Here is a 57,671-nt window from a genome sequence, read left to right as displayed (position 1 = left end):
CAACAAAAAACCGTTGGGAAGAAATTGTCCTCCCGATAGGAAAAGGAGCCCTTAACGGCTTACTATACAAACGTTGGGTAAAACAACGTGCTGCCGACGTGGATCGTCTTTCCGGTGGTCGGTTGGGATACGTGCATATTTCCAGCATGGATGACCCGAGTTTCCGTTCCGTGTATTCAGATATTCTTGGTAAATACAATGACCGGGAGGGAATAGTTATTGACACGCGTTTCAACGGGGGCGGACGTTTACACGAGGATATAGAGATATTATTCAGCGGCAAAAAATATTTCACGCAGGTAGTTCGCGGTCGGGAGGCTTGCGATATGCCTAGCCGCCGTTGGAACAAACCGTCCATCATGTTAACCTGCGAGGCGAATTACTCGAACGCGCACGGTACGCCTTGGGTGTACAAGCACCAGGGACTGGGACGTATCGTCGGGATGCCTGTGCCGGGCACGATGACCAGCGTGTCTTGGGAATTTCTGCAAGACCCGTCGCTTTTCTTCGGGATCCCTATCGTGGGGTATCGTTTAGATGACGGGAGTTACCTGGAAAACCAGCAACTGGAACCGGACGTGAAGATTGCCAATTCGCCTGAAAAGATCATCCAAGGTGAAGACGAGCAGCTAAAGAAAGCGGTAGATGAATTGTTAAAAGACATCGATAGCAAAAAATAAAAACAGAGCGGCAGACCAAAGGGATAAAAGGTCTGCCGCTTCTTTTTACCGGAGAGCTTTGAGTTTCCGGTCTTGCATGATGAATAATGTTTTATTGTCGTTTAGTCCAGAATATAAAAGGTTTGTGTGCCTGTTTTCTTTTAAGTATTTTGCGGTCTGTGGGGTAAATTGTATACGTGTGCCTTCGGGCAAATAAACAAGAATTTCCACTCTCTGCGCCCTCCATTTATCATTCAGTTGAGCGTAATTATCGAATCGTAGGGTATCGTTTCCGTACGTGTAGTCAAAAGTTACACTTTTCCAGTTTGGCTTGTTCTCGTGGGTACAATACCGCACGACGATTGCACCTTTGTTATTGTGAGAAGGGTAGACTGTAAAATGAGGTTTAAATACTCGGTTTTCATCGAGTTGAACTACTTCTTTTCCTGTATAGTATATTTCCACGGGAACGGTGTAGCGATCATTCACTTGAACCGTGAGCGTTTGGGACTTATCTAGTTGTAAACTTTCTTCATAGTCTTTTGTCTGTGGAGTCCAAGTCGATCCTTCGCTAATTCCCACGGAGATAACCATAACTAGACCGATGAGCCATCCGACGAGGGCAAAAAGGGCGATCGCCTTGTTGTTGCTCTTGAAGGAGAACAACAATTTGATCGCCATGAAAATGACCATGATAATAGGAATTCCCAATAGGAACAGTATTCCGATTTTGCAAAAGACTAGGTTTGTTGTCGAGAGGGCATAACTTATTCCCATGTAGCTGTCGCCCCACGGATACCAGTGAGGTAAAAATAGGGCGGAAAGCAGCGAGAACAAGGAAAATATACCACCGGCAAAGAGTATCATTCCCAAGAAAATGACAACAATTCTAGCCACGATTCGTAATGCTTTCGTGATGCCTCTCCCGACATAATTGACGTATTTAGTTCCTTTGCTGTTTTTGACCTCTTGGTATTCTTCTTTGAACGAACGTTCTATATTAGAGACGTTTATGTCTTGTCCTTTCATCTCCAGTTTCTGCATTGCCGTTTTTGCCTTGGGCACGGCAATCCATAAGATAATATACACGATAAAGAATATCCCGTAATAGAACGTCATAATGACAAAACATACCCGGAGCAACAAGGGTGAAATCCCCCAGTAGGCAGCCATTCCCCCGGCAACACCCCCGAGAACCCGGTTGTCCGGGGAGCGGTATAATTTTTTCCCTTGTTTGGGAGTCGTCTTTTGAGGCTGTTCATCCTCGTCGATAATATCGGAAGGGGAACCCATCGTGGCGATCACCTGTTCGACATCATTGATGGTGATTACTTCCCGGTATTGTCCTTTCAGGTATTCCGTGAATAATTCGCCGATGCGGTTTTCGATATCGTCCATGATTTCGTTTCCGTCTTCTTCCCGGGAGTAGTATGTATTGAGCGTGTTGATGTAAGTCTGCAACTTATCCAGAGCGTCATCATCAATATGGAAAATCTTTCCGCTAAGATTAATCGTGTATGTCTTCTTCATGATCGTGGAATTTAGCTATTATGGTTTTCTTTAATGTTGTTCACGGCAGCGGTCAGTTCATTCCAGGATGTTTCCAGTTCTTTGAGGAATTCCCGTCCCGTTTCCGTGATGCTGTAATACTTGCGTGGTGGACCTTGTAATGATTCCTCCCAGCGATATGAGAGCAGTCCCGTGTTTTTGAGGCGGGTCAGCAAAGGGTAGATCGTGCCCTCGACAACGATCATCCGGGAAGACTTCAGTCTGCTGATTATATCCGGCACGTAAGCGTCCTTCTGTGCGATAATCAGCAAGATACAGTATTCCAGAATCCCTTTTCTCATTTGAGCCTGTGTGTTCTCGATATTCATATCTTGATTTGTTTAGTTTTGCATGACAAAGATATGAATAAAAAATAGTATTATGCAATACATAGTACTATAAAAATAATAAGAATTATTCGTTTTTTATTTGTGATGCATTGATATTCATTTGATTAGTGTGTTTATATTTTTTGTCGCGAAAAAATAGACTGTATTGTGATGAATTTTGGAGGGCAAGTCGTTTCGAGGCAAACGTTTTCGTTGATTTTCCCTGAAAATAAGGCGTTAAAGTGAATATTATAATTTAACTTTGCTAATCGTTTAGAAGATAAGAATAAGAATAAATAAAGTAGATATGAAAAAAGTATTGTTGATGATATTGGATGGTTGGGGTATTGGTAAACACGACCATTCAGACGCGATCGGGAGTACGCCGACCCCGAATATCACGGGGTTGGCAAGTTGTAATCCTCGTTCATTACTTTACACGAGTGGTGAAAATGTAGGTTTGCCGGATGGACAAATGGGTAATTCCGAAGTCGGGCACTTGAATATCGGTGCGGGACGGGTTGTTTATCAAGACCTGGTAAAGATCAACCGGGCTTGCCGTGACCACTCGATCGCTCAAAATCCCGAGATCGTGAAAGCGTTCACTTACGCCCGCGAGAAGGGGAAACAGATACATTTCATGGGATTGGTTTCCAACGGGGGGGTGCACAGTTCTCTGGATCATCTTTTCGCCCTTTGCGATTTGGCGAAAGAGTTCGGCGTGGAGAAGGCTTTTGTTCATTGTTTTATGGACGGGCGTGACACCGATCCCAAGAGCGGGAAAGGTTTTATCGAAGAATTGGAAAATCACATGAAACAATCCGGAGGACGGATCGCTTCCATCATCGGGCGTTATTACGCCATGGACCGGGACAAACGCTGGGAACGCGTGAAAGAGGCTTACGATTTGATCGTGAAAGGCGTGGGAACTCCGGCAACCGACCCCGTGGCAGCCATGCAGGCTTCCTATGACGCGGGCGTGACCGACGAGTTCGTGAAGCCGATAGCGTGTGTCGACGAGGCGGGTAAACCGTTGAGCACGATACAGGAGGGCGATGCGGTGATCTTCTTTAACTTCCGTAACGACCGGGCAAAGGAATTGACGATCGTGTTGACCCAGGAAGACATGCCGGAGTTCGGTATGAAGACCCTGCCATTGCACTATTGCACGATGACTCCTTATGACGCTAAATTCAAGGGATTGCATATCCTTTTCGATAAAGACAACGTGGTGAATACCATCGGGGAATATATTTCCAGTCAGGGGTTGAAGCAATTGCGTATCGCCGAGACGGAGAAATACGCGCACGTGACTTTCTTCCTGAATGGCGGGCGGGAGGAACCTTTCGAGGGTGAATCCCGTATTCTGGTGCCTTCTCCTAAGGTGGCTACTTATGACTTGCAACCCGAGATGTCCGCTCCCGTCGTGACGGAAAAGATCGTGGAGGAGTTGAACAAGGGGGAGGTCGATTTTATTTGCTTGAATTACGCTAATGGCGATATGGTGGGACACACGGGCGTGTACGAGGCGATACAGAAAGCGGTTGCCACTGTAGACGAGTGCGTGGGGAAAACGGTCGCCGCTGCCCGCGCCAACGGCTATGACGTGCTTATCATTGCCGATCACGGGAATGCCGACAATGCCGTGAACGAGGATGGAACGCCCAATACGGCACACTCGCTGAACCCCGTGCCTTGTATCTGGGTGACCGATTCGAAATGCGATCATTTGCGTGACGGCGTGTTGGCGGATGTCGCTCCCACGGTGTTGGCTATCATGGGACTTCCACAGCCTAAAGAGATGACGGGTAAATCCTTGTTGGTTTAAACATATAGAATACCACAATTTGCAACTAGTGGAAGGGGAGGTAAGTTAATTCTCGAATTAACTGCCTCCCTTATTTGTTTTTACACGGGTAGCCTTTGAGTTGATATTTTTCCTCCCGTTTTCAAGGAGAGTTCCCAGAGTATTCAGTAATTTTAATTGTATAAATCATAGATATATAAAGTATTTTCTCTGTATTAACTTTTATTTAATTTCTATTAAAATACTATTAATTTCCTTTTATAATAGGTTTTGAATAGGAGATGAATAGGAGTTGAATGGGAGATGGTATAAAGTAAGTATAATAGATATAAAACAATAATATATGTTATTTAACTTATCTCTAGCTAAACACGAGAGAAATAGGGATAAGATTATTGTAACTTTGAAAAAACATTTTCAATTTTGTACTTTCAATTTTCAATTAAAATATGATACAGATAGGAGATACAATTATAAGCCTTGATATTTTCGAGAAGAAGTTTTGTTGTGATTTGGCGGCATGCAAGGGCGTGTGTTGTGTGGAAGGAGATTCCGGGGCTCCATTGGAGGAACAAGAGGCAGAGTTGATCCGGGAGAATTACGAGAAGATTAAGCCGTACATGAAGCCGGAGGGCAGGGCTGCTGTTGTGGAGCAGGGATTCTCTGTGGTCGACATGGAAGGCGATCTGGTGACCCCGTTGATCGGGGGACGGGAATGTGCCTACGCGATAGAAGAGGGGGGAAGTTGCTGGTGTGCTATCGAGAAATCGTGGAGCCGGGGCGAAAGTAGTTTCCGGAAACCTATCTCGTGTCATTTGTACCCGATCCGGGTGAAGCAGTACCAGAATTACGAGGCAATGAATTACGACCAATGGAAGATATGTGACTGTGCCAGGCTGAAGGGTGAGCAAGAGGGAGTTCCGGTGTACGTATTCCTGAAAGATGCCTTGATCGCGAAATACGGGGAGGAATGGTACGAGCAGTTGTGCTACGCAGCCCGGGAGATCGAAACGGGAAAAATTAAATTCCGACGATAAATTTTTTGTGGCTTTTCTTTGCGAGAAACGAAACTTGTTCTATCTTTGCAGCGCAAAAGCAAAATGGTGGATGTAGCTCAGTTGGTTAGAGCGTCGGATTGTGGTTCCGAAGGTCGCCGGTTCGAACCCGGTCTTCCACCCTCTCACGAGAAAGCGGAGAATGAAAATTCTCCGCTTTTTACATCTCTTCTAGTTTGAAGCCACCATTCTTCTTTAATGGATGTACGCCTGTTTTCTAGGTATATCGCCCGAGATCCGTGTTATAAACGGGACCTCGGTATCAAGGAGTGAATTTAACGAGTGGCAATTCCGATATTACCCATCTCGTCGAACATATCCCGGTGTTCGTTGCCCCACGTGTCCATCATGCGGTTAATGGGTACGAGCGATTCGCCGAGTTTCGTCAGAAAGTATTCTGTTTTCATTGGTACGGTGTCGTGGACCACGCGCTTCACGATACCCGTGGCTTCCAATTCGCCGAGTTGTTGCACTAGCACACGCCTTGTTGCACCTTTTATTGCACGTTGAAATTCCACGGGACGATGAATGCCTTTGGTCATACAGTTAATCAGGTAGGGTTTCCATTTCGCTCCCATGACATATTGCGTGATCGTCACGCCGCAATCCAAATCTATCGGGGGTATCTTGTATTCGTACATATTTGTTCGTTATATCCTTTATGTGTCGCGAAAATACGTAATTCCCCCGATATGAAAAAAGAATCATACTGTGATAAATTTATCACATATTGCAGGTAGATAGTCGTTTATCTAATTTTGTCGTCAATAAAAACAGTGAACGTATGAAAAGATTATTAACCGTGGGATTGTTTGCAATCCTCACAATAACATTCTGTATGGCTCAAGTTAATGAAAAGGAAATCCTGTCGGACGAATTGTGCGACAAACTGTGTGCTGCGGCACGTGAAAAGAGTAAAGAATTAGGTATCGACATTAGTTTTGCCATCGCGGATCGTCACGGGTTGCCTCGCGTGTATCGTCGGTACGGAAACGCACTGGTATTGAGTATAACTCTCGTGCCGGGCAAGGCATACACGGCTGCCGTGACGCGATGCAAAACAAAAGATGTGGCAGTCGTGGCAGCCGAAGGAGCTCCATTGATGGGGATTCAGTCCAATGATCCGCGTATAACTCTTGTGGCAGGCGGCTATCCGCTGTTTGTGAATGGGAAGATTGTCGGTGCAATCGGCGTGGGCGGCGGCACGGAGGCGCAGGACTGTGAGATTGCCGAATATGTTGTGGCGGTATTCGAAGAGTTGACGAAATAGAATCATAGTTGTGATGAAATGATTCGTCGCGCGCGTCTTAGTTACTAGGGTGCCGCGTCCTTGAAACTATGGAGGTGTTTTGACACGCCTCCTTTTTGTGTTTCTGCACGTTTTGCTGGAAATCAGTAAAAGTTATACTTCTATCCGTAATTTGGATAGTGTCGGCGTGATTATACATGGCTAATTTTGTATCAGTAAAATAATAGATACAAAAGCATTTTATCATGAAACGAATTCTTTTTTTCCTCTTGGCGCTATCGGCTATTATGTTGATAACTGCTTGCAGTAAAAACGATGATTTCGATCCGGACAATCAAAACTCGGATGAAATACAGTATGACGGCAACCGCAAAATTCTTGTATCTTATTTCTCGGCGACAGGCAACACGGGGCGATTGGCGGAACAAATCATTGCGGCAACAGGTGCAGATGCTTTCCGCATCGAGGCGGCGGAGCCGTACGCGGCAAATCCGTATGATGACAGTGACTGGATACAAAACGAATCGTATAATAACTTGCGTCCTGGCGTGGCAGCCCTTTTGGATAATATGGAAAAGTACGATGTGATTTTTATCGGCTCGCCAATCTGGTGGCACAATCCGGCAATGGTGGTCTGTACGTTCCTCGAGAGTTACAATCTCTCGGGAAAAATCATCGTTCCGTTTTTTACTTATGGAGCCACGACGTATTTGCAGCAATCTCTTGATAAGATTTACGAGGTCACCCCGGAATCCCTTCATTTGGACACTTATTCGGGCAGTGGCAGCGTGGAGGATTGGTTGCGGGGCATTCATATCATTGAATAAAGAGATCGGAATATGGATACAGGTAATAAAATGACAAGGCGGGATGCCTTGAAACGGATGGGGGCTGCAGTAGCAAGCGTGGCGATAGCTTCGTCTGGGATACTTTCACTGGTTTCCTGTGAAAAGAAAGGGAAGCGTGTTATCCTATATTTTACCGGCACGGGAAATTGCCTCTATGTTGCGCGGCAGTTGGCGGGAGATGGCGGTGAACTTCTGAGTATTCCGCAACTGGTGAAACAGAAGCGGTTCGATATCGAGGCAGATGAAATAGGTAGCGTTTATCCTATTTATGGGCATATGCCGCCAAATATGGTTCGCCAATTTATCAAGAAGGTGCGGTTGAAAGCGGATTACAAGTTTGCAATCTTGACATACGGCAATCGAAAGTGCAATGCGGTGGAAATATGGGATGAAATATCCAGACAGGCTGGGACGCGATTCGATTATATAAATACACTCATCATGGTGGATAACTGGCTACCCAATTTTGACATGAATGAGCAGATATTGATCGATAAGCATATTCCGGAGAATTTGTATAAGATAGCGACTGATCTCGCGGGGCAAAAACGATGGCACGAACCTGTTACTGGGGAGGAAAGACGACAGCATGAGGAGTTTCTGGAACGGACGGGTATAGATCCTTCGACGGGTTTTGTCTTGAAAAGCGAGAAATACTTCACGGTGATTGATGGCTGCATCGGTTGTGGTGCTTGTGTATCGGTTTGTCCACGTGGTAATTACGAGCTTACTTCTCAGGGTGTGAAGATGCAGGGAGAGTGCGAGTTCTGTTTCGCCTGCATACAGAACTGCCCACAGAAGGTAATCCGGTTTGCCAAAAACGAAAATGACCCGTTCCTGCGGAATGGGGAGAAAAATCAGAATGCACGATATCGCAATGAACATGTTTCGCTGATGGACATCAAGCGGGCGAACTGGGTTATACAGCGAAGCAATTATTTTACGGGGTGGCTTAAACCGGGGATGTTGTGATGGATAAATTGAAGATTTAAATGATTGAATAAATGAAAGATTTTAATTTCAGAAACGATACGAAGCTTTTCTTCCGCAATGATATACGGGAGGTTGTCGCTGAAGAGACCAAGGGGCACAAGGTGATGTTTGTTTATGGCGATGGGTCTGTAAAACGAAACGGTTGCCATGATGATGTTGTCCGAACTTTGAACGAAAATGGTGTTCCTTTCGTGGAATTTGGGAATTCTTCGAGAGAATTCCCGAAAATACAGGAAGGAATCCGATGGGCAAAAGCAAATGATGTAACCATGATTATCGGAGCGGGAGGAGCGAGTGTGATGGACAGTGCCAAACTGATGGCTTTCGGCTTCTTTCATGAATTTGATCTTTGGGACTACGTGAAAGGCAAACAGCCATACGGGCTGAAACGTCTTTCGCTTGCGTTGATTCCCACTTATCCTTCCAGCGGCTCCGAGAACGGCCTTGGGGCTGTGTCTGTTGACTCGAGAACTGGAGATTTCGGAACGGCATACGGTATTGCTGCCGACTACGCGATTCTTTGCCCTAAATATTCTCTGACTTTGGATAAGGAGATGACTGCCTACACGGGACTTGTGACGCTGGTTCAATTGTCGGCGTGTATCCTTGGGGACAGAAACAGGATGTCATACGACGCGGGGATTTCATACATCAAGAATGTGCTTGAAGCGACAAAGACCTTGCAGAAATACCCGGAAGATCTTGATGCAAGGGGTATCATTATGATGGGAGCCTCGCTATCCACTTCATCCAGAATGGGAATAGGGAAAGAGGATTCTTTCGCTTACGATATTTACGAATTGGAGTTTCTGCCGGAAAATTTATTTGGTAGCTCCTATCGCAGAAGTCTGACGTCTGTCTTCCCGAGATTCCTTAAGGCAATGGGAGTGTATCATGCAGAAGACATCGGGAAGTATTATTTCGACGCATTCGATTTTGATTCGTCTATCGAGGAATCCTCCCGTAAATTGATTGATTTGTTTTCCAGTCTTGGGGTGGATATGTATTGTGATGGTGAAATCACCCGCAAACAAGTCGATAATATCCCGTGTCATACAAAATTGAATGGGGATGAGGTGTTTGAATTAATGAATGCATTGATTAGGCAGAAATAACCATTACAGCTCACGATGACCATTATACTGCCTTTGCGACCGCGAGCCTGCTTGTCGGTAATTTTGTTGATTAAATTACTTCCGTGGCTGGGGTGAGGGAAAATACGATAACTTCTTCCCTGTTTTTTTGTATTGAGCGGAATTATGTCTATTTTTACACAATCGTTGACGAATCGATGATTGTGAGTATAAATTATTAATAATTAGGAATAAATAGATGGCAACAGACAAATTTTTGTGGAGACACATAGGACCGCGTCCGGAGGATATCGAGGATATGCTCAAGGTGGTGGGTGTCAGTTCTCTTGACGAGTTGATAGAGCAAACCGTACCCGAATCAATCCGTTTGAAGAAAACGTTGGATTTACCGGCTCCTCTTACCGAGTTCGAGTTTTTCTCTCGGATCAAGGCGGTAGCTTCAAAAAATAAATTGTACAGGACGTTTATCGGGCAGGGATATTATGACACGATTACTCCTGCCGTGATTCAACGGAATATTTTGGAAAATCCGGCGTGGTACACGTCGTACACTCCCTATCAGGCTGAGGTTTCCCAAGGTCGTTTGGAGGCTTTGTTGAATTTCCAGACGATGGTGGTCGAGTTGACCGGGATGGAGATTGCCAACTGTTCGTTGCTGGATGAGGCTACGGCTGCTGCTGAAGCTATGACCATGATGTATGGTTTGCGAGGCAAGGAGATGAAAAAAGCTGGAGCGAATAAATTGTTCGTGGATAACCAAGTGTTCCCGCAGACGAAGGACGTGTTGATTACCCGTTCAGCCCCGCAGGGAATAGAGTTGGTTTATGGTGATTACGATACATTTGAGTTTACCCCGGATGTGTTCGGTGCTATCGTGCAATACCCTGCCGCTAACGGTGAAGTGCGGGATTATAAAGCTTTTGCCGAGCGTGCGCACGCTAACGGTGCGCTGGTGACTGCTGTCGCTGACATGATGAGTCTTGTGTTGCTGACTGCCCCGGGAGAATGGGGTGCCGACGTGGCTGTGGGTACAACCCAGCGTTTCGGTATCCCGATGGCTTACGGTGGTCCTCATGCCGCTTACATGGCAACGAAAGAGGAGTACAAGCGTAATATCGTGGGACGTATTATCGGTGTAACGATTGATGCACAGGGAAATCATGCTTTGCGTCTGGCTTTGCAGACCCGCGAACAACATATCAAACGGGAGAAGGCTTCTTCCAATATTTGTACTGCCAAGGCGCTGAACGCCACGATGGCAGGTTTCTATGCCGCTTATCACGGGCGTGAGGGATTGGAGCGTATCGCTCGTCATATCCACTCGGCTGCCGTGACTCTGGCTGAAGAAATCCAGAAGTTGGGTTACAAGTTGAAGGTGGAGAAATTCTTCGACACGCTTCGTTTCGAGTTGCCGGAAGGTGTTACTCAAGAGGCTGTGCGTGATGCCGCTTTGGAACAGGAGATGAACTTGTTCTATTGTGATTGTGGGTGTGGAAAAGTAGTTGGTTTGTCTACTGACGAGAAAATCAACGAGGAGGAAATCAACACGTTGATTGGTATTTTTGCCAAGGCTGCCGGAAAGAGTGCCGAGCGTGTCGAGTTTATTGATGACCGCACGGTGTTGGAACCCGCGATGTTGCGTGAGGATGAGATTTTGACGCAATCCGTGTTTAATATATATCACTCGGAAACCGCTATGATGCGTTACATGAAGAATCTGGAGAGAAGAGATATCTCTTTGGCTACTTCCATGATCTCGTTGGGTTCTTGCACGATGAAGTTGAACGCCGCCGTGGAGATGTTGCCTATTACTTGGCCGGAGTTTGGCGGTTTGCATCCGTTTGTTCCGCTTTCTCAAGCAGAAGGCTACCAACAGATGATCCGGGAAACGGAGGAAATGTTGTGCAAGGTGACCGGTTTTGCCGGATGTAGTTTACAGCCTAATTCGGGTGCTGCCGGAGAGTACACCGGGTTGATGGTGATTCGCCAATATCATATCGCTAGAGGGGAAGGACACCGGAACGTGATTTTGATTCCCGCTTCCGCTCATGGAACGAATCCGGCTTCGAGCACGATGGCTGGTTTCAAGATTATCGTGACGGCTACCGACCCGGAAGGAAATATCGATGTGGAGGATTTCCGCAAGAAGGCTATCGAGCATCGTGATAATCTGGTGGGTGCTATGATCACTTACCCGTCGACTCACGGTATTTTCGAGGAGTCGATCAAGGAGTTGGCGGATATTATTCACGAGAATGGCGGTTTGTTCTACATGGACGGTGCTAACATGAATGGGCAATGCGGTTTGACAAACCCCGGTACAATTGGTGCTGACGTGTGTCATTTGAATTTGCACAAGACGTTTGCTATGCCTCACGGTGGTGGTGGTCCCGGTGTAGGTCCTATCTGTGTGGCTCCTCACCTGGTGAAATTCTTACCGTCGCACACGATGGTGAAGACCGGTGGTGACGAGGGTATTCATGCCGTTGCTGCCGCTCCTTACGGTTCTGTGGGTATGTTGCCCGTGACTTATGGTTACCTGCTGATGCTGGGTGGCGAAGGTCTGGAAATGGTGACTAAGATGGCTATTTTGAACGCTAACTATTTGGCTTCTTCATTCGAGAAGTTGGGCTTCAAGATTCTATATAAAGGTAAAAAAGGTCGCGTAGGTCACGAGATGATCTGGGATTGCAATATGTTCAACAAAGAGTACGGAATTTCCGAGTTGGATATTGCCAAGCGTTTGATGGACTTCGGTTTCCACGCTCCTACTTTGTCATTCCCTGTTCACGGGACGTTGATGGTTGAACCGACGGAGAGCGAGCCGAAAGAGGAATTGGATCGCTTTATTGCGGCATTGACCACGATTCGTGAGGAGATGATCGAAGTGGGCGAGGGTAAGGCTGACAAGACGGACAACGTTTTGAAGAATGCTCCCCACACGCACAAGGTGTTAACGGCAGACGAATGGTCTCACGCTTACCCGCGTAGCAAGGCGGCTTACCCGCTGGCTTGGGTAGCAGAAAACAAGTTCTGGCCGCAGGTAGGTCGTGTAGACGACGGTTACGGTGACCGTAATCTGATGTGTACTTGCGATCCGCTTGAATCTTACGCGGACGAGAATTAGTTTTATAATATAGGAGGGAAGCGTTCTATGAGGTGTTAGAACGCTTCCTCTTTTCTTTTTTTCAATGGAGGACGAGGTTTTGGATCAAGATGCTTTGCTCGATTTGTTAGCACGGCATGATAACCGGGCTTATCAATATTTGTATCAGTGTTACTACGTGGCGTTGAAATCTTTGGCAAATTATTACGTGAAAGATAATGACGTGGCGGAGGACTTGGTTCAGGATTCTTTTGTCTCGATGTTGGAGAGCGGATACACGTTCAAGACCGTGAATGAGGTGAAATATTTCTTGTATAGTTCACTGAAAAATAAGTGTATCAGCCATTTCAGAAAACAGAAGGTGCGGGATAAATACTATCAGGAGATTTTGTCCTCGCAGACGGAAGAAGAACACTTTTGGGATAAGGTGTTGGAGGAAGACGTGTATGCCCGGCTGATGGCTGCCATCGATACGTTGCCGCCTCAATGCAAAATGGTAATGATGTTGACCCTTGAAGGATTGACGGGGACGGAGATTGCCGGGAAACTGAATATTTCGTTGGATACCGTGAAGGAACACAAGAGTAGCGGTAAAAAGAAGTTAGCCGCCCAATTGAAGGACGGTGAACTGCTTTGTCTGATCGGGTTGCTATGGTTCTGATGTGATAAATTATTTTGTTCGGAATTCGTCTTTCTTGCCCGAGAGCAATTTGTTTTTATTTTTTCTTCTATTTTTGGGGGTTTCGTACCCCCCCTTAAATAAAACTTGTGCGTTTTATATATGTAATTGAGTTTAGAATGTGATTAAACGTTCCTTTATTACTCGTTGAGTATTACTTTTTACATTGGAATACGACTTTTTCTTAAGGCGTTTGTAATTAGTGTTTTCCAATATGATTGCATGTTTGGCATTAAGGCATTTTGAATGTCTTTTTATACTATTAATAAAGGAACGTTTAAAGATATAGGTAAAAATGTGATTTTATGGAACATAATAGAGAAATATTATTTGAGATTTCTGCATTGATTTATAAAAGTTTATCCGGAGATATAACACGTGAAGAACAGTTAATGTTGGATGCGTGGAAAAATGCTTCCGAACGGAATCTAGAGTTGTATGAAAAGATATGCTCTGATAAGGTAATGCAGGATAAGATAAAGCTATATAGCGGTAGTAATGTGCAGACCGCATTCGATTCTTTTATCCGGAGGAGAGAGAAAAAGAATACGCGTAGGCGTTTGGTCGTGAGAATCTCACGTTATGCGGCTATTATTGCCTTGCCTTTATTTGTTGTTTTGTTTTATTTTAATCGGGCAGAGATAGGCGACGGATTGTTGGAGTTGTCGGAGAACACGGTGCCGGTGAAAAGGAATGCTCCGGTGTTGACGCTTTCTAACGGGCAGGAAATGATCCTTTACAATCAGGATATAACGTTGAACGAGGAAAATGGCGTGCGGATCACGATGAAAACGACAGGAGGAATGCAATATAATACTTCGGATTCAACAAAATCGGAAATGGTGTACAACACGTTGACGACACCATCGCAATGTGATTTCACGTTTACGCTGGCGGATGGGACGAGAGTATGGTTGAATGCTAAATCGTCATTGCGTTATCCGGTTGCGTTTACCGGTAATGAGCGTGTCGTGTATGCCGAGGGAGAGATTTACCTGGAAGTGGCAAAAGACCGGAAGCATCCGTTTTTCGTGGTGTTGAATGGGATGAAGGTTGAGGTGTTGGGTACTTCATTCAATATTAATTCTTATGCCGATGAGAATTTTGCAGAGGTTACTTTGGTGGAAGGGCACGTTGCGGCGCACGTGGATGACGATAGCTATGATTTGTTGCCGAATCGCCAATTGCGTTGGGATAAGGAAAATCAAAGCGTGGATATAAAGATGGTAAACGTGAATGATTATATTGCGTGGAAGGAGGGACACTATATTTTCAAGGGAAGGATGTTGTCGGAAGTGGCGAAAGTGTTGCAACGTTGGTATGACGTGGAGGTCGTTTTCGAGGATGAAGAAAGTGCCAAGGTTATTTACACGGGAGTGGTTTACAAGGAAGAGAATTTTGATGTTTTTATTCAACGGCTTAGAGAGACGTCATCTTTGTCGTGTAGAATGGAAGGAGATAAATTATACGTGAAGTAATTTTATTAAATACTTAAATCAGTTTGTATGAGAAAATTTCTAGTATTGGGATGTTTTTTAATGTCCGCTGTCGGACTTTTGGGGCAAAATAAAATGCCGCAGGAGAGTGAAGGGTGCGTGGTGCGAGGGGTGTTGGATGGTGTTTACAAGGGAAAGAAAGTATATTTGGTAGAAGAGGAGGAAATTAACGGGGCGTCGAAGGTGATCGATAGTTGCGAGGTCGTGGATAATCGCTATACTTTTAATATTAAAGATGTGGCTGTGCCAAGAATGTATTTCATCAAGAGCGGTGATCCGGAATGCTTGAGTCCAATCTCTCCTTTCTGGGTGGAAAAAGGAATCGTGAATATCCGGGCAAATTCGCAATTTTTTATGAATTGTAATGTGGCAGGAACAGCTAATAATGAAATATTCTATGCTTATAATGCAGAGGTAAGGCACATTATGGACAGTGTGCGCCGGGTGGCTAACATCGATGTGTTACTGGATCGGAATCAGACTCCGGAAGCCCAGGACAGAGCTTTTAAGGCTCGTACCGATTTTCACAATCGTCGGTCGCTGGAATTGCAGGAGGAATTGGTAAGACGTTATTATGACCAAGCGATTGCGCCATTTATGATTTTTTGGGAGATGAAGGCGAATGTGTCGCTTGACAAGTTGAAGGAGTTGCGTGGAGTGGTTGCCCCGAGTTTGAACGGGCATCCTTATACAAAGCAGTTGGATGAGTATATCCGTTTGGCTGAGTTTAAGGTGGGAAGTGATATGCCGGATTTTAAATTGCCGGATAAGGATGGGAAAGATTTCACACTTAGCAGTTTGAGGGGGAAATACGTGCTAGTGGATTTCTGGGCATCTTGGTGTGGTCCGTGTATGCGGGAAATGCCTAACGTGGTGAAATTGTACAAGGAGTGCAAAGGGAAAAATTTTGAGGTCGTGGGAGTGTCCCTCGATAAGGAGAAAAACGCGTGGTTAAATGCCGTGAAAAGTAATAAGATGCAATGGATTCAAGTGAGTGACTTGAAAGGCTGGGCAACGCTTCCCGTGAAGTTATGTAACGTGTCGGCTGTGCCATACACGGTTCTAGTAGATCCGGAGGGAAAAGTGGTGGCTCTCGACCTTCGGGGTGAAGAGTTGATCAAGAAGGTAAAAGAGATCGTGGGTAAAAAATAATAATTTGTGATATGAAACATATATTTGTTTTAGTTGTAGCGTGTTTGTGGTCAGCCTGGGTAATCGGACAAGAGAAAGAGGTGGAGGGATACGAGATTCGTGGTATATTGGAGGGAAAGTACAAAGCGAATAAAGTGTATCTGGTGGAAGAAGACGAAATACAGGGTCCGTCGAGGGTGATTGATAGCAGCGAGGTAGTGAATAACCGTTATACATTCAAGGGACCGAAGGTTGATCGCGTGAAAATGTATTTTATTAAAAGCGGAGATCCGGATTGTTTGAGCCCGATTACTCCATTTTTCCTAGAGAATGGAGTGATAAATATCCGGTCGAATTCGGAGTTCTTTTTGAATGCAGAAGCTAAAGGAACGATCACGAATGATATTTTCGGTTTTTATAATGCTTTGATAAAGCATCTTGAGGATAGTTCGATGCGTGCATTTTTACTGGAGAAAAAACTGTATGGAGAACGGGATTACGAGTATGAAAATGCCGAATTCAAGCGCCGTACGGCTCATGGCAAACAAAGAAATCTGGATATACTGAAGGATATGGTGAAAATGTATCCGGATCAAGTGACGGCGCCGTTCTTTATTTACTGGGGAATGAGATACCAGTTGCCGTTGGAGGAATTGAAAGTTATGCGCACGGCGATTGATTCGAAATTGAACGAACACCCTTACACGAAACAATTGGATGAGTTTATTCGTTTAGCTGAATTCAACGTGGGAAGCACTATACCTGATTTTACTTTGCCCGATCAGAATGGCAAGATGGTAAGTGTAAAGGATTTCAGGGGAAAATATGTATTGATTGATTTCTGGGCTTCATGGTGCGGACCGTGCCTGAGGGAGATGCCTAACGTGGTGAAGCTGTACAAGGAATGTAAAGGGAAAAACTTCGAGATTTTGGGAATTTCCCTGGATAAAGATAAGAATGCTTGGACGGCAGCTGTGAAGAAAAATGGGATGAAGTGGGTACAAGTGTGTGATTTGAAGATGTGGGGAACGGAACCCGTGAAGTTGTGTAACGTGAGAGCCGTGCCTTATACGGTGTTGATCGATCCGGAGGGGAAAGTGGTAGCCTTGAATTTGCGGGGAGAGGAATTGATAGCGAAGGTAAAAGAGATTGTAGGAAAAAAATAAACGAAAGTTATGAGAAGGATAATATTAGCTTTACTCTTGGGATGTATTTTTATACTTCCCGCGGGTGCGAAGGGTAAAATGACTTATATCACTGCCGAGATTCAGGGATATAATGGGGATATGGTTTATTTTGATTTCATGGAGAAAGACGGGATAAATGCGGAACTCCCTTACCAAGAAAACCAGTTGATGGAAATAGCGGTGGAGCTGGATGATATTACGATGTTGAGGATCAATACATGGATTTATGTTTGCCTGCAACCGGGGGATAGTATTCATGCCAAGATCGTGTATGATGGGAAATATCATAAAACAGCCGAATACACGGGCACCCCGCAGGCTGTCGCTATCGCTACCGCATTGCAGGAAATAAGGGCTGCTCGACGAGCTGCCGGGTATAAGGCAAATATGCCTGCGGCACTCGTGACGTTAGTGGAAGCGAAAGATTATTACGCCCAGACGTTGTCTGAATGGAAAAAAGAGATCTGTATTCTGGATCAGGTGAGAGATCGGATTTCTCCTGGGGTATATAATAATGTATTGTCGGAATTGGATGGGGTTTTTCTGACGAATCTGATTAACTACCCGTATGCAAGTGCAGGTTTCCACAAGAAGAAAATTCAGGATTGTTTGGCTGACGGATACTGGGATGTGTTGAACGATTATAAACCGAGAGGGGATAAAGCTTCGCTAAGAAACCGGGGGTATATGTCGTTTCTCACGACTTATAAAGATTATATGAGGCGAAAGGAAGCCGGTAATAAGGCAGAAGGGTTTACCCCGAATAAATCGTTGGAAGACGAATATGCCGATCTTGCTGATTTTTATGATGGTTCTTTGAGAGATGCGGCGTTGTTTGTCTTTTTGTACAATGCGATAGCAAATAACGGTGATTTCGATAGACTCGATAAATTGAGAAAGGATTACTTGAAGAAGTATAATAAGGATAAGGAGTATAAAAAGATTCTTGCGCAAATCATGAAATAAAAGTACGGGGAGTACTAGCGATACTCCCCATTACTTGAATTTTTACTTAAAAGTTACTTTAAACTAAAAACTAAACAAAGTTATGCAAAAAAAAAGAGTGTGTCTACATTCATGTGGAATTAAATTTACCCTCTTTGCACTTGTTTTTTTCTTGTTCACCGGAAATCTACACGCCGGGAATGACGAGGATTACAAGGATACGAAGATTACGTTGAAGGTAAAGGAGATGGAACTGAACAGGGTACTGGATACTCTGGCGGAGATGGCGAAAGTGCGTTTTTTCTACAATCATGCACAAATTGACGTGAAGAAAAAGATTACGGCTGATTTTAAGGGCGAAACGTTGAATTACGTGTTGATGATCGTGTTGGGTGGACAAGACGTGGATGTCGAGTTTCAGATCAATCGGGTGATCATGTTGAAGCCCCGTCCGAAAACGGCTCCCGGGGCAACCGTGATTAAGGTGAGCGGTAAGGTGATCGATGCAAGTACGAAAGAAACTTTGCCTGGAGCCAGTATCGTGTTGAAAGAGAAACCGGGTATGGGTGTCGTTACGGATATGGACGGAAATTTCTTTATTGAAGTACCGGAAGGAATAAGGGCATTGATCGTTTCTTTTATCGGGTTCGAGAGTGAAACGGTGCCTTTGACCGGGAAGCTGACAGAGATAGAGATTAAGTTGACGCCCAAGACGGAGGAGATTGAAGATGTGGTGGTAACCGGTATGGCGCCCCGGAAGGTAGAGAGTTTCACAGGAGGGTACGTGACCGTGAAAGGAAGTGAATTGAAGAAATTGAACCCGAATAATTTGTTGAAGGCTTTGCAGATTTTTGACCCGAGTTTCCGTATATTGGAAAATAATTCAAGGGGGTCTGACCCGAACGCGATGCCGGAATTTCGTTTGAGGGGTGATGTGCAATTGGGTGGTGTTGATGCAAGCAGCATGGAGATGATGATGGGAGATTATTCCCAACGTCCGAATATGCCTCTTTTCGTGTTGGATGGTTTTGAAACCACATTGCAGCGGATTGTAGACCTCGATCCGGAACGGGTGGAGTCGATCACCATATTAAAAGATGCAGCCGCAACGGCTATTTATGGTTCCAGAGCATCGAATGGGGTTCTAGTTTTCGAGACGAAGAAACCGTTGCCAGGTGCGTTGAATGTGTCTTACAGTGCGAGTGTCGGTATTTCCGTACCCGATCTGACGGATTATAACTTGATGAACGCGAGGGAAAAGTTGGAATTCGAACAGCAGGCGGGGTTGTTTACTTCCGTGTCGCAGCTGAATTACTACAATCATTACCGGCAAGAGATATTGAGAGGGGTGGATACATATTGGTTATCCGAGCCTTTACGGACTGCCGTGACGCATCGGCACACGCTTAGCATGGATGGTGGTGACGAGGCTTTGCGTTATAGCTTGAGCGTGAACTACGGAAGTCAGCCGGGGGTAATGAAAGAATCAGACCGTAATAACATGGGGTTGAACCTGGGATTGCAATACCGGAGGAAGAAATGGAATATCTCGAATCAGTTGAGCTTGTCTAACACGAAAGGAAATAATACTCCTTACGGTTCTTTCAGCGAATATACGAGGATGAATCCTTATTACCGGAAAACAGACGAGAACGGACAGTACACGAAAATTATTGAATATAAAGGAATGGGCTCGGGTACACAACGAGTAACTATTCAGAATCCGCTTTATAACACGCAATTCCCGTTTAAGGATCTCACGGAGAATTTTAACGTGACGGATAATTTGAATATCGAATGGGCTATTTTGGAAAATTTGCGGGTATCGGCGGGAGCTTCTTTCACCAAGGGAACCTCCCGTATGGAGCAGTTCCGGTCGATGAATCACACGATGTTCGCAGAGGAAACCGATCAGACCAAGAAAGGATCGTACACGAAAAACACGGGAGAATCGTTTGCGTGGAGCTTGAATGCTTCCGTGAATTATAACTTCCAGAAAGATAAACATCTGGTGAGTATGTTTGCCCGTTGGAATGTGGACGAGTCGAAAAGTAACAGTGTGAATCTCTCTGCCAAGGGATTCCCGAATGATAATATGACCGATTTCCTTTTCGGTTTCGAGATGGATAACCGGGTGAGCGGTTCGGAATCGACTTCCCGCTCGATGGGTATTATCGGGCAGGTCAGCTATATGTACGATATGCGTTATGCTGCGGATTTCAGCGTGCGCGGGGATATATCTTCCCAATTCGGTTCGGATGCCGGGATGGCTCCTTTTTGGGCTTTCGGTGCCCGCTGGAATGTCCACCGGGAGAAATGGTTTGAAAATTCGATTATCTCCAATCTGGTGATTCGTGGTTCTTACGGTATCACCGGTTCGCAGAGTTATTCTCCCTATCAGGCAAAGGAAACTTACACATTTGCCAACCTGATGTTCCCTTATCCGGCTTCGGATGTTTTGGGTGCCGAATTGATGGGGATCGGCAATCCCGATTTAGGGTGGTCGACCACGGAGAACCGAAGTCTGGCTCTTGAGATCGGGTTGTGGAATAGCCGAATTAACGCTTCTTTCTCTTATTATAATAATTACACGGACGAGTTGTTATTAGAATATACTTTGCCTCCATCCGTGGGTTTCCGGTCTATGACGATGAATGCGGGAGCCTTGGAGAATAAGGGTATCGATATTCAGGCGAGCGTGATCGCTATTCAGGATTACGAGCGTCAGATCCAATGGTCGATTTCGGTTAATGGGGCTCATAACAAGAATAAAATCAAAAAAATATCGAACGTGTTGAAAGTGATGAACGAGGAAAACCTGAAGCGGAAAGATGCCCCTGTGCCTATTTACGAAGAAGGTAAATCGACCACACAATTGTTTACGGTTCGTTCGTTGGGTATTGACCCGGCAACCGGAAAGGAAATTTTCTTGAAACGGAATGGAGAGAAGACTTATATTTGGGATCCGATCGATAAGGTGTCCGTGGGTGATACAGAACCGAAGTTCAGGGGTGCGATTTCCTCTTCATTCACGTACAAGAATTTGAGTGTGGGATTAGGTTTCACCTATGAATGGGGTGGTTACCGTTATAATTCTACTTTGGTGGATAAGATCGAAAATTCAAGTGTGGCTTATAATCTGGACAAGAGAGCCTTGACGAAACGTTGGAGTCCGGAGAACCCGAACGCGAGGTATAAGTCTATTGAGATTGTGGGACAGACAACCGAGAGCAGCAGCCGTTTCGTACAAAAATTCAATGAACTAAAGTTTTCTTCAATCTCGATAGGGTACCGTTTAGACCCGAAGGAGTTCAAGTTTTTGCAGGCGTGCCGGATTGCAAGTGTTTCCTTGAATTTCTCGATGAATGACATCGCTCGGCTTTCCTCGGTGAAACAGGAGCGCGGTTTGGATTATCCTTTTGCTCGTGATTTTAATTTGTCCTTATCCGTATTGTTTAACTAAAAGGAGGAATACATGATGAAAAAGATATTAATAGTGTGGAGTTGGATGATGTTGATAGGTCTGGTAGCCTGTTCCGACTGGGTTGACGTGAACCCGAAAACAGAAGTGGAGGCGGATGATTTCTTCCGGACGGAAGACGGATTCAAGAGTGCCTTAATCGGGGTTTATGCCCGGATGACGAATACGGAAACTTACGGGGCGGATATGACGTTCGCTTATATCGAGCAACTGGCACAGCGGTACGATAATTATAGTGCTTCGAATGCCCCGACCGATGAGGAGAGAGCCAAGATATACGATTATTCGAATGATGCTTCTTCCAAAGGCAAGCTCGAATCTATTTGGGAAAATATGTACAAGAATATAGCTAATATCAATAATCTTCTGAAGAATCTGGGTACGAACGGGGACGTGATCGTGACGGAGGGATACCGGGATCTGATTGAAGGTGAGGCTTTGGCTTTGCGGGCATTCCATTATTTCGACTTGTTGCGTTTGTGGGGACCCGTGTACAGTCTGAATCCCACGGTGAAAAGTGTGCCGTGGAGAGATCAGTTTACCTCGGAAAAAGTGCCGTTGATGGCGGCGAATGAATTGGTGGAAAAGATTCTGGGGGATTTGACTACGGCAGAACGTTTACTAAAGAATGATCAGGCGGATTGGGGACGAAACGCGAATGAGCTTTTTATCGGGGATCGGAAGCACCGGATGAATAAATACGCCGTGAAGGCTTTGCTGGCAAGGGTGTACCTGTATATTGGGAATAAAGAGAAGGCTGCCGAGTATGCACGGGAGGTTATTGACGGGTGCGGGTTGAAATTGGCGAGGGATAACCGTTCGGATGTGTCTATGTTCGAAGAAACGTTGTTTGCCTTGGGAATGTATAATATGGAAGAGAAGTTGTCGAGTTATTGGAAAAATTCAACTACTTTGAACTCGGAACTTTGGATTTCTCCCGCGAATGCCCGTACTGTTTTCGAGATAAACGAGGGAATCGGTTTGAATGATATTCGTTACCGGAATAATTACGGCTTCCTGCATGGGTTGAATTCCGTGATTAGCCGGAAATATCTGGGAGAGGATACACAATACAAGGAGAAAGTGCCTTTGATTCGTTTGGTCGAGATGTATTATATCTTGGCGGAATCGGTTTCTTTGGAGGAAAGCGTGACTTATATCAATACTGTGCGTAATACCAGAGGAATTTCCCGTTCGCACGATATCCAGTTTACCTCGGACTACACGGATGCCTCACGGGTGGCTGCTTTGGAAAAAGAGTACCAGAAGGAATTTTTTGCCGAAGGACAATTCTTTTATTTCTTGAAAAGGCACAACCGGGCTACTTTTTATCGTTGTCCCGTGGATGTGATGCGCTACTATGTATTACCGATTCCGAACGACGAGGTGGAATACGGGAATGTTACCGAGTAATCATGTAATGTAAAAAAGATACCATGAGAAAATATATTGTTTATATCGCTCTTTTGCTTATCTCGTTAGCCGCTTGCCAGGAAGACACGATACAGGGATATGCGATAGACAGGGATGGGTTGCAGTTTAATTATGATACCAATGAAATGCAACTGGATTACAAGTTTATTGACCAGTACCGGGTGGATACGGTCTGGGAATGGGGATACCCGTACACTCGTAGGCATTATTTCGGGGATTCGCTGTTGCGGGATACGCTTTCCTTGTATGTCACACTGATGGGGCATAGCGGAGTGGAAGACCGGGAATTTAAATTGAAAACCGTACTGCTGGACGGACAGGATCCGGCAACAGCGGCTAAGGTTGAGTTTTTTCCTTCCTATCGTTTCCGGGCGGGACAATTGATTGATACCATTCAATTCGTCGTTCTGCTTCCCGAGACCCGGGGCAACTATACGGTGGGGCTGACCTTTGATCTCGATGAATCGGATCCTTACTTTGAATCGGGCGCCGCAGAAAAGAAGATTTACAGGTTAAGGGTATCCAATCGTTACCCGAAACCGGAATATTGGGATATGCAAAAAGATTACCTGGGTGAGTATTCCGAAGAAAAGTATGCCTTTATGGTTTCTATCCTGCATAACTTATTTAATATGTATGATGATTGGGCTGCGAACAACGTGACCTTGCGGGAGGAATTGCAGAAATATAATGATGAGCATCCCGGGAACCCGAAAGATTTCACGTTCCCCGTGTGGACGAAGCCCTCTTGGTGGGATTACCCGTATATCCAGCCTTACGTGGGAGAATATAGCGAGGCGAAGAAAGAGTTTATTGTTTCGATCGTGGGACAATATAATTTTGATAATGCCACGTGGGCGATAGATTGGGAGTCGACACATACCCAGTTGCGTAAGGAATATGATGCTTGGAATGAGGCTCATCCTGATGAACCGCTGGCATTCCCCCAGTTCCCGGAAAATCCTGTACTCCCGGATAATGATAAGTGACCCCCCGTTTAATCGTAAAAGTGAAAATGATGAAAAAGATAATTTATATATTGGGAATCGTTACTTTATTTCTAGCAGGGTGCTATGATGATAAAGGAAATTATGATTACAAGGAGGTGAACGATCTGACGATTGCATTCACCCCCGAAGCTACAAGCGAAGGCGAGGATTACTCGTATTCTTACCAGTATCGGCAACCACCTCTGGATTCTTTGAAAGTAACCTATATCCCTGTTATTAGCCAGACGACGAAGGATGGAGAGGATAATTTGGAGTTTTTATGGACCGTTTCTCGCACGGTGGATGGTAAAAAAGTTATCGATAGCGTGTACATGAAGGAATTGTTGTTGAAGTATCCTCCTAGAAAAGCATCGCTTTACGAGGTTGTTTTTAAGGTGAAGGATGTGTCTACACAAATTGAGTACTATCGCCAGTTAAACATGAAAACCGTAGTACCTTTCGTGAGGAGTTGGTTCGTGTTGAACGGTCCGCAGGGTGATCGCCGGTTGTCGGTAATCGAAGACCCGAATGAAGAGGAAACAGCACAGATCACGTTGGATGTTTATCAGGATTTGTGGGGGGCGAGACGCTTCCAGAAAGCCGAACGCATCATGTATGCCCCGGATCAAAGTTTGGATTATAGGCGGGGAGCAGCGTTAAGTGTGGTACAACCCGATTCGGTAAGTTGGTTGTATGCCTTTGAGATGTTGGATTACAAACCTTCAAGAATATTATTCCCGAGCGGTTTCTCGCAAAAATTTGCTTATGGGGTCGCAAATAATGTTTGGCGTAATAGTGTAGTTGTAGATCAAAACGGTAAATTCTATCATGCAGGTTCAACCGGATTTTACTATACGGTAAAAACTCAACCGGATGTTGAAAATTATACGGTCGATAAAATGTATATGTCTACCAATGGGTTTGTGACTGTATGGGATAAAAAGAACAAGAAATTCATGTATTATGAATTAAACCAGAACAGTTGTTACAGGGAGGACGGAACGATATATCCTTCGAATGATGACGGAAACACGGCATTGCTGACATTGGTGCCAAACGGTTCGCTAGATGAAAACGAGTGGGAGAAAAATGAAGTTCTTTGGGTCGGTCAGGGAATTTCTCCGGCTTCCGAGGAGAGTGGAGCTCTTGTGATTGGGAAGAATACGGCTACCTCTATTTATAATATGTATCATTTTGAGGCGGGAAAAGATAAAGATGGTGACGGGGGTGTTTCGATAAAAAAAGTGGAACTCGGTAGTTTGGACGTGGATGCAAACTCTTGTTTTGCAACCTCGGTAGCTTATGCTGATCAATTCTTCTACACGAAAGAGTCAAAAGTCTACCTGTACAATTCGGTAAGTAAGGAAGCTATTGAATTGTATGATGCGGGAGGTGTGATTCATCAAATGCAGTTCCGGGTATGCAGTTCTCATTATAACGTAACCAATGAAAACCGTAGTATCGGAATCGTGGTGAACAAGGCTGACGGGACGGGAGAGTTGCACGAGATATTTTTGGATGAAGCTGGCGATTTCGTGAAAGCTATTGTCCACACTGGTTTTGGCACGATTCAGGATATTGCTTATTCGTTCGTGACAGGAAATATTTAAATCATTATAAAATGAACAGGTTAATATTATTATTGAGTATATTCTTTCTTCTCCCCGGGTTTGTTGCCGGGGAGGGAAAGACATTCACGATTGACGGGTATGTAAAAGAATTGACAGAGGGGGAGATGCTGGTGATTTCGAATCGGATAGACCGGGTGGATACGTTAGGAAGGGGAAAGATCGAGAACGGGAAATTCCGGATTCAAGGAGAATTGTCAGAGCCTTGTGTCGCTTTGTTAAAAGTGGGAGGCTATGACGGTGGTTTTGTATTTTTGTTGGATACGGATGCTCCTTATGAAGTGGAATTATGGCAATCCGGTAAGAATTCTATTAAAGGAGGAAAGTTACAGAGTGAGTTGAATGCTTATCAGGAAATAGTAGGGAAAGCCAATGTCGAAATGGGCAAATTGCGGGAGGAGATGAATAAGGCTGAAGCCCAGAAGCATTTCAAAACGGTTGGTGAGTTGAAAAAGAAGATTGAAAAGGTGAAAGAAAAAGCCCAGAAAGATTTGGGTGTCATCGTGGAGAGAAATAAAGATAACCTCTTTGCCGCTTATATTCAGACGGCAGGTATGGGACGCATGGATTTGGCGGCGTTGAAGCGATGCTACGAGCAACTGTCGGAAAAAGCCCGTCAGACAGAACCCGCTAAAATTTTGGCAGCGCGGATTACTACCTTGGAAAACGTGAATGTGAACGCAGTGGCTCCCGATTTTACTTTGCAAACGCCGGGAGGAGAGTCTGTTGCTATGTATAGTGTGAAGGGAAAATTGAAAATTATTGATTTTTGGGCTTCTTGGTGTGGACCTTGTCGCCAAGAGAACCCGAATATGGTGAAGTTGTATAACGAGTATAAGGATAAGGGGTTGGCTGTAATTAGTGTTTCTTTGGATGAAAGGAAAAACAAGTGGGAGGAGGCGATAGAGAAAGACGGTCTGACCTGGTTGCATCTTTCCGATTTGAAAGGTTGGCAGAGTGATGTCGTGAAAAAATACAATATCGATGCAGTGCCGACCATATTCGTGCTGGACGAGAATAATCGGATTATAGCTAAGAACTTGAGAGGAGAAAAGTTGAAAGCATTTGTTTCGGAACGATTGAAATAGTATTTGTGTCCTTTTGAGATAAGGAAGTATTCCGGCTTTCCTCTGTTTGCAAGGGGAGAGTCGGAATATTTGTTATCTTTGCAATTGTTTGTGTAAAATATATGAATTGCTAAAAGAAAAACAATGCGGAAATTATTGTCATGTCTGGTACTTGTTTTGTGGGGTACCTTGTTGAAAGCCCAATACGAGGGGATGGATTATTACTGGGAGCAAGATCCGGCTGTGAAAGTAAAATTAGAACGCTGGCAGGATTTGAAGTTCGGTTTTTTCGTGCACTGGGGGCCATACAGCCAAAAAGGGTATTGCGAGTCGTGGACGATTTGTTCGGAAGATGCCGATTGGATACAGCGGGACACGACGATCTCTTATGACGAGTATTACCGGGATTACGTGGATTTGAAAAAGACGTTCAATCCGGTGAAGTTCGATCCAGACAAGTGGGCGGAGTTGGCTAAGGAGGCGGGGATGAGATATTTCGTGTTCACGACGAAGCATCACGACGGATTCTGTATGTGGGACACGAAGGAGACGGATTATAAGATCACTTCCGTGGAATGTCCTTATCACACGGCTCCGAACCCGGACGTGTTGAAAGAATTATACGGTGCTTTTCAGAAGCGGGATTTTATGATCGGGGCTTATTTCTCGAAGCCGGACTGGAATAGTCCTTACTATTGGTCGGATCGATGGCAACACGGTGATCGGAACGTGAATTACAAGATCAAGGAACACCCGTGGATGTGGGAGAAATTCTGTAATTTTACTTACAATCAGGTGAAGGAATTGATGACTGGATACGGACCCGTGGATATTCTTTGGCTGGATGGCGGTTGGGTAGCTCCTGAGAACCGGGGACAGGATATTAAATTGGATCGGATTATCCGTATGGCTCGGGAATATCAACCCGGATTAATTGCGGTAGACCGGTGGGTAGGGGGAAAATACGAGAATTATCGTACCCCAGAACAGAAGATTCCCGAGAAACCGTGGGGCTACCCGTGGGAAACTTGTATGACGATGGCGAATCAGTGGTCGTATCTGCCAGGGGACAAATACAAACCTACCCGTGAATTGGTGCATTACCTAGTGGATATTGTTAGCAAGGGAGGAAACTTCTTGTTGAACGTGGGAGTCGACGGTAACGGGGAGATTCCGCCGGAAGGCATAAAGATCATGAAAGAGATGGGGGCGTGGATGGAGATTAACGGTGAGGCAATCTATGAAACCCGACCGATAGCCCCGTATAAAGAAGCGAAAATTTGCTACACGAAGCACAAGAGTAACGGGAAGGTGTACGCTATCTACTTGAATGATGAGGACGAACCGAATCCGCCCGCACAGATCATGCTTTACAGTATGAAGCCGGGTAAAGGGACAAAAGTTACGTTATTGGGGTATAAGGGTAATTTGAGTTACAAGCGGGTAGGTAATGGAATGTTGGTTACATTGCCGGCTTCATTCGTGAAGAATCCCCCGTGCGGTTACGCATGGAGTCTTTGTATAGAATAGAGTGAGGGCGCATGATTTCCTTTAGAACCCGTTCAATTGCATGGTAGCGGTCGGGATTAATAGTATGAACCCGAAGATAATCAACAACAGGATAAATTTCCAAAAGAATTTAACCCACACGTCATAAGGTACACGGGCAATTCCCAAAGCGCCGATTAGTACTCCAGATGTAGGGGTAATCATATTCGTGAACCCGTCGCCGAACTGGAATGCCATAACGGTAGCCTGCCGGGATAAACCGATCACGTCGGAGAACGGAGCCATAATAGGCATGGTCAAGGCTGCCTTTGCCGAGCCGGACGGGATGATAATATTAATCATGGTTTGGATGAGGTACATGACCCCTAGGGAAAGTACTTTTCCTGTTTCGTTCATCAAGTTTGCTAACGAATGGAGGATGGGATCGATGATGTGTCCTTCTTGCAGGATGATGATGATACCACCCGCGAGTCCCACGACCAGAGCGGCAGAAAGAATATCTTTTACCCCGGCGATAAAAAGTTTGACGATACTGTCGGCATTTTCTTTTGCGGCAAAACCGGATAGGATACCCATAGCAAGGAATAATCCGGATATTTCGGGCAAGTACCACCCGTATCCCATAACGCCCACGATGAGGAAGAGAATCGTGAACCCGAGTATGGTCAATATAAAAAAGTGGTAGGACTTTCGTAAAGAAAAGAATCCGATCAAAGCAAACAACGCGGTTAAGACGGGAAGCACGAAAGTGGTCAGGCTGGAATGCTCACCGATAGATAGCGTGGTACGGGGAAAATAGAACGAGAAAAGTATAAGCCCCGAGAGAATGAAAAGATAAACGAACCAAGAAGATGAGTAACTTTTGTATTCTATTTCTTCGGGGGCAGCCACTTTTTCTTTACGCCAATGGTTGTCGAGGCTATAAACTAGTGATGCCTTGGGATTTTTCTTCACCTTCGCGGCGTAACGCAGTACCCAGGCTATCATGATTACGTTGAGAATTGCCCAGCAAAACAGACGGTATTCAAAACCGGAGAATAGCGGTAAGTCCGATAATCCCTGTGCTATGCCTATCGTGAACGGGTTGAGTATGGCTCCCGCGAAGCCGACATGGGCGGCAACGTACACCATGCACACGCCCGTGAGGGAATCGTAGCCCATGGAAATTGCCAGGGGAACTATGATAATCACGAAAGCCAGGGTTTCCTCGCTCATCCCGAATATAGCCCCGAAACTACTGAATAGTAACATAACCATCGTGATGATGATATTGTTCACCCCGAGTTTACGTATAATTCCGATGTGTTCCAGTTTTCGCGTGGAGCGCAGGAACGAGAAAATACCCACGTCTATCGCCTTGCTGTTGTTCATGATCCAGAAAGCGCCCCCGATAATCAATATGAACGCGATAATTCCCGCTTGCTTTTCAAAACCGTTAAAGAGAGCGGAAAATACTTGCCATGTCTGGGGGCTTTTGGCTACCTCGTGGAACGAGTCGTTCACGATGACCGTGCGTTCTACACCGTTTACATCGATGGTTTCCCGTGCGTATTCACCCCCTGGAATAATCCAGGTCAGGATAGCACAAATAATAATAATCGAGAATACAATAGTATAGGTGTGCGGGACTTTCTTTAGCATAAACGTTATTTTAGATTGAACGGTCAAATTTACAAATAATTGCGAGAGTGAAACAATATGTTGGTTGGATTTCTTAATTTTGCATGAAAGAAATTATAGAACGAGAGGATGATAACGGAAGAAAAACAAGATAAGGTATTTACCCGTGACTTTTTCCGGAAAGTGGGGAAAGCAATACATGATTATAATTTGATCGAAGCCGGGGATCGGATACTCGTGGGTGTATCCGGGGGCAAGGATTCGTTGGCGTTATTAGAGGTATTGGCGATGCGGGCGAAAGACCCGAAACAGAATTACACGGTGGTTGCCGCCCATATCGCGGTGGAAGACGTGGCTTACGAGGTGGATAGCGATTACCTGCGGGCTTTTTGTGAACGTTTGGGCGTGGAGTATGTCTACCGGACAATTCGGGTAGACACGACAGTAAATCCCAAGAAACCGGCTTGTTTCGTTTGCTCGTGGCACCGTCGTAAAATGCTTTTCGATATAGCCAAGGAATATGATTGTAAAAAACTGGCTCTCGGGCATCACCGGGATGACGCCGTGGAAAGCCTCGTGATGAGTATGATCTTTAACGGGACGATATGCAGTATGCCGCCCCGGTTGGAGATGTTCAAGAATACGTTCACGTTAATTCGCCCCTTGATCTATCTGTCTAATGACGAAACTTCGCGATATGCCGAGATGCGGCAATTCAAGAAACAAAAGAAACATTGTCCCCACGAGAAGGTGACAAACCGGGATGCCGTGAGCAAATTAATCGATCAGATGACGGTGGTTTCCCCTCATGCCCGGAGTAATCTCTTTGCTGCCATGCAGAATATTCGGGAGGAATACTTGCCTTGAAAAGTGTGAAACTGCTTCTGTCCCTAGTGAATACAAGTAGGTGATGTGTTTTATTATCAGTGTTTTTTCTGTAATATTTTTGTTTGAAATTATTTGTGGAGAAAAATTGGTTAATTCAAAAAAAGGTCATAAATTTGTCATCAGGAGGTGAGGGATTCCGAACGAATGGAATTCTTTACTAGATAAAGGCACTTATTGGAGGATAAGTGTCATTTATTTTTTTATATATGAATTAAGATTTTAATATTATATGCTATGACAAAGAAGGTATCTTATGTAACTAAAGAAGGGCTGAGAAAATTGCAGGAAGAGCTGGACAATCTGCAAAACGTGGAGCGCCCTAAAATTTCCAAGGCAATCGGGGAAGCCATCGAAAAAGGAGATATCTCCGAGAATGCAGAGTATGACGCTGCCAAGGATGCTCAAGGAATGCTTGAAGCGAAGATCGCGCAGCTTCAAGATACAATCGCCAGTTGCCGGATCATTGACGAGTCCCAGATCGACACCTCAAAAGTGCAGATTTTGAATAAGGTGACGATTAGAAATATGAAGACAAAGGCAACGATGACGTACACGTTAGTGTCCGAAAGTGAAGCTGATTTCAAAGCAGGAAAATTGTCGATTACGACTCCTATCGCGAAGGCGCTGATCGGTAAAAAATTAGGTGATAAGGTGGAAGTACAAGTACCGGCAGGAACGATGGAGTTCGAAATTATGGACATCTCGATTTAATTGAAAATGGAGAATTGAAAATGATTCATTATAAAAGCAGAGAATCGTGCGGCTGGAATCATAAAATCTAAAATCAATAAATCTAAAATCAAAAATGGCTTCAATTTTCACGAAGATTATAAAGGGTGAAATTCCGTCATACAAGGTGGCGGAGGACGAGAACTATTACGCGTTCTTGGATATTGCACCCATGCAAAAGGGACACACGTTAGTGGTGCCGAAAAGAGAAGAAGATTATATATTCGATTTGACCGATGAAGAATTGGCAGGCTTAATGGTGTTTGCCAAAAAAGTAGCTAAAGCGATCGAGAAAAGCATTCCTTGCAAACGCATCGGGATAGGTGTATTGGGATTGGATGTGCCGCACGCTCACGTGCATTTGGTCCCGTTGGTTGAGGGGAACGAGTTGAATTTCAGCAATCCGAAAAAGCAATTCCCGAAAGAGGAAATGGAGGCTTGTGCTAAATTGATTCAAAGTAATTTGTGACATTATTAGACAATTTATTATAGGGGGACGCAAGATAACGTCCCTTTTTTTATAAAAATGGAAAAGAAGAAATTATACAACGCGTACGAGCAACACGAGGGATACAATTGTTTCGGTTGTGCATCCGGCAACGAACACGGGTTACAATGTGAATTTTACGAGGAAGGAGAATACATCACTTGTTATTGGATGCCCCGTCCCGAATTTCAAGGATTCTTTCACGTGTTGCATGGTGGCATTCAAGCCACTTTAGCTGACGAGATAGCCTGTTGGAATGTTTTTGCCAAGGTACAAAGCGCGGGGGTCACCATAGCATTGGATATGAAATACCGTTCCACAGTCTACACGGATCGGGGCGAGCTTTTCATGCGTTCCCGTATCGTGGAGCAAAATTCCCGTATAGCCAAAATGCATGTCGAAATATTTAATGCCGACGGTTCCTTGGGGAGCGAGGCGGAGGTCGTGTATCGTATTTTCCCGGAAAACGTGGCTCGTGAACGTCTTGGTTGGACGGGAATCGAGGCTTTTCACCAGAATTGATTTCGGCAGAAAGATATGAATTATACTTTTAAGGACGAGGTTGATCTGTTTACTGAAGAGTAGAGTCTGACCGGAGAGATCCCCGGGTAAACCTATGGAAATAAGGGTGTGATTCCGGGTTAATTTCGGTACAGTTTCGGATCAACTTCGGTACAAAGACCTTCGGGAACGTTTTTAATATGAATATAAAACACGAGTAAAACGAGAGAAACTCTTTATTACCCTCTTTGATTGGTGTGTAAACTATGGTTTCTCGTTGTTCTCCATATAAATAGACTGGGGAGAAAGGATAAATTGAATATTAATTTAGAAAATTGGGGAGAGATGTATGAAGTATAAAAACGTGGTTTGGGATTGGAACGGGACGTTACTGGATGACGTGTAGATCAGCGTGGATACCATAAACCGGATGTTGAGGAAAAAACGGTTGGATGAATTGACCGTGGAGAAATATAAGGCTGTATTCGGTTTTCCGGTAAAGGAATATTACGAGGGAATCGGTTATGATTTTAATCGGGATGATTGGGAGGCTATCTCTCTGGACTTCGTGGATACTTATGCAGAATTATCAAAAGATGTGGTGTTGACTTCAGGAGTGAAATCTGTTTTGGCAAGATTGAAGGAGTTCGGTGTGCGGCAATATGTATTGTCAGCATTGCAAGAAGATTTGTTGGAAGAAATGTTGGAACGATTCGGGATTCGTGACTATTTCGAGGGCGTGTGCGGTTCGGATAATATATACGCCGACGGGAAGGTGGCGCATGGAGAAAGAATGTTGCAAGTGTACCCGATTGATCCCCGGGAAACTTTAATGGTGGGAGATACGTTACATGATGCGGAAGTTGCTGAAGCTTTAGGCTTTGATATACGGCTGTATGCCGGGGGACACAATAGTGCTGAACGTTTGCGGGAGAAAGGAATCGTGTTGGAACGTATGGAAATGTTACTTGGTGAAGTAAGTTGATGAATTTGTCATGCTTTAACTGAAGAACCAAAGAGGAACTAGGGAAGAACCGAGGTAATAGTCCGTCACTGTCGTGTTGGGTGCGTTTGCGCTCCTATGTTTCTATATAAAAGATTATAGAATGTCTACGGCATAAACGGAGATACAACGGGAGAAGGGTATGATTTGGATTAATCTTCTTTGGGTTTACAGTGGGTTCTCAGTATGTCATGTATATTAAAGTCATGTTTTGAAATAGAAAAAGGCTTTATCTTGAAAATTTCGTTGATAAAGCCTTTTTTATTTATTTTCCTTCTAGTGCCCGATTCAAAGAGAATAGCAGCATCCGGTAATGCTCCCGTGTTTCTCCCGTGGAAGCGGGAATTTTGTTTTCAAGCAGAGTTTTCACCTTGTTTGCCATGGTGAACAAATATTGCTTGGAATTATCAATCGCCTCCACGTCTACTTCGTCTTGCCAGTTATAGCCATGCCCGATGCCGTGCAGGTGTAACTGTTCGGTGATGAAGTCTGTCCCATGTTGTCGTTCCATGGATTTCAATGTCTTGTAGAATTTCCGAACCATGCCTGATTTATCCAACCCGTAATTCTTCCATTCATCCAATGAAGTCAGGAAGAACTTACCTTTCTTTTTCATGCTATTTCCCACGACATCGTTGAGCATTACGATAGCATTCGTTTGTAGTAATTTATCTCCATTTGTCAATGCTTTGCCCCGGATGGTGTTTTCCCATATCCCGTTGTACAAATCGTCGAAATAGGCTTTCAACGTGTAAGGATCATCCGACACGTGGGCGGAAAGAATTACCCGTTGATAGGAAGACAACAAGCTTTGAGCGAGTACCGCCCTCACTGCATCTGCCTCGTTGATGCGGAGTGCTAATTTCTTGCTTAACGGTTTGTTGTACAGCCAGTCGCAATCTCGAAATTGTTTGAGAGCCCATTGCAGGGAAGCCTTTTGCACCTCTTTCGGGACGGAACGATAACGGTCGCCCGGTGTGCCTTCTTTTACGTCTGTCAGATAAATACCTCCCACGTTGTACATCACGTTCGTGATATAGCGGTAATATTGTTCCATCAATTGTTCCACCAGTTGCTGTTTGTGCGAACCGTCCGGATCGTCCGTGATCCATTCGTCCAGGTGGGCTAAAATGTATTTCAGATTGCGAATGCCGTAGTCGCCCGCTTTCATCGGGTCGTCACCCAAGTCCTCCTCTATGGCACTCGGGTCGTAACGTTCCAGTAATTGTTGACGCCCATAGCGATAGCAAGGATCACCCGCTTTTTCGTCAAGCCATGATTCGAGTACGGGAATCTCTTCCCATGCCGTGCGGGCTTGCGGGATCGGTTGATAAGCCCAACGAACCAGGAATTCATCGTAAATACCTAAATCGGGAGGAGTGAGTTTCACTCCTTTGTCACTGGGTTGCGCCACGTAATTGTAACGCGCGTAGTCCATTATGGAGGGAGTTGTGCCGTATTTTTGCGTAAACGAGGCGGAACGTAACGAATCAACCGGATAAGCTGCGGATGCTGCCATGTTGTGCATGAATCCGAGGCAATGCCCCACTTCGTGAGCTACCACGTAAGCGATGGATTCTTTCACGATGTCATCCGGCATCTTTTTATTTCTTACCGATGGATCGACCTGTGCTGTTTGTATGAAACGCCATTGGTTGATCAACTGAATCACGTTGTTGTATACCAACACGGAAGCGTTCACGATTTCTCCGGTTGTTGGGTCTACCCACGAGGGACCCATGGCGTTAGCCGTGGTCGAGGGAATATATCGGATACAGGAGTATTTCAGGTTGTCGGGGTCAAAATTGGGGTCGTCTTTCGGGAAATCCAATGCCCGCACCACGTTCTTGAACCCGATTTTCTCGAAAGCCTTGTTCCACCGTTCCGTGCCTTCTTTTATCGGTTGTTTCCACGGCTCGGGGAAAGCGTCGTCCACGTAAAACACGATTGGTTTCACGGGTTCCACCAGTTCTCCCCGGGCAAATGCTTCCGGGTCTTTCGGTTCCAGGCGCCAGCGATTGATCATGGAATAGCGTCTTACTTCGTCTTGTTCCGTTGAAAAATGCTGTTTGTCGGTCAGGAATATACCGATACGAGTGTCCGCGATCCGGGGACGCATCTTCTTTTCCGGCAGGAGCAATAGGGTACGGGTAACCTGCACGCTTGTCGGCTCATCTGCACGTATCGTGAAAATCCCGAATACTGTCATGGTTACCTTGTAAGCCAAATCCGTCTTTATCGTTGCGTTATCCTCGAAAGCCTTGATCTCTCCAAGAAGTTCGCCTTCGCTGTTCGGGCTGGACTTGATAGAGATAAATCCGCCGTAGCTCTTGGGTAGAGAAGGCAACATATCATTGTGGCGGGCAAAGAATGCGGTCACGTCGAACACGATAGCCGTGCTGTCATTGTTGTACGTTTCGATGCTGAACTTTTTCAACATCGGGTCGGTGAGGCTTCGTTCGAGGGCTTTTTTCATTCCTGCTTCCCGCTCGTTGTAAGTTGCCTTGGTATTTACCTTTCTTAAATAGACCACACTGTCCGTTTGCGTAAACTTCACGTGCAACGGGTCTTCCGGCTTATAGCCTACTTCGCAGAGCAGGTTGTCGCTGGCACTTGTCAGCGTGGAAGCCAGTAGCATATCCCGTCCCAAGTATTCCACGGGCAACTCGATATAGAGTTTGCCGCCTACCTTGTGCAAGGTGATAAAATCTCCTTTTGCCGTTACGCATCCGGCTTTCTTCACCAGTTTGTCGTATTTACTGGTTTTTACTACTGCTTTTTGTTCTTTCTCTTTCTTTTTTCTTTCTGCCGCATTTATTCCTGTAAGAGGATAAATTATTAACAGGCTTACAAGTAACATACAATACTTTCTCATGCAATGATATTTAAAGTTAAAGGGAGGGAAGTCCCTCCCCTTGTTGTTTGTAATTGAAATGTCTTTTATTCCACTCGGGTGAAATGGAACACGAGAGGTGTCATCTCCAAATCTCCGAAAAGCATATACGTGAATTGTAAGAAATCTTGCGGATCACAATCTTCGATGCGGACTTCTAATGTTTCCCCTCCATCTAATAACCTTAAGCCGACTTTCCCTTCTCTTTCGTCAGATGAAGAAGCCGAGAAATAAGCATTTATCGGGTTGAAATTAGCATTTGATATCCACGCATCCGTGTTTAGATCATATAAATAACGATACTCGGGATCAATAAATTCTATTTCGCAATTCTGTAAATAGTTTGCCAAATCACCGGTTAAATTGGATATCATCTGTCCCTTGCCTTCTTCTGCTCCTTGGATAAATTCAATAGTTCCGGCAGAAGAATTTGCGGTAGGTAATTCGTAGAGGTCTGATTCAAAGTCCGGCTCCGTGCCTAGAAGATCCCTGATTGCCATTTCACTGGCGAAAGTTTTGTATTCCCATTTGCCGGCTAACTTGTCAAATGACAGCGGACCTACAATCTGTACTTGTAACTCGGCGTAATTTCCGTATTGATAGGTATCATCCGGTAGTTTCAGTCGGAACATGATTTTATCCTTCCCGGCTTCCCGTTTTAGAAAATCCAGTTGAATTTCGGCTTTATTTTTGCCGGCAGGGATCACGAATTCGCGTACATCACCTTTTATCGAATAGTGTTCTCCTTCAACTGCTGTTGTTCCTTCTTCCACGATTTCAAAGGGTAGGTGTAAATCAACAATGGAACTAAACTTTCCGCTGGCTGCCCCTTTTATTTCGATACCTGCCATGTAAAGCGCTTCCAGTTCAACCCAGCTTTTCGTGAAAGAACATATTAAGACTTCCTTAGGTTCTATGGGAATGATCGTACTTTTGTTATTCCATAAGGAGTAACCGACAACCGGTTCCATCGATAATTTAATTTCTCGTTCTTCCGTGTAGTTGTTCAAGGGAGTAATCGTGATTTTCGCGATATCTTCTCCCGGTTGGAACACGAATTCTTTAGCGGAAATATTGTAATCTTCCCCTTCTACCGCAGAGCCACTTACATTGATTTTGACTGTAAGTGCATTCTCCACGGGGCTGCTGGCTCGTAGATCAACCTCAAGGGCTGCTTGGGCTTGCAATACGTAATAGGCTCGCCCGAACGATAGAGTTGCCCCATCGTTATTGTCATCACTACAACTTAAGCTCAAACAAGCTATTGCCAACAACACGAGTAAAAATAACTTATGTTTCATAACTCTTGTTTTATCGTTTAATACATTCTTTATTGGATTGCTTCGTTATACCGGGCAATCCGCTCGTTTATTGCTTCTCGTTCCTCTGCGGTCAATAGTTTAGGCTTTGGAACGAGATAATTTGTTGTCAAATTGTTGGTTCTCGGGGGAACTTCATCTACATCTCCGCACCCGCATAGAGCGATTAAAAAGCTGCTTACAAGTAAATATCCTATCTTTTTCATAATACTGTCATTTAAACCGTTAAATTATTCCGTGTATCCTTCATTCTGAATAACTCCTGTTCCAAAATCAATATCTTCTTTCGGGAGAGGAGCCGTGTAGAAATATTTGAGAGTTTCGTATTTCGAGCCGTTTGCCGCTACCCAGAATTCAGGTCTTCCATTGCGTTTTAATTCAAACCAGCGATCGGCTTCCATGTAGAACTCTTTTCGGCGTTCGTTTAGTATGGCAGAGATCAAGGGTGTCAGGGGTTTCCCGGTGGCATCGACTTTGATTAAAGCATCTGCATCTACGGCGGGTAATGTACTTTCCGTGTAAGGAACATGACCGGTAATCCGTTTTGAACGTAATAAATTCAAATATTTCAGAGCATTTGCTGCATCTGCCTTGTGGGCGTAACTTTCTGCTATTATCAAACACATCTCATCACTGCGCACACAGGAACATATCCGTTTGGTATTCAATCTCTTCTTGTCAAATGATAACTCGTATCTTACGTCATTCCCTTTTTCTACAAAAAGATTCACGAGTTCCTCGCTTACTGGGCGTACTTTCGATTCGGACAACGATAAACCGTAACTCCAGTCACCCCGCGGTCCATACACGTATGATTTTAAGATCGTATTTCCTTTTTGGTCATATCGGGCTTGCATCATATCCAAGTAAGCAGTTCCTTCTTGTAAAGGATATTTTTCCAAAATCTCTTCCGAAACGGCAATGGCTTTATCCCACTGTTGTGTCCAAAAATAAAGTCTTGCCAGGTAAGCCTTTGCAACATCTTCCGTGAAACGGAAGGTTTGATCCGTTTGGTGGAAAGTGATAGCGTCTTTCAAGGTTTTTTCGATGAAATCAACGCTCTCTTTCATGTTGTTTCTGACGGGTCTTGCCTCCACGTCAAACCGCTCCACGACAGATAATCCCAGCATTTCCTGTTCCTTTGACTTGTCATAGGGCTCACAGAATAGGCGTAAGAGATTGTAATAACAGACTCCTCGTAAAGCGTAAGCCGTCGCCAACACTTTTTTCCCCAATTCGGTATTTTTTTCTTCCAAGTTGTCAATGATAATATTACAATCTCCGATGACCTTGTACAAATCCTCGTATTTATCCTGGAACGTATTTATTTTACTTCCAATGTAAACCGGAGAGCGAGCTCCGTCGGGATAAAATGTTAAACTGGCATCCAGGTTGTCGGAAAAAAACTCGTAATACAATACGTTTTCCGAATCTCCCATGATCTCGTAATCTCCCATATCTTCATTATCGATTCTGTCGAGATGATATTGCAACATGGCAGAAAATTCTTCAGCTGTTTCGGGTATTGTCTGCCCTTTTGGTTTCACATCCAGGTACTCCTTGCAAGAAGTACAAACTGCGACGATCAGCACCAGTATGTAGAATATATTTTTCATGTTTCTTTAATTTATTAATTCAAATCTCTTTTAAAATCCTAAGTTCAGCCCGAACGTGAGCGAGCGGGTCTTGGGATAAGTTGCTCCCGGGGTTTCCGGATCCATTCCGCTGTAATTCGTGATCGTGAAGAAATTATTCAGCGTGAACATCACATCCAGTGAGGACAAACGTAATTTACGAACAATGTCTTGCGGAACTTGATACGCCAGGCTGATATTGGAAATTCTCAAGTAAGAGGTATTTTCAATCATTACTCCCCGGGTTATTTCCGTGTAGAACGGGTTGTAATAATTTAAATTCAGGGCAGGACCGTAATAATCGGTAATCCGGGGATATTTCACTCCTGTCGTATGTTCCGGAGTCCAACGGTTTGTAATATCTTTTTCCACGTTCAAGTGATTACGGTATAAATCACTGTAATAAGTTTGATATGAATTATTGCCGGTTCCTTGTCGTGCACTTTCTGCCGTGGCTGGTGATTTCATATTATTGTATATTTTGGCATCCAGCGCATAGGCTCCGCCAACGTTCAGTGTTAGAGCTTTATACGAGAAACGCAAATTGAAACCACCCGTGTATGGGGCTGTTGCGGTTCCCCGGTAGAATAGGTAATTATCCGGGTCATTCAAGTCTGTTGCCTTGTTGATCTCTGCATCCGGGCGGAGTTCAAATTTGTATACGCCGTCATAAGGATCAATTCCTGTCGGTTTTCCCGTGAAAATAGCATCCAGCGGGTAGCCTTCGTAATTGTCATAACCACCTGAAATTTTGCCTGATAAATCCTTGTACCGTTTCAGCTTGTTCTGGTTCCATGCGAAGTTCGCGGAAAGAGATAATTTCCAGTCTTTACTGTTTAAAATACCAAATTTTATCGTTGCCTCGAAACCTTTATTTTCAATTTCGGATGAGTTATACTTTTGTGATGAAAAGCCCACACTGGAAAGGAGTCGGGAAGTGGTCACGGCATCCTTTGTCAAACGGTAGTATCCTTCCACCAATCCGGAAATCCGTTCATTGAATATACTGAATTCCAATGCGACCTTCATATCCCGGGTTTTCTCCCATCGCAATCTCGGATTAGGAGCCACGTACACGTTACCGATGCGATATTTGTCGTTGTTGTCTGTCGTCCTGTATTTTCCCGTGTAGGTCATGACCAAGTAAGGGCTGGTATAAGGATTGACATTTCCCGTGTATCCCATGGCTGCACGTAAAGTCAGGTAATCCAAGAAACTCTTGAAAGGATCCATGAAGCTCTCTTGACTGATATGCCAAGATGCCCCGATAGACCAAGTAGGGTTGAATTGTTCGTCGCTACCGAAATGATTGGAACCATCCGTCCTGAAAGAGGCACTGAAAATATACTTCTCCATCAAAGAATAGTCCAAAGAGGCGAAGAACGAGGCAAAACGATTTTCCGTGATCTCTTGCCCGGACAAATCGTCCATGATTGCTGCCATGGATTGGGGAGTAATATTATCCGGGTAAGGCATGGCTGAGTTACCGGTTACGGGGTCGTATCCATAGCGTTTTTCGAAAATGCTCTTTGTCTTTTCTGCCCGCAATTCGGCACCACCCAATGCTGTGAGGCGATGGATATCATTGAATACGTTCGTGTAAGTCAAGAATCCCCGAACACTGTAACTTTCGTTGTTGGCAGAGGTTTGTGAGATCGAACCGTATGTTCTTGTGGTCGATTTGTCAAAATCCAAACGGTCATTGAATGCCGTCATGGTGTTTTCCCCGTAAATATCATCTGTTTTGTTGTTTGTGAACGTGAAGGATGCTAAACCGGAGAATTTCAGCTGCCTTAAAATGTCATAGTCAAAACCAACCCGCAAACCCGTGGAAACGTTGTCTGCTTTGGTTGAGTTTTCGTTCATTTCACGTAATATATTGAATCCGTTCGGTGGCAAAAGTTTGTCTTTGGCAGGATAACCGTTTGCTGACCCTAGGGAGTAATAAGTGAAATCCGGACGATAACTGCCGTCTTCGTTATAAGGAGTTTCATACGGGTTAGCGTAATAAGCGTACGTGAATGGATCTAATTTTCTAGGGTAATCGTTGGAATGTCGTTTTGACAAATCAAAGCCAAACTCTATTTTCATTCGTTCGCTAGGGGTTAAAATTAAATTGGAATTCAGGTTATACCTGTCATAATCATTGACTTTCACCAATCCATTGTCTTTCGTGTATGCCAGGGACACGTAGTAGGTGCTCGTTTCACTACCCCCGGACAGCGAGAGATGATGGTTTGTTGACACGGAATTCCGGAATAATATGTCGAACCAATCTGTCGTGTGACCGGATAATTTCTTTATATACTCGTCTTGTTGCTCTGTGGTCAATGGTGTTGCTCCCTTTTCCAAAAAGGCTAATTGTCCGTCCTTTTCCATTAATATCCCGGCTCGCATCATTCCCACGATACCTACCACCGGGTAATACGTGTCCACTTGGGAGAAACCGGGTTCACTGAACTCGTTCCACAACTCTTGTTCCCAGGCTAATTTTTGGGTGGAGTTCATGAGTTTAACGCTTCGTTGAGGTTTGAGTCCGATGGATACGTTAGCCGAATAATTCACGGTCATTTTTCCGATTTGTCCTTTTTTAGTTGTCACCACGATAACACCGCCTGCTGCCCGGGAACCGTAAATAGCTGTCGCGGAAGCATCTTTCAGGATGGTAATACTCGCGATATCGTTCGGATTTATCATTCCGATGCCGTTCGTGAAGATGTCATTAAAATCCCCGGATTTGATTTGTCCCGAATTGATCTTAGGCATATTGCGTTGCATGGGCACTCCGTCGATAACCCACAAGGGTTCGGCATCTCCAGTCAAGGAACTTGTTCCCCGGATCCGTATCTTGGCAGACTCTCCCGGACGTCCGGATAATGCTTGTACGCTGACACCGGCTACTTGTCCTTGTAGCAATTGGTCTACTGTCGGTTGCGCTTTGTTGGCGAATACTTCCATGGGAACGACAGCTACCGATCCCGTGGCTTTTCGCCTTGTAGTAGTTTGGAAACCGGTTACCACCACTTCGTCCAATTGGTCGGATTGAGATTTTAGTTCCACCTGCATCTCTTTCCCGTCTTGTGGGATGTCTGCATCTACTGGGGTCATACCGATAAACGTGAATTGTAGTTGTTTCACCCCGTTGGGAACATTTATAGAGAATCGTCCGCCAATATCCGTGGCAGTTCCTACCGTGGTTCCTTTGATTATGACGGTTACTCCCGGTAAGGGTTCCCCTTGCTCGTCACGGACGACTCCGCTAATTTTTCGAGGTGTTTGTTTTTGGGCTGTTTTCTCGGTAATCACGATAATCTTTTCGTGAATTTCGTATTGTAGATTTGTCCCTTGTAAGATGCGCTTCATGACCGTATCGATGGGGGCTTCTTTTACGTCCAGCGTAATATCATTCACGTCATTAACGATTTTCTCGTTATAGATAAAATTAATACCGGACTGCTTTTGTATCTCTTCCAGTACTGCGACTAGCTTCACGTGCCTCACGTTCAGTGTGATTTTCTGCGTTTGAGCAGTTGCCGTAGAGGGTAGAGAGGTTAATCCCAGTGTCACTGACACCAGAAAAAACAGACTTACCAATTTGTTCATCTCTTTGTTAATAAAGGTTTAGTAATGTTTGTACTTTTCTTGTTCTTCTTTTTTGTTAAGACATTTTTTCTTGTGGAATTTAGTCTTCAACCGACCTACTTCCTTCTTTTTATATATATAACTTGATCAAGCAATTCAAATTTCACGGGGATAGTCATTTCCAGCACATCCAACAGCGTCTGTAACGGTTTGTTACGGTAAATATCTCCCGTGTAATATTCTTCCCGGTAATCCGCGTTATACACGACTTTCACGTTGTAATAGCGTTCTACTTGCTTTAGGATTTCCGATAGAGGAGTATTTCTGAAACAAAACATATCATCAATCCATGCCGTGTAAGGCTTCAGTTCCATGTCGACAACCTGAATCTTTCCGATCGTGTCTATCATTGCTACCTGTCCGGGAATTAACCGCCGAAACATTCCCGTCTTCCCGGAAACCTCAACCGAACCTTCCACCAGGGCGGTGGATACGTGGCCATTATCCGCGAAGGTGTTCACGTTAAATTTTGTACCTAACACTCGTACGTTCAATTGATCGGCGTTCACCGTGAATGGGGATTGTTCATTCCTCTTCACGTCAAAGAAAGCCTCTCCTTCGAGGTGAACTTCTCTCGTGTTACCCGTGAAAGTAACCGGATACGTGATTTTACTATCGGCATTCAACCATACTCGTGTACCGTCGCTTAATATCAAGTGAAACGAGGTTCCCTTGGGAACGATTAATGTGTTGTGTTTAACTTCCTTTGCTGTGTCAAACGGGGAATAGACCAGCGTGTTTTGCTGTACATTGGCAATGGCTGCCCCCATTTCCATCGTGTCGGGGCGAGTCGTTGTTGAAAGATCTATTTGTCGTCCATCTGATAACACGAGGCTTACTCCTCCGGAAATTGATTTCACGGGAGAGGAGATGATAGGTTCTGTTTTATCCATCAGATAAAACGATATTCCACAAGCGAGAACGACCACTGCTGCTACACTCCAACGCCAAGCGATAGAACGGGCGGTACGTTTGCGTTTTTTATAAAATCGGGATAGTTGATATTCGATGTCCGTGTTCGGGTAATATGCATTCAGTTTTGCCGGGTCGATATGATCGATCGAGTTGTAAAGTTCTCGATTCTCATCGCTTTCCTGCAACCAGGCTTCCAGCTTCTCCTCGTCCTGTGGGGCTATTGGAGAGAGTCGTTGTTTGATTGCCAGGCGGCACATTCTGATATATTTTTCCAATTTTTCCATAAGTATTTTTTGTTGGAAGATCAGTTTTAGATCCTCGTTCATTTGTAGAACAACTAAATTTTAAAAGAGTATGAGTTTTTTTTGAAATATTTTTTTAGTGCCGATCATTTTTTATTGTGTAGCACGATGAGATCCTTTTTTAGAAGGATACAATTTTGGAGTTAATGTATGGAAGTAAGGAATAGGCAAAATATGATTTTAGACAAAGATTCCCTTAATTGTTTATAAGCAACCATCTTGTGGGATTTTACGGTCACGATACTAATATCCATGAGTTCTGCGATTTCTTGATTCTTTTTCCCTTCCAGGTGGTAACGTATGACTTCTTTGCACTGTGGGGAGAGGGTGTCTATTGCCTTGTAAAGTAAGTGGCGGCTTTCTTCATCCCACACGGATTTTACGAGAAAGCTCTCGCTTTCCATCTCCCGGCGCATTCGTTCGTTATATTTTTCTTGAATTTTCAAATGTTTCAAGTCATTTAATATGCGGTTGCGTATGATGCGGTACATATAGGCGGTGAGAGCTGGCTCTGATTCAAAAGTAAGGTCTGTTGCTTCCCAAATTTGGACGAATGTATCTTGAACTACGTCTTCTCCTTGCTGTGTATCAATTAGAAAACGAGAGGTAAAAGCCACGAATTTTTGAAAGTTGCTTCGAAAATATTCATCGAAAACAACACTTTCTCCGTTCGTGAAATGTATGTGTTTAGCTCCCCTCTTCATAAGGCATCCTTAAAATATGACTAGATTTTGTAAACGTGTATTAGGTCACCTCGGGCGTAAAAAGCCTATTTGAAGTTTATTAATCCAACGTTTATTTAGTGCAAAAATAATCAAAATCCGTCAATGAAAAAATGTTATTATCAATTATTATATTTTGGTAATAATCAATGGTTTAGTGGAATTGTTTTTTGTCTTATAAAACTTTCTTGTTGCCGCTAAAACCTGCTATCATTAAACGTTCGTTTGTTGCTATATTTGATTGGGCATTTGGGGGGAGGGATTCGTCTTGGTAAATGTTCAAACACAAGCGTCTTGCATATTGAAACAAGTGGAAAGTTGTAAAAAACTGTCCAAACGTAGTATATGAAGTTTTGGACATACTATTTGTTTGGACAGTTTTGTTTTTTGAATATTGAAAAATGATCTTATAGTTTATCTTTTAATGCATTGTTCAATTTTATTAATAAAGATTGGTAGTGTATTTTTGAATGACCGGAAGTTTTTCCAATTTTGTTTCTTAGTAACTCCCTGGATTTTATTGCGATGTCTTGTAGATAGGCTTTTGAGTCGTTAATTGAATTTATTTTCACGGCTCTTTGAAGACCGTAACCGGGAGTACCAAAATGACAATCGCTTAAGCGTGAGGCAACGTAACCTCTTCCGAATTTTTCATCTACGGCTCGAAATTGATCGGCGAATCGTTTGATTAAACCCGAGTCATCTAAATTGTAGGCAAGAATCTCGTCGACAGAAGGGGCAAAGCCGAAAGGTGAAGAGTTTGCTTTTTGGGTGTCGTTTAGAGATGTGCAAACGATAGAAACTAAGGTTTGTTGTAAAATTTTGTCGCTTTCCGTCAATTCTTTGCCTTGTATCAGATTATTCCACGTGCTAGTGTAAAGATCCGTGATAAATTCATTGACCGAATAAGGTGACGAAGCCACATGTGACGAGAGTATCACGTTATTTATTAATTTATATATATTTTGTGCCACTTGTTCTCGAATAATGGCGCTACCATTGATGTTTAGGGGGAAATGTTGTTTTAATTCTGCATTGTTTAGCCATTCCATGTCCGTGTATTGCTTGAGTAGCCATTTCATAGCTGCCTTTTGGCGGGATTTCGGTACAGCTTCGAATCTTTTCCCGGGAGTTCCTTCTTTCACTTCTGTCAAGTAAATACCTCCTATATTGTACATTACATTTCGCAAGTAGCGGTAGTATTGGTTTAGGATTTGGCTGTATAAGGCTTGGCGATGCGAGAAATCCGGATCATCTTTGATCCAATCTTTTAAATTGGAAAGGATGTATTTTAGATTTTTGATACCGTATTCGCTTGCTTTTATTGCGTCGTCACCCAAATCTTCTTCGAGGGCGCTTGGGTCGTAACGTGCGATGAGTTGTTGTCGTCCGTAACGATAGAGTGGGTTGCCAGCTTTTTCATCAACCCATTTTTCCACGATAGGTTGTTCTTCCCATTCGTCTTTGAAGTCTGGCAAGTACTGGTAATTCCATTTGATAAGGAATTCGTCATATAGGCCTAAAGCGGGAGGGGTTAATTTCACGTCGGTGTCTTCCGGTTGTGCGACATAGTTGAAACGGGCGTAATCCATGATAGAGGGTGTTGTCCCGTATTTTCGGGTAAAGGAAGGTGAGCGTAGTGAATCTACCGGGAAGGCTGCCGAGGCTGCCATGTTGTGCATGAATCCAAGGCAGTGTCCGATTTCGTGTCCAACCACGTAAACTAGGGCTTCTTTTATAATTTCGTCCGGTAGTTTTTTACTTCTCACAGCAGGATTAACTTGTGACGTTTGCACGAAGCACCAGTTATTTAATAATTGTATGATATTCCCGTAAATTAATACCGAGGCGTTGATTATTTCCCCTGTGGTCGGGTCTGTCCATGAAGGTCCCATGGCGTTGGCTGTTGAATTCGGCACGTAGCGGACACAAGAGTATTTCAAATTATCGGGGTCGAAGTCCGGATCATTTTTAGGAAAATTTTTTGCAATCATCACGTTTTTGAAACCGATTTTCTCGAAAGCAATGTTCCAGTTGGTTATTCCTTTGTGGATGGATTCTTTCCATAATTCGGGGAAGGCGTCGTCCACGTAAAATACAATAGGTTTCACGGGTTCCACGAGTTCTCCACGCTTGTATGCTTCTACATCTTTAGGTTCGATGCGCCAACGATGGGCTATCGAGTAAGTATTTATTTTATCCTCATGCGTGATAGAAACACGGGTTTTGGAGCTATTGAAAATGCCTATTCGGGAGTCTGAGATTCGGGGACGCATTTTGTGCTCCGGTAAAAGGACAAGTGAACGGGTGACGGTTGCCGTGAACGGGGCGTTATCCATGACTTTGATAAGTCCTAGTATTTTCATTGTTATGCCGTATGACATCACGGTCCGTATGCTCAGGTTGTCATCAAAGGCTTTGATCCCATCCAGAAAAGTAGCATCTTTTTTGAATGAATATGTGGTGTTTACTAAACCGCCCATGCTTTCTTCCGATAGGAAACTCAATTCTTGTGCGTCCGTGGTGAATAGAGGGCTCATGTCGATCACGACAGCCGTACTATCCGGGTTATAGGCTTTTATGTTGTAAATGTATTGGATCGGATCGCCATAAATGTTGTTCAGGGCTTTATCCAAGTTATCCGTGGTGGCGAGAGTGGTCACGTAATGCAAGAATACAGAACTATCCCGCTTGGAGAATTTAAGATGTAATGGTTGTTTGGATTTGAAACCGATGTCGCAGTAGTCGGGGTCGCTAACCTGGGTTACTGTCGAGGCGAGTAACATTTCTCGGTTCATGTATTTTAGCGGGATTTCGAAATACAGTTTGTTACCCGCTTTATGTAGGGTGATGAAATTACTTTTGGCTGTAACCACGTCTTTGCCCTGTAATAATTTTTCGTATGCACTCTCGGGGCGAGTATTTTGTGTTGTAGGCTTGATTGCACTTTTTTTCTTTTTATTTGATGCGTACAAGTCCGGAACCAGCGATATGCTAACGATAATCGCTGCTAATGTAATTATCCATTTTTTCATATAAGTATTTTGTTTGATTTGAACGACATTTGTTCTAGTTATTGTATAGTTCCATCCCCTTTGTATATCATTGAAACGATTTCTCCTGCCATGCCAGTTTCGCTCCATAATAATGTGTATGTTGTTGCATCATAACAATATAGGCTTCCTTTGTAGTTTCCACTGGGTGAATTAACTCCGATAAATAGTTTTGTTTCGTCTGGGCTAAATGCCATAGCCACGATCTGGTCCTCGTTATTGCCTATTTTTATTATTGGCTTAGGTTCAAAATTTCCTCCGATGTAATCATACATATAGACGGCGTTTCCTTTCGTGTAATAGGTGGTTGACTCGGCGGAACGGGTAAGGAATACACTGTTTTCGTTCATGTTGCTGCTGGCGGGAATTTCTTTTATTATTAGTTGTCCAAGCGGGGGAATAGGACTTCCCCCGTAAACCGGGCTTATTTTGTCTGGGGTGTATTGTACCATGGAGATGTTGCTATTGTTGTCTTTTACCGCCAAGAGTAAGTTTTGCGTGTAGTAACACGGCATTATAGCTAATAACTCTTTGCCTTTCAGTTTATCGCCGGTTAAAGAATAAGGAGTTATCCCTGATTGTAAATATATCCACAATTCGTTTTTGGTTTCTTCCCATAACGTATAACCCATTTGGAAATAAGTGTAATCATACAAAAAAACAGATTTGTTCGAGAATTTGGCATCAGCAGGAAAGGATTCCCAGGTAGATTGGAACGGGAAGTTCGATTGTATGTCGTAATTGTAGAACTTACCGTTGCTTAACATACATAGCTCTGTGAAATAGGGATGTCCGGATATGTTGGTAATATGGCTTCCAGCGGGGAGGTCAAGGATTTCTGTTACATTAAAGGTCTGGATATCTAAAATAACAGCTTTGGTGGGGTTCGATGTGGTTACATATACATGTTTGGTGTCATAGTATAGTGTCCCTGGTTCTTTGCCTAGAGGAATAGTCGGGTTGTTGATCTTGTAGGCATCTCGGATTGCCGGAAGTTCTAGGCGATCCGTCCTTTTGAAAGAGATTAGAGATTCCCCGTTGTATTTGCTCATGATCATAATTCCTTCTTTATTGGCATTTACTTCCAAAAGAAATGTTTGGAAAATGGCACCGTCGTCATTGTAAATTTTTAATCTACAATTAAGAAGTTCGTTGGGTTTTGTCAGTCGGGTACAAGGATAACGTAAGGTGTCTTCCGTGCTTACCACTTTGTGATCTACTTGCCACTCGTATTGAAGAGGTTTTTCAATATATGATTGTTTTACTCGTGGAGCTCCCAGTATTAGCATATCAGGTTTGTCTACTCGATATATGGGTTCTAGCCCTCCGTCCACGTATTCGATGGTGGAAATTTCTTTTAATCCGATATTTGATTTATCATCAATGCAGGAAAAGGCAGAGAAGAACGATAAGATTATGATGATATATTTAGTTTTCATATTTTTCGATTTTAAAGTTATAGATTAAAGCGGCCAAGTAACATCCGGAAAGAAAATCCCCTCTTGCGGGTTTTCTTCGAAATAAGTTTTTACTTGTTTGAATATAGAAAGATAGTACATATTTCGGTCGTTATAACTTGAATATTTGTCCGGTAATGCTTCTCCGTGGATCTCTATGAATTTTTGATATTTCGCCGGATGGTAAGGTCCGACATATCTTTTGCAGGAGCTCCACCATTTGGGTTCTAGTAATACATTTCCGAAGGCAAATACTGCTGTTAAGGATTCTCGTACTCCTAATTCAAAATCGTCGTTGGCTTCTAATTTCAGCGTCAAGAGGTATTCTTCCGTATCCCCTAATTTTTCGCGGTATAGTTCGATAGGAATGACCGTATTAACGGAATCTATGGCTACTTCGTATTCTGCGCTAAGAGCCTTGTAGTGTTTACCCGCTTCAGCTGTGGTTTTGGACGCATCTAGTGTGACTTTGAATTTGCGTGTTTGTTTGCTAATATCTCCTAATATTCTCACGGGAAATTCGAATGTGTGTTGGGTATAGTTTAAGGCTTTATCCCCAAAGGAGTAGTGCATACTGTCCACGGGAAAATAGATGCGAGCTCCTTCCTCGTACATAACCGAATCGTTATTACACGCTTGTAATGTCAATAGACAAATTGATATCGCGAGTATTTCTTTTGCTATATGTTGTAGTTTCATGATATTATTTTTTGAAAGTGGATCCATATTCAAGTTCTGCTTCCGGCCAAGGTAAATTAAATATTTGGGGGGACGGTTTAATTGGCTTCATATCAAGGTCGTAAAATTCGACATTATAACGTTTGTAATCTAAAAATATTTGCCCTTCACCCCATAGTTCCCGGATACGTTCGTTCCTCAGTATTTCCATGAATTTTTCTTTTTGGTTGACTTTTGAGTTGTCAATGTCTGCTAAGCCACGGCTATTTCTTACATCGTTTAAATAACGAATGGCTTTTTCAGGCTTTTCGTTGTACCAGCCTTCTGCGGCAATATAGTACATTTCGGGTAAGCGAATGAGGTTTACTCCTTGTACTATTTTAGTGATATCCTCGTCAACCTCCGCTGCTTTCTCCAGTAGACGAATGAACATTGTTGTCGAACTTGGTCTGAAGAATGTTTGGTAACGGTAATCTTGGCTTGTCGGCTGAAATTCTTTGGTGTTGTAAATGTCTGTCAGATCTTCTCTTACTCTTCTTGGTGTTATTACAATATCCGTGGAAATGAAGTCATCGTATAGGGTGCTGTATAAAGTATTATTGAATAGTCCCCAGATTAATTCATTATCGGCGGGAAATTTCATGACTGCTTTTAGGTTTTCCGAGGATGGGGTTATTAACTGAAATTCAGGGGCAGTGATTACTTTCTCCGCATAATTCCGTGCATTTTGGTTATCTCCCATGGCTTGGTAAACTCTTGCTTTTAAGGCGTAGACGGCGTAAATGTTCATTTGGGTGTACCGATCTGCTTGGTAACTGGTCGGGGTGGTTGTCTTGTTGTTTAATTCGCATTCTTCCAGAATACTTTCTGCTTTTGTCAGATCGTTTAGAATATTCGTGTATGAATCTTTTAAAGAGAATACTTGTTTGTTCTGAAGATCATAGTCATAAGCATAGGGTATACCGCTTGCGTCTTGCTTGAGTAGGATGTTGTCCGCAAAGAGTCGTAATATATCGAAATGTATGAAGGTTCGCAGACCGTGGCATTCCCCCAACATATAGGGAAAGTCTGTTTCTGAATTCAAGTCTTCCTTTTCTAGGTGTGCTAAAATGTTATTCACGTATGATATACACGCATATCCTTTTTTCCATATATTGTCGACCACGTCTACGACTTTTAAGTCTTTGTATTTGTAGGTTGTAACTTCTTTAATGTTGTCTCTGTTAAATTCATAGGGAGAATAGTATAATTGTGCCAGTTCATCAAGAAAGCCGTAACTCAGGACTTTGCCGTATAAGTCTTTTTGGGCTAGAGAGGCATACACTCCATACATGGCACTCCGGTAGCCTTCAATGTCCTCGAACATTTCGTCTTCGGCAAGTTTGCCTTTAGGATTTACATCCAGATAGTTCTCGCATGCGGTAATGCCGAGAAACATGACGAGTAAAGCGTATATGTATTGATTCTTTTTCATATTTTTAATTTTTAGAAGGTTGCCCGTACTGAGAATTCAAAACTGCGTGCAAACGGATAGTCCAGTCCGCGCTCTTGTTTGATGGATGATAAATTAAAAAGATCGTTCATCAGGAATTCAAGCCTTAATTGACGTAGATGGAGTTTTTTCAAGAAGTCGGGTTTGAAATCATATCCCGCATTGATAGATGTCATTTCCAGGCGATATTCGTCTTCGATAAAACGGCTGGTCTGTTTCGGGATATTGGAATCCGCTATGTTTTTGTATTTAGTGCGATCGCCTGCTTTTTGCCAACGACTCGTGAAAACACGTTTGTCTGCGTTTTTCTTCGGGTCGGCACCTTCTACTCGTGTAACAAGGGTTTCGTTGTAAAGTGTTGCTCCTAAACGATATGAAAATAGAAGGTTTAGGGAGAATCCCTTGTACATGAGGTATGAACCGAATGCCCCGTATACTTTGGGATCTTGGTCTCCGTACACTCTTTTATCGTTGTAATCAAAGTCGAAGGTTAGGCTTCCGTCTTGTTTCACGTATACTTCTGATCCTGTTGCCGGATCGATTCCTGTTGATTTTACGACTTTTATGGCGCTGAGTGATTCTCCTTCTACATATACAGGTTGAGGTGTACGGGAATCTTGCGCATTGTTTTTGTCATTCAAGGTTTTTAAGGCATTACTGATTTCCTTGATTTCGTTTTTATTGTGGGACATGGTCAAATTCAGAGCCCAATTCCAGTTCTGGTTTTGGATTGGCACCACTCTTAGGCTGAAGTCAATACCGGTGTTGTTGATTTTGCCGACATTCTCGGTAGAGGTTTCCACCCCGATAGAGGGAGCTTTTGCCACGTCCAAAAGTAAGTTGTCCGTAATCTTGCGATAATAATCTAATGTTAAATCCAGCCGATTCTTGAATAAAGTCATGTCAACCCCGAAATTCCAATTCAAGGTACGTTCCCATTTTAAATCCGTGTTGCCGATAGTGATGGGAATTGCTCCGATGCCCTTGTTATAATTGAGCGATGGGTTGTATTGATAAGTGGTCAGGGCCTGAGAGGGATCGAAATTGGCTTTCCCGATGTACCCGACACTGGCTCTTAATTTCAATATATCGGTAGAGTTTGCCTTGAAAAAGCGTTCCTTGTGTATGTTCCATCCGATTCCGGTACTCCAGAATGGAGCAAAACGTTTGTCTTTGCCAAATTGGGATGAGCCTTCGTAACGATAGGAAAAATCAAAGAAATAGCGGTCGGAATAGATGATATTTGCCGTGATAAAGGAGCCGATGTTTCTTGATAGAGCTGTGCTTCCCCCGGGTGCGGAGTTCTCGTATCTGGTTGCGAAGGATACATAATCTAATTTGTCGGAAAGAATGCCGATACCTGTGAAGTTATTGCTAGTTGCGTCGGAAGATTGTATATTACCTCCAAAAGTAGCATTTAGCAATAATCTGTCGAACAGCATTTTGTTATAAGTGAATAGTAATTTTCCCTCGTATATCATGCTTTTCTTGTTCTCGATCTTCATGGATCCTCGTTCGGAAACGGGCTTGCCGTCATATTTTTTCGAGTTCGGAGAGATGAACTCTTCCGAGTCGTTTTTGTGTTTCGTTATGGAAAAAGAGGCTTCCGTGCGTAAGCCGGGTAATAAAAGAAATTTTGCGGTGAAAATATCTTGAATATAGAATTCTTCGCCTTTATTGAAACTTCCCAAAGAGGCTTCGTAGAGAGGATTCTTTGCCCCGAAAGATAAATTGTTATTTAAGGTCCCGTCTAAATTGTATGCCCGGTCATAGGGGTTCAAGGATACGTATTCGGAAAACTTACCGTAAGGTGATTCTACTCTGTTAACGGAAGTTATCGTGGTTGTATTCTGAAAGAAAACGGCTTCTCCTTTATTGTAAGATAACTTGAAGCTTAAAGAATAACGGTCGCGTTTGGATTCTTTCATAACTCCTTGTTCATTTCCGTAACGAACGCCAAGGCTATAACGAATATATTCATCTCCTCCATAGATGTTTATATTATGGTTATGTACAAATGCATTTCGAACGCCTTTTGACATCCAATCTGTTTCTACACCACTTATAGCCCGTTGATAGCGTTCGTTGTATTGTCGGTCTAATTCCCACTGTGCTTTACCGCTTGATGAGTAAACTCCGGCAGCCTGTTCATATTGAAGTTTTTCCTTGCTGTTCAATAAATCGTAATCCCGTAAATCCGGGAAAGACCCTTTTAGTGTTCCAGAATAGGATACGCGTAATTTGCCGGCTGCTAGAGGTTTGGTGGTGATTACGATGACGCCGCTCGAAGCTTTTGCCCCGTAGAGTGCTGTTGCAGAAGCGTCTTTTAATATTGTAGCGGATTCCACGTCATTCATATCCATATCAAAAATGTAATTCACGTCGACTTCTGCCCCGTCCACGATGAATGTGGGTAAGTTAGAAGAGCCTTCAAAACTACTACGACCGCGTACCAATATGTCCGGAATCGTGTTTGGATCAGAGCCCATTCTATTGTTTGTTACTAGTTGCATGCCGGGAACGAAAGCCTGCAGGCTCTGCAATACGTTTTTGGTTCCGGCACTTAATAATTGTTCTCTTTTTACCACGACTGCCGAGCCGGTAAAGCTGTTTTTTGATTTATTGCCGAATCCTGTGACAACGATTTCGTCCATCTCAGTCACTTCTTCTTCCATGATAATCACCAGATTTTTTGTTAAAGAGTCTTTTAACATCAATTCTTGGGTCTTCATCCCCACGAAAGAAAAAATGATAACGGCACTATCTTGTTGTTTGGGGAATTCTATTTTAAACTCTCCTTGGGCGTTTGTCACGACGCCGACCGTTGTCCCTTTTAGGGATACGGTTACTCCTGGTAAAGTTTCACCGGATTTGTCTTTTACGGTTCCTGATACTTTCCAGGGAAATACTTTTCCCAGTGCTTTAGGCGAAATGACGAAAACATTCTCGACAAGCCGGTAATAGAAAGCGGTGCCTCGTAGCGCTTGATCCAGAATTTCCCTTATTGTAGCTTTTTCAGCACTGATATTTACTCTGACTCCTGCTAATTCGTTATCGTTGAAAAAGAATTCATAGTTAGATTTCTCGGATAATTCATTGAGAAGTGTTACTAATTCCACGTTATGCTTATTTATCGATAAACGCACGTCTTGTGCAATAGCACTGGCTGAAATAGAGAGTGCCCAACAGAATGTAAAAAGGAGAAAGAATCTCATTGCCAATCGACTTTTTTTTAAGACAGGTAGGTTACCTGCCCTTGCATTTGATTTTTTTTTCATAATTTTGAATCGTTAAATTGTTTGCTCAAATCAATTTTTCAAATTGCGAGAAGTGTTGACCGCACTTCTCGTATTTTTATTGTATCGTGATCATGTCATCTTTTATAATGAAATGAATATTAGTGGTCATTTCAATGATTTTCAGTACTTGTGAAATGTCTGAATATTTGGGGATACTACCCGTGAAACGCTTTTCTTTAATTTTAGAATCTGCAAAAGTGAAGCTCACGTTATACCAGCGAGATAATTTGCGAATGACTTGTTCGATACTTTCTTTTTCAAAAGCGAAACGTTCTTTCATCCATAAAGAATATAGCTTGGTGTTTACTTTTTTCACGGAGATTTCTCCTTTTTCCACGATGGCTTGTTCTCCTGGTTGCAAGGTTATGTTTTTTGTTTCATCTGGCATGACAATTCGAATCTTTCCGGCGATAAGAGTTGTTAAACTTTTGCCGTCTTCCGTGTAATTGGATATGTTGAACGAAGTACCTAGCACGTGTATGCTCATATCGCCCGATTCTACAATAAAAGGTTGAGATTCGTTTCGAGCGACTTGTAAATAGGCTTCTCCTTTTAAAATAATCCGGCGTTCTTTTCCAGAAAAATGAATCGGGTATTTCAACTTGGTTTCACTATTTAACCAGATCTCGGTACCGTCTTCTAATGCTAATTTGTATTCTCCCCCACGCGGGATGGATAACGTGTGCATGCCTTCCCCTTTCGAGCCTTTCACTGATTCGTATTGTAGTTCCCCTGCTTGGCTAATGGTAATTTTGTTTTGATTAGCTAATATTAGGCAAGTGTCTTTCGTTTCTCCTAATAATAATTTTTCTCCATTTTCTAATAGTAATGTTGCTTGTGGTCTACCCGGTTTTATAGAAGTGGATTGTGCTACTTGTATCGTGGGGGTTGTTGTTGGCTTGCTGTAAAATAAGAAGGTACTAATTATACCAATAACGAATGCGGCAGCAGTAGATAGCCATAGTATCCGTTTTGATGTATTTTTATTTTGATGGTCTAATTTGAGCGTTTTTTTCAAATCATTCCAGTGTTCTTCTGCTTTCATGTCATTTACTTGTCCCCATCGTTCAGCCCACTCCACACGCCTGAATTTTTGAACTTCTTCTCGGAAAAGTTGTTGTGCTTCCTCGTCTTGCTCTAGCCAATGATTGAATGTTTGCTGTTTTGCTTCATCCATTGCTCCGGTTAGGTAATCATGTATTTGTGTACGTTTTTCTTCTACTATCATCATAGTTTTGTTTTCTATCTATAAGATAATAGTAGAAAAGTGAAAATGGGTGAATGTTTTTTGTTATTATTTTTATTTTTTAGTTGTAGCTCGCTTATAAACAGGACTGTTGGGATAGCATGAAAAGGAAAATTGCCGGGTCGGAAAATTGTTTGCGAAGTTGTTTCAGTCCATGATTGAGAAGGGTTTTGACTGTATTGACAGAAACGTTTAAGGATTCTGCGGTTTCTTTGTATTTTTTCTTCTCTACAATAATGGATAGAACAACGGCACGGGTTTTTTCGGGTAATTGGCGGATTGCTTTGCGAATAGCTTCAACGAGTTCGGGAGAGAATGTTATGGCTTCTTCTTCGGTGGCTTCGAACGAGAGAAGTTCTGCATAGGTGTATTCACGTGTATTTCGAATCTTGTTTACACAGAGGTTACGTGCGGCCCGGAAGAGAAATGTGGCTAACGTGTTCGGGGAGATGCGGTTGTAAGCATGGGTATTGATGAAATGGTAAAAGACGTCTTGTACGATATCCTCGGAAAAAGTATCGTCATTGAGTAGGGAGTTAGAGAATAGAATAAGGGGTTTATAATAACGCCGAAAGAGAAGACTTCCTCCTTTGTTCACATTTTGTTTAAATGCATCGAGGATATCCGTGTCTGCAATTTGCATGTAGTTCCTTATTTTATTTTTCGCAAAGGTAGATAATAAAATTTAGAAACGAATTAAAAATAAGGAGGAATTCAATTTTGTTGAATTCCTCCTGTCGTAATTTCTATAGAAATTCCTGTGTTCTATAGCTTGTATTGATACAATTGAGCCAAAATGTTGTGGTACTCTTTCTCCACGTCCAGATAGCTTTGTTGGCTATCGTAGAAAGTGGTGAGCTCGACAAAGTAGTCGATCACGGAGAGTTGTCCGGCATTCAGGGCTTTGTTAAGTAATTCCACGTTACGCTGTTGTTTCAATACTTTAGCGTAATCTTGGCGAGATACCTGCAAGGCTTCTGCTTGGTGGTAGAGTTGTTGCAGGTTTGTGCGGAGATTCAGACGGTTGTCTTCGAGGGAAGCCGTGGCAAATTCTGCTTGGGCTTTGGCTTTTTTCACCGTGTTCTTGTTCTCGAAGAGGGGAATGGATACTCCCACAACGAAGCCGTTGGAGGCGACGTTTCCCGATGAGGCGCTACGTTTGTAACCGATGTCGAATTTCGGGAGGGAGAGGGAACGGTTGAGTTTTATTTCCCGTTTGGCTATCTCTTGCTCTCCTGCCAAGCCCTTCAAGTTCGGGTCGGCGGCAATGAAATCGGTTTGAAGTTGCTCGAAGTTAATCAGGCTTTCTCCTATCGGGTATTCTGTGTTCTCGAACGTGATCGGGTTACCGCCGTTCAAGTTTTGTAGTTGTTCCAATGCGGCATTCAAAGCAGCTTGATTCAGGCGGCTTTGGTTTTGGGCGTTGAGTAATTCCAGTTGGATTTTATTTAATTCCAGTTGGTTGGCGTCGCCTGACGCCAATCGCTTTTGGTAAAGGGCAAACATGGATTCGGCATTACCAAGGCGTTCGTCCAGCAGGACTTTTTGTTTGCGCAG

At 43.7% G+C, this 57,671-nt stretch carries 43 protein-coding genes and 1 tRNA gene (2 of these 44 cut by a window edge); 25 read left to right on the top strand and 19 right to left on the bottom strand.

Annotated features, from left to right (window positions below):
- On the top strand, positions 1-680 hold the end of the coding sequence (locus A3CY_RS0108890; RefSeq protein WP_018337563.1) for a S41 family peptidase. 2,563 nt of this gene lie to the left of the window's left edge; 680 of the gene's 3,243 nt are visible here — the last part of the coding sequence; its start codon lies off the left edge, out of view; its stop codon occupies positions 678-680.
- Between the two features lie 45 nt (positions 681-725).
- Here A3CY_RS0108890 and A3CY_RS0108885 read toward each other — a convergent pair whose 3' ends face one another.
- Together A3CY_RS0108885 and A3CY_RS0108880 are read right to left on the bottom strand one after the other, a co-directional pair.
- Positions 726-2,189, bottom strand: a complete 1,464-nt coding sequence (locus A3CY_RS0108885; RefSeq protein ID WP_018337562.1) for a PspC domain-containing protein — start codon at positions 2,187-2,189, stop codon at positions 726-728.
- Between the two features lie 11 nt (positions 2,190-2,200).
- On the bottom strand, positions 2,201-2,536 hold the full coding sequence (locus A3CY_RS0108880; protein ID WP_018337561.1) for a PadR family transcriptional regulator: 336 nt from the start codon (positions 2,534-2,536) through the stop codon (positions 2,201-2,203).
- Between the two features lie 307 nt (positions 2,537-2,843).
- Here A3CY_RS0108880 and gpmI point away from each other — a divergent pair, with 307 nt between their 5' ends.
- The 3 genes from gpmI (at position 2,844) to A3CY_RS0108865 (ending at position 5,521) form a co-directional block, all read left to right on the top strand.
- Complete coding sequence (gene gpmI / locus A3CY_RS0108875; protein ID WP_018337560.1) at positions 2,844-4,364, top strand: 2,3-bisphosphoglycerate-independent phosphoglycerate mutase; 1,521 nt, start codon at positions 2,844-2,846, stop codon at positions 4,362-4,364.
- Between the two features lie 428 nt (positions 4,365-4,792).
- Positions 4,793-5,380 carry a DUF3109 family protein gene (locus tag A3CY_RS0108870; protein ID WP_018337559.1) on the top strand — a complete coding sequence of 196 codons (588 nt, stop codon included), beginning with the start codon at positions 4,793-4,795 and terminating at the stop codon, positions 5,378-5,380.
- 65 nt (positions 5,381-5,445) lie between these two features.
- Positions 5,446-5,521 (top strand) — tRNA-His (locus A3CY_RS0108865).
- 152 nt (positions 5,522-5,673) lie between these two features.
- Here the strand turns inward: A3CY_RS0108865 and A3CY_RS0108860 are convergent.
- On the bottom strand, positions 5,674-6,039 hold the full coding sequence (locus A3CY_RS0108860) for a winged helix-turn-helix transcriptional regulator (protein WP_018337558.1): 366 nt from the start codon (positions 6,037-6,039) through the stop codon (positions 5,674-5,676).
- 143 nt (positions 6,040-6,182) lie between these two features.
- Here A3CY_RS0108860 and A3CY_RS0108855 point away from each other — a divergent pair, with 143 nt between their 5' ends.
- From A3CY_RS0108855 to A3CY_RS0108780, 16 genes are all read left to right on the top strand, one after another.
- The gene (locus A3CY_RS0108855; protein ID WP_018337557.1) at positions 6,183-6,668 is read left to right on the top strand and encodes a GlcG/HbpS family heme-binding protein; all 486 of its coding nucleotides are present in this window, start codon (positions 6,183-6,185) and stop codon (positions 6,666-6,668) included.
- A gap of 224 nt (positions 6,669-6,892) precedes the next feature.
- Complete coding sequence (locus A3CY_RS0108850; RefSeq protein WP_018337556.1) at positions 6,893-7,474, top strand: flavodoxin; 582 nt, start codon at positions 6,893-6,895, stop codon at positions 7,472-7,474.
- Between the two features lie 12 nt (positions 7,475-7,486).
- Complete coding sequence (locus tag A3CY_RS0108845) at positions 7,487-8,467, top strand: EFR1 family ferrodoxin (RefSeq protein ID WP_018337555.1); 981 nt, start codon at positions 7,487-7,489, stop codon at positions 8,465-8,467.
- Between the two features lie 32 nt (positions 8,468-8,499).
- Entirely contained in the window at positions 8,500-9,603 is a 1,104-nt protein-coding gene (locus A3CY_RS0108840; protein ID WP_018337554.1) for an iron-containing alcohol dehydrogenase, read from the top strand.
- A 217-nt stretch (positions 9,604-9,820) separates the two neighbouring features.
- Positions 9,821-12,709, top strand: a complete 2,889-nt coding sequence (gene gcvP / locus A3CY_RS0108835) for an aminomethyl-transferring glycine dehydrogenase (RefSeq protein WP_018337553.1) — start codon at positions 9,821-9,823, stop codon at positions 12,707-12,709.
- A gap of 64 nt (positions 12,710-12,773) precedes the next feature.
- On the top strand, positions 12,774-13,349 hold the full coding sequence (locus A3CY_RS0108830) for an RNA polymerase sigma factor (protein ID WP_018337552.1): 576 nt from the start codon (positions 12,774-12,776) through the stop codon (positions 13,347-13,349).
- Between the two features lie 323 nt (positions 13,350-13,672).
- Positions 13,673-14,845, top strand: a complete 1,173-nt coding sequence (locus tag A3CY_RS0108825; RefSeq protein ID WP_018337551.1) for a FecR family protein — start codon at positions 13,673-13,675, stop codon at positions 14,843-14,845.
- A gap of 27 nt (positions 14,846-14,872) precedes the next feature.
- The gene (locus A3CY_RS22000) at positions 14,873-16,015 is read left to right on the top strand and encodes a TlpA disulfide reductase family protein (protein ID WP_240388140.1); all 1,143 of its coding nucleotides are present in this window, start codon (positions 14,873-14,875) and stop codon (positions 16,013-16,015) included.
- Between the two features lie 11 nt (positions 16,016-16,026).
- Positions 16,027-17,160 carry a TlpA disulfide reductase family protein gene (locus A3CY_RS21995; protein ID WP_051082711.1) on the top strand — a complete coding sequence of 378 codons (1,134 nt, stop codon included), beginning with the start codon at positions 16,027-16,029 and terminating at the stop codon, positions 17,158-17,160.
- Positions 17,161-17,169: 9 nt separating this feature from the next.
- Complete coding sequence (locus A3CY_RS0108810; protein ID WP_026207470.1) at positions 17,170-18,147, top strand: hypothetical protein; 978 nt, start codon at positions 17,170-17,172, stop codon at positions 18,145-18,147.
- An 82-nt stretch (positions 18,148-18,229) separates the two neighbouring features.
- Complete coding sequence (locus A3CY_RS0108805; protein WP_026207469.1) at positions 18,230-21,589, top strand: SusC/RagA family TonB-linked outer membrane protein; 3,360 nt, start codon at positions 18,230-18,232, stop codon at positions 21,587-21,589.
- A 12-nt stretch (positions 21,590-21,601) separates the two neighbouring features.
- Positions 21,602-23,020, top strand: coding sequence for a RagB/SusD family nutrient uptake outer membrane protein (locus A3CY_RS0108800; RefSeq protein WP_240388139.1), 1,419 nt, complete (start codon positions 21,602-21,604; stop codon positions 23,018-23,020).
- A 23-nt stretch (positions 23,021-23,043) separates the two neighbouring features.
- A complete protein-coding gene (locus A3CY_RS0108795; RefSeq protein ID WP_018337545.1) occupies positions 23,044-24,030 on the top strand; it encodes a DUF4843 domain-containing protein in 987 nt (328 codons plus the stop codon).
- Positions 24,031-24,059: 29 nt separating this feature from the next.
- On the top strand, positions 24,060-25,640 hold the full coding sequence (locus A3CY_RS0108790; RefSeq protein ID WP_169503601.1) for a PKD-like family lipoprotein: 1,581 nt from the start codon (positions 24,060-24,062) through the stop codon (positions 25,638-25,640).
- An 11-nt stretch (positions 25,641-25,651) separates the two neighbouring features.
- On the top strand, positions 25,652-26,746 hold the full coding sequence (locus A3CY_RS0108785; RefSeq protein WP_018337543.1) for a TlpA disulfide reductase family protein: 1,095 nt from the start codon (positions 25,652-25,654) through the stop codon (positions 26,744-26,746).
- A gap of 123 nt (positions 26,747-26,869) precedes the next feature.
- A complete protein-coding gene (locus A3CY_RS0108780; protein ID WP_018337542.1) occupies positions 26,870-28,255 on the top strand; it encodes an alpha-L-fucosidase in 1,386 nt (461 codons plus the stop codon).
- Between the two features lie 21 nt (positions 28,256-28,276).
- On the opposite strand, the gene A3CY_RS0108775 is transcribed toward A3CY_RS0108780, so the two are convergent.
- Positions 28,277-29,875 carry a YfcC family protein gene (locus A3CY_RS0108775; protein WP_018337541.1) on the bottom strand — a complete coding sequence of 533 codons (1,599 nt, stop codon included), beginning with the start codon at positions 29,873-29,875 and terminating at the stop codon, positions 28,277-28,279.
- A gap of 108 nt (positions 29,876-29,983) precedes the next feature.
- On the opposite strand from A3CY_RS0108775, the gene A3CY_RS0108770 reads away from it, so the two are divergent.
- From A3CY_RS0108770 to A3CY_RS20635, 5 genes are all read left to right on the top strand, one after another.
- On the top strand, positions 29,984-30,721 hold the full coding sequence (locus A3CY_RS0108770) for a tRNA 2-thiocytidine(32) synthetase TtcA (RefSeq protein WP_018337540.1): 738 nt from the start codon (positions 29,984-29,986) through the stop codon (positions 30,719-30,721).
- A gap of 255 nt (positions 30,722-30,976) precedes the next feature.
- The gene (gene greA / locus A3CY_RS0108765) at positions 30,977-31,453 is read left to right on the top strand and encodes a transcription elongation factor GreA (protein WP_018337539.1); all 477 of its coding nucleotides are present in this window, start codon (positions 30,977-30,979) and stop codon (positions 31,451-31,453) included.
- 94 nt (positions 31,454-31,547) lie between these two features.
- Positions 31,548-31,940 carry an HIT family protein gene (locus A3CY_RS0108760; protein WP_018337538.1) on the top strand — a complete coding sequence of 131 codons (393 nt, stop codon included), beginning with the start codon at positions 31,548-31,550 and terminating at the stop codon, positions 31,938-31,940.
- Positions 31,941-31,997: 57 nt separating this feature from the next.
- Positions 31,998-32,480: a PaaI family thioesterase gene (locus A3CY_RS0108755; protein WP_018337537.1), complete on the top strand. Its 483-nt coding sequence runs from the start codon at positions 31,998-32,000 to the stop codon at positions 32,478-32,480.
- Positions 32,481-32,871: 391 nt separating this feature from the next.
- Positions 32,872-33,444 (top strand): HAD family hydrolase, encoded by a 573-nt coding sequence (locus tag A3CY_RS20635; RefSeq protein WP_262483878.1) that lies wholly within the window; start codon positions 32,872-32,874, stop codon positions 33,442-33,444.
- A gap of 283 nt (positions 33,445-33,727) precedes the next feature.
- On the opposite strand, the gene A3CY_RS0108745 is transcribed toward A3CY_RS20635, so the two are convergent.
- From A3CY_RS0108745 to A3CY_RS0108675, 15 genes are all read right to left on the bottom strand, one after another.
- Positions 33,728-36,337 carry a zinc-dependent metalloprotease gene (locus A3CY_RS0108745; RefSeq protein WP_026207467.1) on the bottom strand — a complete coding sequence of 870 codons (2,610 nt, stop codon included), beginning with the start codon at positions 36,335-36,337 and terminating at the stop codon, positions 33,728-33,730.
- Between the two features lie 65 nt (positions 36,338-36,402).
- Positions 36,403-37,656, bottom strand: coding sequence for a Calx-beta domain-containing protein (locus A3CY_RS0108740; protein ID WP_018337534.1), 1,254 nt, complete (start codon positions 37,654-37,656; stop codon positions 36,403-36,405).
- Between the two features lie 29 nt (positions 37,657-37,685).
- Positions 37,686-37,880: a hypothetical protein gene (locus A3CY_RS0108735; RefSeq protein ID WP_026207466.1), complete on the bottom strand. Its 195-nt coding sequence runs from the start codon at positions 37,878-37,880 to the stop codon at positions 37,686-37,688.
- 24 nt (positions 37,881-37,904) lie between these two features.
- Positions 37,905-39,290, bottom strand: coding sequence for a RagB/SusD family nutrient uptake outer membrane protein (locus A3CY_RS0108730; protein ID WP_018337533.1), 1,386 nt, complete (start codon positions 39,288-39,290; stop codon positions 37,905-37,907).
- Between the two features lie 30 nt (positions 39,291-39,320).
- The gene (locus tag A3CY_RS0108725) at positions 39,321-42,911 is read right to left on the bottom strand and encodes a SusC/RagA family TonB-linked outer membrane protein (RefSeq protein ID WP_018337532.1); all 3,591 of its coding nucleotides are present in this window, start codon (positions 42,909-42,911) and stop codon (positions 39,321-39,323) included.
- A gap of 95 nt (positions 42,912-43,006) precedes the next feature.
- On the bottom strand, positions 43,007-44,149 hold the full coding sequence (locus tag A3CY_RS0108720) for a FecR family protein (protein WP_169503599.1): 1,143 nt from the start codon (positions 44,147-44,149) through the stop codon (positions 43,007-43,009).
- Between the two features lie 161 nt (positions 44,150-44,310).
- Entirely contained in the window at positions 44,311-44,871 is a 561-nt protein-coding gene (locus A3CY_RS20630) for an RNA polymerase sigma-70 factor (RefSeq protein WP_018337530.1), read from the bottom strand.
- A 425-nt stretch (positions 44,872-45,296) separates the two neighbouring features.
- Complete coding sequence (locus tag A3CY_RS0108710; RefSeq protein ID WP_018337529.1) at positions 45,297-47,924, bottom strand: zinc-dependent metalloprotease; 2,628 nt, start codon at positions 47,922-47,924, stop codon at positions 45,297-45,299.
- A gap of 38 nt (positions 47,925-47,962) precedes the next feature.
- On the bottom strand, positions 47,963-49,381 hold the full coding sequence (locus A3CY_RS0108705; RefSeq protein WP_018337528.1) for a hypothetical protein: 1,419 nt from the start codon (positions 49,379-49,381) through the stop codon (positions 47,963-47,965).
- Between the two features lie 24 nt (positions 49,382-49,405).
- Positions 49,406-50,098 (bottom strand): DUF4843 domain-containing protein, encoded by a 693-nt coding sequence (locus A3CY_RS21990; RefSeq protein WP_051082710.1) that lies wholly within the window; start codon positions 50,096-50,098, stop codon positions 49,406-49,408.
- 4 nt (positions 50,099-50,102) lie between these two features.
- Positions 50,103-51,551, bottom strand: a complete 1,449-nt coding sequence (locus tag A3CY_RS0108695) for a RagB/SusD family nutrient uptake outer membrane protein (protein WP_018337526.1) — start codon at positions 51,549-51,551, stop codon at positions 50,103-50,105.
- 11 nt (positions 51,552-51,562) lie between these two features.
- Positions 51,563-54,784, bottom strand: coding sequence for a SusC/RagA family TonB-linked outer membrane protein (locus A3CY_RS0108690; RefSeq protein ID WP_018337525.1), 3,222 nt, complete (start codon positions 54,782-54,784; stop codon positions 51,563-51,565).
- A gap of 139 nt (positions 54,785-54,923) precedes the next feature.
- Positions 54,924-56,099 carry a FecR family protein gene (locus A3CY_RS0108685; protein ID WP_026207464.1) on the bottom strand — a complete coding sequence of 392 codons (1,176 nt, stop codon included), beginning with the start codon at positions 56,097-56,099 and terminating at the stop codon, positions 54,924-54,926.
- Between the two features lie 91 nt (positions 56,100-56,190).
- Positions 56,191-56,757 (bottom strand): RNA polymerase sigma factor, encoded by a 567-nt coding sequence (locus tag A3CY_RS0108680; protein ID WP_018337523.1) that lies wholly within the window; start codon positions 56,755-56,757, stop codon positions 56,191-56,193.
- Positions 56,758-56,879: 122 nt separating this feature from the next.
- Positions 56,880-57,671: the 3' portion of a TolC family protein gene (locus tag A3CY_RS0108675; protein WP_018337522.1), read on the bottom strand. The gene runs 396 nt beyond the window's last position; the window shows 792 of its 1,188 coding nt (coding positions 397-1,188); the start codon falls outside the window, past its right edge — the gene reads right to left on this strand; the stop codon is at positions 56,880-56,882.

It is taken from the genome of Butyricimonas synergistica DSM 23225, assembly GCF_000379665.1.
GTDB lineage: Bacteria > Bacteroidota > Bacteroidia > Bacteroidales > Marinifilaceae > Butyricimonas > Butyricimonas synergistica.
Note: the sequence above shows the minus strand (reverse complement) of the source record. Positions and strands in the feature narration are given on the sequence as shown.

What these genes read in the sequence shown, in the direction of transcription:
- A3CY_RS0108885 (WP_018337562.1), bottom strand. Translation starts at nt 2,189, where the DNA reads ATGAAGAAGACATACACGATTAATCTTAGCGGAAAGATTTTCCATATT.
- A3CY_RS0108880 (WP_018337561.1), bottom strand. Translation starts at nt 2,536, where the DNA reads ATGAATATCGAGAACACACAGGCTCAAATGAGAAAAGGGATTCTGGAA.
- gpmI (WP_018337560.1), top strand. Translation starts at nt 2,844, where the DNA reads ATGAAAAAAGTATTGTTGATGATATTGGATGGTTGGGGTATTGGTAAA.
- A3CY_RS0108870 (WP_018337559.1), top strand. Translation starts at nt 4,793, where the DNA reads ATGATACAGATAGGAGATACAATTATAAGCCTTGATATTTTCGAGAAG.
- A3CY_RS0108860 (WP_018337558.1), bottom strand. Translation starts at nt 6,039, where the DNA reads ATGTACGAATACAAGATACCCCCGATAGATTTGGATTGCGGCGTGACG.
- A3CY_RS0108855 (WP_018337557.1), top strand. Translation starts at nt 6,183, where the DNA reads ATGAAAAGATTATTAACCGTGGGATTGTTTGCAATCCTCACAATAACA.
- A3CY_RS0108850 (WP_018337556.1), top strand. Translation starts at nt 6,893, where the DNA reads ATGAAACGAATTCTTTTTTTCCTCTTGGCGCTATCGGCTATTATGTTG.
- A3CY_RS0108845 (WP_018337555.1), top strand. Translation starts at nt 7,487, where the DNA reads ATGGATACAGGTAATAAAATGACAAGGCGGGATGCCTTGAAACGGATG.
- A3CY_RS0108840 (WP_018337554.1), top strand. Translation starts at nt 8,500, where the DNA reads ATGAAAGATTTTAATTTCAGAAACGATACGAAGCTTTTCTTCCGCAAT.
- gcvP (WP_018337553.1), top strand. Translation starts at nt 9,821, where the DNA reads ATGGCAACAGACAAATTTTTGTGGAGACACATAGGACCGCGTCCGGAG.
- A3CY_RS0108830 (WP_018337552.1), top strand. Translation starts at nt 12,774, where the DNA reads ATGGAGGACGAGGTTTTGGATCAAGATGCTTTGCTCGATTTGTTAGCA.
- A3CY_RS0108825 (WP_018337551.1), top strand. Translation starts at nt 13,673, where the DNA reads ATGGAACATAATAGAGAAATATTATTTGAGATTTCTGCATTGATTTAT.
- A3CY_RS22000 (WP_240388140.1), top strand. Translation starts at nt 14,873, where the DNA reads ATGAGAAAATTTCTAGTATTGGGATGTTTTTTAATGTCCGCTGTCGGA.
- A3CY_RS21995 (WP_051082711.1), top strand. Translation starts at nt 16,027, where the DNA reads ATGAAACATATATTTGTTTTAGTTGTAGCGTGTTTGTGGTCAGCCTGG.
- A3CY_RS0108810 (WP_026207470.1), top strand. Translation starts at nt 17,170, where the DNA reads ATGAGAAGGATAATATTAGCTTTACTCTTGGGATGTATTTTTATACTT.
- A3CY_RS0108805 (WP_026207469.1), top strand. Translation starts at nt 18,230, where the DNA reads ATGCAAAAAAAAAGAGTGTGTCTACATTCATGTGGAATTAAATTTACC.
- A3CY_RS0108800 (WP_240388139.1), top strand. Translation starts at nt 21,602, where the DNA reads ATGATGAAAAAGATATTAATAGTGTGGAGTTGGATGATGTTGATAGGT.
- A3CY_RS0108795 (WP_018337545.1), top strand. Translation starts at nt 23,044, where the DNA reads ATGAGAAAATATATTGTTTATATCGCTCTTTTGCTTATCTCGTTAGCC.
- A3CY_RS0108790 (WP_169503601.1), top strand. Translation starts at nt 24,060, where the DNA reads ATGAAAAAGATAATTTATATATTGGGAATCGTTACTTTATTTCTAGCA.
- A3CY_RS0108785 (WP_018337543.1), top strand. Translation starts at nt 25,652, where the DNA reads ATGAACAGGTTAATATTATTATTGAGTATATTCTTTCTTCTCCCCGGG.
- A3CY_RS0108780 (WP_018337542.1), top strand. Translation starts at nt 26,870, where the DNA reads ATGCGGAAATTATTGTCATGTCTGGTACTTGTTTTGTGGGGTACCTTG.
- A3CY_RS0108775 (WP_018337541.1), bottom strand. Translation starts at nt 29,875, where the DNA reads ATGCTAAAGAAAGTCCCGCACACCTATACTATTGTATTCTCGATTATT.
- A3CY_RS0108770 (WP_018337540.1), top strand. Translation starts at nt 29,984, where the DNA reads ATGATAACGGAAGAAAAACAAGATAAGGTATTTACCCGTGACTTTTTC.
- greA (WP_018337539.1), top strand. Translation starts at nt 30,977, where the DNA reads ATGACAAAGAAGGTATCTTATGTAACTAAAGAAGGGCTGAGAAAATTG.
- A3CY_RS0108760 (WP_018337538.1), top strand. Translation starts at nt 31,548, where the DNA reads ATGGCTTCAATTTTCACGAAGATTATAAAGGGTGAAATTCCGTCATAC.
- A3CY_RS0108755 (WP_018337537.1), top strand. Translation starts at nt 31,998, where the DNA reads ATGGAAAAGAAGAAATTATACAACGCGTACGAGCAACACGAGGGATAC.
- A3CY_RS0108745 (WP_026207467.1), bottom strand. Translation starts at nt 36,337, where the DNA reads ATGAGAAAGTATTGTATGTTACTTGTAAGCCTGTTAATAATTTATCCT.
- A3CY_RS0108740 (WP_018337534.1), bottom strand. Translation starts at nt 37,656, where the DNA reads ATGAAACATAAGTTATTTTTACTCGTGTTGTTGGCAATAGCTTGTTTG.
- A3CY_RS0108735 (WP_026207466.1), bottom strand. Translation starts at nt 37,880, where the DNA reads ATGAAAAAGATAGGATATTTACTTGTAAGCAGCTTTTTAATCGCTCTA.
- A3CY_RS0108730 (WP_018337533.1), bottom strand. Translation starts at nt 39,290, where the DNA reads ATGAAAAATATATTCTACATACTGGTGCTGATCGTCGCAGTTTGTACT.
- A3CY_RS0108725 (WP_018337532.1), bottom strand. Translation starts at nt 42,911, where the DNA reads ATGAACAAATTGGTAAGTCTGTTTTTTCTGGTGTCAGTGACACTGGGA.
- A3CY_RS0108720 (WP_169503599.1), bottom strand. Translation starts at nt 44,149, where the DNA reads ATGGAAAAATTGGAAAAATATATCAGAATGTGCCGCCTGGCAATCAAA.
- A3CY_RS20630 (WP_018337530.1), bottom strand. Translation starts at nt 44,871, where the DNA reads ATGAAGAGGGGAGCTAAACACATACATTTCACGAACGGAGAAAGTGTT.
- A3CY_RS0108710 (WP_018337529.1), bottom strand. Translation starts at nt 47,924, where the DNA reads ATGAAAAAATGGATAATTACATTAGCAGCGATTATCGTTAGCATATCG.
- A3CY_RS0108705 (WP_018337528.1), bottom strand. Translation starts at nt 49,381, where the DNA reads ATGAAAACTAAATATATCATCATAATCTTATCGTTCTTCTCTGCCTTT.
- A3CY_RS21990 (WP_051082710.1), bottom strand. Translation starts at nt 50,098, where the DNA reads ATGAAACTACAACATATAGCAAAAGAAATACTCGCGATATCAATTTGT.
- A3CY_RS0108695 (WP_018337526.1), bottom strand. Translation starts at nt 51,551, where the DNA reads ATGAAAAAGAATCAATACATATACGCTTTACTCGTCATGTTTCTCGGC.
- A3CY_RS0108690 (WP_018337525.1), bottom strand. Translation starts at nt 54,784, where the DNA reads ATGAGATTCTTTCTCCTTTTTACATTCTGTTGGGCACTCTCTATTTCA.
- A3CY_RS0108685 (WP_026207464.1), bottom strand. Translation starts at nt 56,099, where the DNA reads ATGATGATAGTAGAAGAAAAACGTACACAAATACATGATTACCTAACC.
- A3CY_RS0108680 (WP_018337523.1), bottom strand. Translation starts at nt 56,757, where the DNA reads ATGCAAATTGCAGACACGGATATCCTCGATGCATTTAAACAAAATGTG.